General features: G+C 67.9%; 54 protein-coding genes and 2 pseudogenes (1 of these 56 cut by a window edge). 35 read left to right on the top strand and 21 right to left on the bottom strand.

Annotation, left to right across the window (positions count from 1 at the left end; all coding sequences use genetic code 11):
• The 5 genes in view from LXN00_RS04315 to LXN00_RS04295 are tightly spaced (at most 18 nt apart) and all read right to left on the bottom strand, a layout consistent with a single transcriptional unit that may run on beyond the window.
• On the bottom strand, positions 1-535 hold the 5' portion of the coding sequence (locus LXN00_RS04315; RefSeq protein WP_234505329.1) for an ABC transporter ATP-binding protein. The gene continues 533 nt to the left of window position 1, outside the view; only the first 535 of its 1,068 coding nucleotides appear in the window; it begins with the start codon at positions 533-535; its stop codon lies off the left edge, out of view.
• An 18-nt stretch (positions 536-553) separates the two neighbouring features.
• Positions 554-1,633, bottom strand: coding sequence for a rod shape-determining protein RodA (gene rodA, locus LXN00_RS04310; RefSeq protein WP_234505327.1), 1,080 nt, complete (start codon positions 1,631-1,633; stop codon positions 554-556).
• A gap of 7 nt (positions 1,634-1,640) precedes the next feature.
• Complete coding sequence (gene minE / locus LXN00_RS04305; protein WP_234505325.1) at positions 1,641-1,862, bottom strand: cell division topological specificity factor MinE; 222 nt, start codon at positions 1,860-1,862, stop codon at positions 1,641-1,643.
• Positions 1,862-2,665: a septum site-determining protein MinD gene (minD, locus tag LXN00_RS04300; RefSeq protein WP_234505322.1), complete on the bottom strand. Its 804-nt coding sequence runs from the start codon at positions 2,663-2,665 to the stop codon at positions 1,862-1,864. The genes minE and minD overlap by 1 nt, the downstream gene beginning before the upstream one ends.
• Positions 2,662-2,967, bottom strand: coding sequence for a winged helix-turn-helix transcriptional regulator (locus LXN00_RS04295; protein ID WP_234505320.1), 306 nt, complete (start codon positions 2,965-2,967; stop codon positions 2,662-2,664). The genes minD and LXN00_RS04295 overlap by 4 nt, the downstream gene beginning before the upstream one ends.
• A 73-nt stretch (positions 2,968-3,040) precedes the next feature.
• On the opposite strand from LXN00_RS04295, the gene LXN00_RS04290 reads away from it, so the two are divergent.
• The 3 genes from LXN00_RS04290 to LXN00_RS04280 are packed head-to-tail and all read left to right on the top strand — an operon-like array spanning position 3,041 to position 5,122.
• Entirely contained in the window at positions 3,041-3,178 is a 138-nt protein-coding gene (locus LXN00_RS04290) for a hypothetical protein (RefSeq protein ID WP_234505316.1), read from the top strand.
• Positions 3,179-3,187: 9 nt separating this feature from the next.
• A complete protein-coding gene (locus tag LXN00_RS04285; protein ID WP_234505313.1) occupies positions 3,188-4,732 on the top strand; it encodes an acyl-CoA mutase large subunit family protein in 1,545 nt (514 codons plus the stop codon).
• Positions 4,733-4,735: 3 nt separating this feature from the next.
• Entirely contained in the window at positions 4,736-5,122 is a 387-nt protein-coding gene (locus LXN00_RS04280) for a nuclear transport factor 2 family protein (RefSeq protein WP_234505310.1), read from the top strand.
• 24 nt (positions 5,123-5,146) lie between these two features.
• Here the strand turns inward: LXN00_RS04280 and acs (LXN00_RS04275) are convergent, their stop codons facing one another.
• Positions 5,147-7,093, bottom strand: coding sequence for an acetate--CoA ligase (gene acs, locus LXN00_RS04275; protein WP_234505308.1), 1,947 nt, complete (start codon positions 7,091-7,093; stop codon positions 5,147-5,149).
• Between the two features lie 129 nt (positions 7,094-7,222).
• Between acs (LXN00_RS04275) and LXN00_RS04270 the strand changes: the two genes are divergently transcribed.
• The 10 genes and pseudogenes from LXN00_RS04270 to LXN00_RS04225 all read left to right on the top strand — a co-directional run bounded on the left by LXN00_RS04270 (position 7,223) and on the right by LXN00_RS04225 (position 20,767).
• Positions 7,223-9,754: an AMP-binding protein gene (locus LXN00_RS04270; RefSeq protein ID WP_234505305.1), complete on the top strand. Its 2,532-nt coding sequence runs from the start codon at positions 7,223-7,225 to the stop codon at positions 9,752-9,754.
• Positions 9,732-11,615: an acetate--CoA ligase gene (acs, locus tag LXN00_RS04265; protein ID WP_234505302.1), complete on the top strand. Its 1,884-nt coding sequence runs from the start codon at positions 9,732-9,734 to the stop codon at positions 11,613-11,615. The genes LXN00_RS04270 and acs (LXN00_RS04265) overlap by 23 nt, the downstream gene beginning before the upstream one ends.
• A gap of 208 nt (positions 11,616-11,823) precedes the next feature.
• Entirely contained in the window at positions 11,824-12,075 is a 252-nt protein-coding gene (locus LXN00_RS04260) for a DUF4212 domain-containing protein (protein ID WP_234505299.1), read from the top strand.
• Between the two features lie 9 nt (positions 12,076-12,084).
• Positions 12,085-13,754: pseudogene (locus LXN00_RS04255) on the top strand (sodium:solute symporter family protein).
• Between the two features lie 60 nt (positions 13,755-13,814).
• Complete coding sequence (locus LXN00_RS04250; protein ID WP_234505279.1) at positions 13,815-14,186, top strand: hypothetical protein; 372 nt, start codon at positions 13,815-13,817, stop codon at positions 14,184-14,186.
• Positions 14,140-15,888 carry a DUF294 nucleotidyltransferase-like domain-containing protein gene (locus tag LXN00_RS04245; RefSeq protein WP_234505276.1) on the top strand — a complete coding sequence of 583 codons (1,749 nt, stop codon included), beginning with the start codon at positions 14,140-14,142 and terminating at the stop codon, positions 15,886-15,888. The genes LXN00_RS04250 and LXN00_RS04245 overlap by 47 nt, the downstream gene beginning before the upstream one ends.
• Positions 15,885-16,061, top strand: a complete 177-nt coding sequence (locus LXN00_RS04240) for a hypothetical protein (RefSeq protein WP_234505273.1) — start codon at positions 15,885-15,887, stop codon at positions 16,059-16,061. The genes LXN00_RS04245 and LXN00_RS04240 overlap by 4 nt, the downstream gene beginning before the upstream one ends.
• Positions 16,058-18,556, top strand: a complete 2,499-nt coding sequence (locus tag LXN00_RS04235) for an ATP-binding protein (protein ID WP_234505270.1) — start codon at positions 16,058-16,060, stop codon at positions 18,554-18,556. Before LXN00_RS04240 ends, LXN00_RS04235 begins: the two co-directional genes overlap by 4 nt.
• A complete protein-coding gene (locus LXN00_RS04230) occupies positions 18,534-18,893 on the top strand; it encodes a response regulator transcription factor (RefSeq protein WP_234505267.1) in 360 nt (119 codons plus the stop codon). Before LXN00_RS04235 ends, LXN00_RS04230 begins: the two co-directional genes overlap by 23 nt.
• On the top strand, positions 18,890-20,767 hold the full coding sequence (locus LXN00_RS04225) for a 3'-5' exonuclease (RefSeq protein WP_234505265.1): 1,878 nt from the start codon (positions 18,890-18,892) through the stop codon (positions 20,765-20,767). Before LXN00_RS04230 ends, LXN00_RS04225 begins: the two co-directional genes overlap by 4 nt.
• On the opposite strand, the gene purD is transcribed toward LXN00_RS04225, so the two are convergent.
• From purD to LXN00_RS04200, 5 genes are read right to left on the bottom strand one after another with little or no spacing between them, the layout of a single operon-like run.
• Positions 20,764-22,011, bottom strand: coding sequence for a phosphoribosylamine--glycine ligase (purD, locus tag LXN00_RS04220; protein ID WP_234505263.1), 1,248 nt, complete (start codon positions 22,009-22,011; stop codon positions 20,764-20,766). The genes LXN00_RS04225 and purD overlap by 4 nt on opposite strands.
• Complete coding sequence (purN, locus tag LXN00_RS04215; RefSeq protein WP_234505261.1) at positions 22,008-22,880, bottom strand: phosphoribosylglycinamide formyltransferase; 873 nt, start codon at positions 22,878-22,880, stop codon at positions 22,008-22,010. The genes purD and purN overlap by 4 nt, the downstream gene beginning before the upstream one ends.
• Positions 22,881-23,780: an MBL fold metallo-hydrolase gene (locus LXN00_RS04210; RefSeq protein WP_234505259.1), complete on the bottom strand. Its 900-nt coding sequence runs from the start codon at positions 23,778-23,780 to the stop codon at positions 22,881-22,883. It abuts the gene before it with no gap.
• Complete coding sequence (locus tag LXN00_RS04205; RefSeq protein WP_234505257.1) at positions 23,774-24,568, bottom strand: fumarylacetoacetate hydrolase family protein; 795 nt, start codon at positions 24,566-24,568, stop codon at positions 23,774-23,776. The genes LXN00_RS04210 and LXN00_RS04205 overlap by 7 nt, the downstream gene beginning before the upstream one ends.
• Positions 24,569-24,577: 9 nt before the next feature.
• A complete protein-coding gene (locus LXN00_RS04200; protein ID WP_234505255.1) occupies positions 24,578-25,108 on the bottom strand; it encodes a glycerol-3-phosphate acyltransferase in 531 nt (176 codons plus the stop codon).
• A gap of 84 nt (positions 25,109-25,192) precedes the next feature.
• On the opposite strand from LXN00_RS04200, the gene LXN00_RS04195 reads away from it, so the two are divergent.
• From LXN00_RS04195 to LXN00_RS04155, 9 genes are all read left to right on the top strand, one after another.
• Positions 25,193-26,227, top strand: a complete 1,035-nt coding sequence (locus LXN00_RS04195) for a substrate-binding domain-containing protein (protein WP_234505253.1) — start codon at positions 25,193-25,195, stop codon at positions 26,225-26,227.
• Between the two features lie 3 nt (positions 26,228-26,230).
• Positions 26,231-26,674, top strand: a complete 444-nt coding sequence (locus tag LXN00_RS04190; RefSeq protein ID WP_234505251.1) for a YqhA family protein — start codon at positions 26,231-26,233, stop codon at positions 26,672-26,674.
• The gene (locus tag LXN00_RS04185; protein ID WP_234505247.1) at positions 26,674-27,339 is read left to right on the top strand and encodes a hypothetical protein; all 666 of its coding nucleotides are present in this window, start codon (positions 26,674-26,676) and stop codon (positions 27,337-27,339) included. The genes LXN00_RS04190 and LXN00_RS04185 overlap by 1 nt, the downstream gene beginning before the upstream one ends.
• A gap of 9 nt (positions 27,340-27,348) precedes the next feature.
• On the top strand, positions 27,349-28,467 hold the full coding sequence (mqnE, locus tag LXN00_RS04180; RefSeq protein ID WP_234505245.1) for an aminofutalosine synthase MqnE: 1,119 nt from the start codon (positions 27,349-27,351) through the stop codon (positions 28,465-28,467).
• Positions 28,467-29,279: a menaquinone biosynthetic enzyme MqnA/MqnD family protein gene (locus tag LXN00_RS04175; protein ID WP_234505243.1), complete on the top strand. Its 813-nt coding sequence runs from the start codon at positions 28,467-28,469 to the stop codon at positions 29,277-29,279. The genes mqnE and LXN00_RS04175 overlap by 1 nt, the downstream gene beginning before the upstream one ends.
• A 64-nt stretch (positions 29,280-29,343) precedes the next feature.
• Entirely contained in the window at positions 29,344-29,880 is a 537-nt protein-coding gene (locus tag LXN00_RS04170; RefSeq protein ID WP_234505241.1) for a YceI family protein, read from the top strand.
• The gene (locus tag LXN00_RS04165; protein ID WP_234505239.1) at positions 29,880-30,647 is read left to right on the top strand and encodes a VOC family protein; all 768 of its coding nucleotides are present in this window, start codon (positions 29,880-29,882) and stop codon (positions 30,645-30,647) included. Before LXN00_RS04170 ends, LXN00_RS04165 begins: the two co-directional genes overlap by 1 nt.
• A 138-nt stretch (positions 30,648-30,785) precedes the next feature.
• Complete coding sequence (gene aroF, locus LXN00_RS04160) at positions 30,786-31,820, top strand: 3-deoxy-7-phosphoheptulonate synthase (RefSeq protein ID WP_234505237.1); 1,035 nt, start codon at positions 30,786-30,788, stop codon at positions 31,818-31,820.
• Complete coding sequence (locus LXN00_RS04155) at positions 31,817-32,896, top strand: prephenate dehydrogenase (RefSeq protein WP_234505235.1); 1,080 nt, start codon at positions 31,817-31,819, stop codon at positions 32,894-32,896. The genes aroF and LXN00_RS04155 overlap by 4 nt, the downstream gene beginning before the upstream one ends.
• Here the strand turns inward: LXN00_RS04155 and LXN00_RS04150 are convergent.
• From LXN00_RS04150 to LXN00_RS04140, 3 genes are read right to left on the bottom strand one after another with little or no spacing between them, the layout of a single operon-like run.
• Positions 32,881-33,831, bottom strand: a complete 951-nt coding sequence (locus LXN00_RS04150) for a GGDEF domain-containing protein (protein WP_234505232.1) — start codon at positions 33,829-33,831, stop codon at positions 32,881-32,883. The genes LXN00_RS04155 and LXN00_RS04150 overlap by 16 nt on opposite strands.
• 46 nt (positions 33,832-33,877) lie before the next feature.
• Positions 33,878-35,227: an FAD-binding oxidoreductase gene (locus tag LXN00_RS04145; protein WP_234505231.1), complete on the bottom strand. Its 1,350-nt coding sequence runs from the start codon at positions 35,225-35,227 to the stop codon at positions 33,878-33,880.
• 9 nt (positions 35,228-35,236) lie between these two features.
• Positions 35,237-35,716 (bottom strand): hypothetical protein, encoded by a 480-nt coding sequence (locus tag LXN00_RS04140; RefSeq protein ID WP_234505228.1) that lies wholly within the window; start codon positions 35,714-35,716, stop codon positions 35,237-35,239.
• A gap of 70 nt (positions 35,717-35,786) precedes the next feature.
• Here LXN00_RS04140 and LXN00_RS04135 point away from each other — a divergent pair, with 70 nt between their 5' ends.
• A complete protein-coding gene (locus tag LXN00_RS04135; RefSeq protein ID WP_234505226.1) occupies positions 35,787-36,239 on the top strand; it encodes an EVE domain-containing protein in 453 nt (150 codons plus the stop codon).
• Here LXN00_RS04135 and LXN00_RS04130 read toward each other — a convergent pair.
• Entirely contained in the window at positions 36,214-37,434 is a 1,221-nt protein-coding gene (locus LXN00_RS04130) for a type II secretion system F family protein (protein WP_234505224.1), read from the bottom strand. The genes LXN00_RS04135 and LXN00_RS04130 overlap by 26 nt on opposite strands.
• On the opposite strand from LXN00_RS04130, the gene LXN00_RS04125 reads away from it, so the two are divergent.
• Positions 37,433-38,026, top strand: coding sequence for an L-threonylcarbamoyladenylate synthase (locus tag LXN00_RS04125; RefSeq protein ID WP_234505222.1), 594 nt, complete (start codon positions 37,433-37,435; stop codon positions 38,024-38,026). The genes LXN00_RS04130 and LXN00_RS04125 overlap by 2 nt on opposite strands.
• A complete protein-coding gene (scpB, locus tag LXN00_RS04120; protein ID WP_234505220.1) occupies positions 38,019-38,540 on the top strand; it encodes an SMC-Scp complex subunit ScpB in 522 nt (173 codons plus the stop codon). Before LXN00_RS04125 ends, scpB begins: the two co-directional genes overlap by 8 nt.
• On the opposite strand, the gene LXN00_RS04115 is transcribed toward scpB, so the two are convergent.
• Complete coding sequence (locus LXN00_RS04115; protein ID WP_234505218.1) at positions 38,487-39,563, bottom strand: PIG-L deacetylase family protein; 1,077 nt, start codon at positions 39,561-39,563, stop codon at positions 38,487-38,489. The two genes, scpB and LXN00_RS04115, sit on opposite strands and share 54 nt — an antisense overlap.
• Positions 39,564-39,596: 33 nt before the next feature.
• Here LXN00_RS04115 and LXN00_RS04110 point away from each other — a divergent pair, with 33 nt between their 5' ends.
• A complete protein-coding gene (locus LXN00_RS04110) occupies positions 39,597-40,220 on the top strand; it encodes a GNAT family N-acetyltransferase (protein WP_234505216.1) in 624 nt (207 codons plus the stop codon).
• Here LXN00_RS04110 and LXN00_RS04105 read toward each other — a convergent pair.
• The gene (locus LXN00_RS04105) at positions 40,217-40,537 is read right to left on the bottom strand and encodes a heavy metal-binding domain-containing protein (RefSeq protein WP_234505214.1); all 321 of its coding nucleotides are present in this window, start codon (positions 40,535-40,537) and stop codon (positions 40,217-40,219) included. The two genes, LXN00_RS04110 and LXN00_RS04105, sit on opposite strands and share 4 nt — an antisense overlap.
• A gap of 17 nt (positions 40,538-40,554) precedes the next feature.
• Between LXN00_RS04105 and LXN00_RS04100 the strand changes: the two genes are divergently transcribed.
• From LXN00_RS04100 to LXN00_RS04075, 6 genes are all read left to right on the top strand, one after another.
• Positions 40,555-42,777 carry a DEAD/DEAH box helicase gene (locus LXN00_RS04100; RefSeq protein WP_234505213.1) on the top strand — a complete coding sequence of 741 codons (2,223 nt, stop codon included), beginning with the start codon at positions 40,555-40,557 and terminating at the stop codon, positions 42,775-42,777.
• Between the two features lie 106 nt (positions 42,778-42,883).
• The gene (locus tag LXN00_RS04095) at positions 42,884-43,357 is read left to right on the top strand and encodes a hypothetical protein (protein WP_234505210.1); all 474 of its coding nucleotides are present in this window, start codon (positions 42,884-42,886) and stop codon (positions 43,355-43,357) included.
• Between the two features lie 51 nt (positions 43,358-43,408).
• Entirely contained in the window at positions 43,409-43,807 is a 399-nt protein-coding gene (locus LXN00_RS04090) for a hypothetical protein (RefSeq protein WP_039455777.1), read from the top strand.
• 2 nt (positions 43,808-43,809) lie between these two features.
• Positions 43,810-46,404 (top strand): adenylate/guanylate cyclase domain-containing protein, encoded by a 2,595-nt coding sequence (locus tag LXN00_RS04085; protein WP_234505205.1) that lies wholly within the window; start codon positions 43,810-43,812, stop codon positions 46,402-46,404.
• Entirely contained in the window at positions 46,383-48,116 is a 1,734-nt protein-coding gene (gene dnaG / locus LXN00_RS04080; protein WP_234505202.1) for a DNA primase, read from the top strand. Before LXN00_RS04085 ends, dnaG begins: the two co-directional genes overlap by 22 nt.
• A gap of 39 nt (positions 48,117-48,155) precedes the next feature.
• Positions 48,156-49,139 carry a malate dehydrogenase gene (locus tag LXN00_RS04075; protein ID WP_234505200.1) on the top strand — a complete coding sequence of 328 codons (984 nt, stop codon included), beginning with the start codon at positions 48,156-48,158 and terminating at the stop codon, positions 49,137-49,139.
• Here the strand turns inward: LXN00_RS04075 and LXN00_RS04070 are convergent.
• Both LXN00_RS04070 and LXN00_RS04065 read right to left on the bottom strand, forming a co-directional pair.
• Positions 49,136-49,600, bottom strand: a complete 465-nt coding sequence (locus tag LXN00_RS04070; RefSeq protein WP_234505197.1) for a phosphoribosyltransferase — start codon at positions 49,598-49,600, stop codon at positions 49,136-49,138. The two genes, LXN00_RS04075 and LXN00_RS04070, sit on opposite strands and share 4 nt — an antisense overlap.
• Positions 49,600-50,817 (bottom strand): aspartate kinase, encoded by a 1,218-nt coding sequence (locus LXN00_RS04065; RefSeq protein WP_234505194.1) that lies wholly within the window; start codon positions 50,815-50,817, stop codon positions 49,600-49,602. Before LXN00_RS04065 ends, LXN00_RS04070 begins: the two co-directional genes overlap by 1 nt.
• Before the next feature lie 88 nt (positions 50,818-50,905).
• On the opposite strand from LXN00_RS04065, the gene LXN00_RS04060 reads away from it, so the two are divergent.
• Genes LXN00_RS04060 through LXN00_RS04050 form a run of 3 tightly spaced genes read left to right on the top strand, consistent with a single transcriptional unit; the run spans position 50,906 to position 53,980 of the window.
• The gene (locus tag LXN00_RS04060; protein WP_234505191.1) at positions 50,906-52,039 is read left to right on the top strand and encodes a class I SAM-dependent methyltransferase; all 1,134 of its coding nucleotides are present in this window, start codon (positions 50,906-50,908) and stop codon (positions 52,037-52,039) included.
• Complete coding sequence (rpoD, locus tag LXN00_RS04055; protein WP_039455765.1) at positions 52,036-53,352, top strand: RNA polymerase sigma factor RpoD; 1,317 nt, start codon at positions 52,036-52,038, stop codon at positions 53,350-53,352. Before LXN00_RS04060 ends, rpoD begins: the two co-directional genes overlap by 4 nt.
• 43 nt (positions 53,353-53,395) lie before the next feature.
• Positions 53,396-53,980 carry a hypothetical protein gene (locus tag LXN00_RS04050; RefSeq protein WP_234505189.1) on the top strand — a complete coding sequence of 195 codons (585 nt, stop codon included), beginning with the start codon at positions 53,396-53,398 and terminating at the stop codon, positions 53,978-53,980.
• On the opposite strand, the gene LXN00_RS04045 is transcribed toward LXN00_RS04050, so the two are convergent.
• The gene (locus LXN00_RS04045) at positions 53,964-54,470 is read right to left on the bottom strand and encodes a 2'-5' RNA ligase family protein (protein WP_234505186.1); all 507 of its coding nucleotides are present in this window, start codon (positions 54,468-54,470) and stop codon (positions 53,964-53,966) included. The two genes, LXN00_RS04050 and LXN00_RS04045, sit on opposite strands and share 17 nt — an antisense overlap.
• 250 nt (positions 54,471-54,720) lie before the next feature.
• Positions 54,721-54,925: pseudogene (locus LXN00_RS04040) on the bottom strand (IS5/IS1182 family transposase); the annotation flags it as partial.

Raw genomic sequence — 54,925 nt, 5'->3', positions numbered from 1 at the left:
TCAGCTCCACCCGAAGCTCCTGGCGAAGCCGGGCGTCCAGGGCGGAAAGGGGCTCGTCCAGGAGGAGGACCAGGGGCTCCAAGACCAAGGCCCGGGCCAAGGCCACCCGTTGCTTCTGCCCCCCGGATAGCTCCCTGGGGTAGCGCTTCTCCAGGCCCACGAGGTCCACGAGCTCCAAGGCCCAAGCCACCTTCCGCTTCACCTCAGCCTGGGGCAAGCCCTTCATCCTGAGGCCGAAGGCCACGTTCGCTTCCACGGTCATGTGGGGGAAGAGGGCGTAGTTCTGGAAGACGGTGTTCACGGGCCGGTCGTAGGGGGGGACCCCCGCCATGTCCTTCCCGGCGATCTCCACCCGCCCGGCATCCGGGGTGTCAAACCCGGCGAGAATTCTAAGAAGCGTGGTCTTTCCGCACCCGGAGGGCCCGAGAAGGCTAAAAAACTCCCCCCTTCGCACCTCCAGGTCCACCCCGTCCAAGGCCACCACCCCGCCGAAGGTCCTGCGCACCCCCGATAGGCGCACCAGCACGTCCGCCACGGGGCCCAGTTTAGCAGGCTAGAGGGCCGCCCGGTCCCGGTGGACGAGGAGGACCAGACCCAAGGCGAAGAGGGTGGCCATGAGGCTGGACCCTCCATAGGAGAAAAGGGGCAGGGTGAGGCCAGTGACGGGCATCACCCCCAGGGCCACCCCCAGGTTCACCAAGACCTGAAAGGCCAACATGCCCCCAATCCCGGCAAGGAAAAGGCGGTCTTCCATCCGGGAACACTCCAGGGCCAGGCCAAAGAGGCGCACCACGAGAAGGGCGTAAAGCCCAAGGAGGCCCACCACCCCCACGAAACCCCACTCCTCCGCCCAAACGGCGAAGACGAAGTCCGTGTGCCGGAAGGGTACGAAGCCCAGTTGCGTCTGGGTCCCCTGGCCATACCCCTTGCCGAAAAGCCCGCCGGAGCCGATGGCGATGGTGGACTGGATCACTTGAAAGCCCTGGCCTAGGGGATCGCGGTAGGGGTCTAAGACGATCAGGACCCGCTCCCGTTGGTAGGGCTTGAGGTTGGGCCAGATCACGGTGGGCACGAGGAGGACGAGGGCCAAGGCCCCGATGAGGAGGTGCTTCCAAGGTAGCCCCCGCACGAAGAGCACGGTAAAGGCCCCGAAGAGGACCACCAGGGTGCCCCCAAGGTCGGGCTGGAGGAGGAGAAGCCCCGCCGCCGGCGCCACGAGGAGGGCGGGCAAGACGTAGTCCCAAAGGCGGCGGATGGGCCTTTCCGCAAGGAAGCGGGAGAGAGCCAGGACGAGGCCCACCTTGGCGAGCTCCAGGGGCTGGAACTGCAAGGGGCCTAGCACAAACCACGCCTTGGCCCCGTTGATCTCCTTGCCGAAGGCCAAGACCGCCACCAGAAGGGCCAAGGAAAAGGCGTAGAGGGGATAGGCCCAGGCGAAGAGGAGGCGGCGGGTAAAGAACTGGACCCCCACCGCAAGCCCAAGGCCCAGGACGAGGGCCAAGACCTGCCGGGAAACGAGGCTAGGGTCAGGAGCGGCGCTCCTCAGGTTAAAAACCCCGAGGACGGCCAAGAAAAGGGCCAAAAGGATGAGCCCCCAGTCGTATGCCAAGGGGTTCGGCCGCCTAAGGACCACGCCCACCTCAGCGCAAGGGGATGTCCGCCACCAAGACCATCTTCTCCCCCCGCTCCTCCAGGGCCACCTCGAGGCCCTCCTCCTGGGCGGGGAAGTAGCGGCGGAGCACCTCCAAGAGGTCCTTCTTCAGGCTTTCCACCAGGCCCGGGGAAAGCCTGGCCCGGTCGTAGGCCAGGACCAGCTTAAGCCTTTCCTTGGCCTTCTCCTTGCTCTTTTTGCGCCACCACATCACCGACCCCCAAAGAGCTTGCGCAGGACGCCCAAAAAGCCCTGGGCCTCGTCCAGGTGGCGGAAAGGCACCTCCTCGCCCCGCATCCGCCGGGCGGTGTCCAAGAAGGCCTGGACAGCGGGGCCCGTCCCTTTGAGGACCAAGGGCTCCCCCTGGTTGGTGGAAACGATGACCTGCTCGTCCTCGGGGATGATGCCGATGGGCCTTAGGCCCAGGATCTCCACCACGTCCTCCACGGAGAGCATGTCCCCGCGGCTCACCATCTTGGGGCGGAGGCGGTTGATGACGAGGTAGTTTTCCCGGATCTCCCGGGCCTCCAAGAGGCCGATGATGCGGTCGGCGTCCCGGACGCTACTCACCTCCGGGTTCACCACCACCAAGGCCCCTTCCGCCGGGGTGGCGGCGGTCTGGAAGCCCTTTTCAATCCCGGCGGGGGAGTCAATGAGCACCCGGTCAAACCCCTCCTCGGTGAGGAGGAACTGGACGAGCTCCTTGAACTTGGCGGGGTCCAGGGCCTCCTTGTCCTTGGTCTGGGAGGCGGGAAGGAGGTAGAGGTTTTCCACCCGCTTGTCCCGGATGAGGGCTTGCCGGGGCTTGGCCCGCCCCTCCAGGACGTCAATGAGGTCAAAGACCACCCGCCCCTCGAGGCCCATGACCACGTCCAGGTTGCGGAGGCCCACGTCCACGTCCACCACCGCCACCTTCTCCCCCAGCTTGGCCAAGGCCGCCCCCAGGTTGGCGGTGGTGGTGGTCTTCCCCACCCCGCCCTTGCCCGATGTGACCACGATGGCTTTGGCTTTCACCGCACCTCCTCCTTGGGCTCCAATACGTCCTCCAATCCGCGCAGGAAATCCAAAACCCGCTTGCCCCGCGGGGTCAGGGTGTATTCTACCCGAGGCGGCACCTCGGGGTAGGCCCGCCGCTCCACGAAGCCCAAAAGGTGGAACTCCCGAAGCCTCTCCGCCAGGGTCCTCGGGGAGAGGACAAGAAGGCTTTCCAGGTCGGAGAAGCGGGAGGCTCCCCGGCTTAGGGCGAAGAGGACCTCGGGAGCCCCCCGGCGGGCCAGGACCTTAAGCGCCTTCCGGGCGTTTTTGGACAGGGCCATGGGCTAATGCTATCAAAAGGGGATGTAGCTAGGAAGCGGGAAAGCCAGGCGGCGAAGAGGGTATGCTAAGGGGGTGCAGAAGGAGCCCAGGCCCGACTGGAAGGACTTTTTTGCCTTGGTGCTGGCCCTTTATAGCCTCCTCTTGCCCCCTTTGCTCCTCATCCTGGGGGTCCTCTTCTTGGCCCTTCTTCTCCTCCGGCTCTTCCTGTAAAACTAAAGCATGGAAGGCCTCTTTGAGTCCTTGCCCGAGGGGTACCGGGAAAAGCTCGGCCGCCCGGGGGAATACCCCTTCACCCGGGGCATCTACCCGCGGATGTACCTGGACCGGCTCTGGACCATGCGCCAGTACGCCGGCTTCTCCACCGCCGAGGAGTCCAACGCCCGCTACCGATACCTTCTCGCCCAGGGCCAGACCGGCCTCAGCGTGGCCTTTGACCTGCCCACCCAGCTCGGCCTGGACCCCGACCACCCCATGAGCGTGGGGGAGGTGGGGCGGGTGGGGGTGTCCATCGCCACCCTCGAGGACATGCGCAAGCTCTTTGAGGGCATCCCCTTGGACCGGGTCTCCACCAGCATGACCATCAACGCCCCCGCCATGATGCTCCTCGCCCTCTACCTCCTGGTGGCGGAGGAGCAGGGGGTAAGCTGGGACAAGGTCTCGGGCACGGTGCAAAACGATATCCTCAAGGAGTACTTCGCCCGGGGCACCTACATCTACCCCCCAGGCCCTTCCATGCGCCTGGTGACGGACATCTTTGAGTTCTGCGCCAAGCGCGTGCCCAAGTGGAACACCATCAGCATCTCCGGCTACCACATCCGGGAGGCCGGGGCCACCGCCGCCCAGGAGATTGCCTTCACCCTGGCGGACGGGAAGGCCTACGTGCGGGCGGCCCTGGAGCGGGGCCTGGACGTGGACGCCTTCGCCCCCAGGCTCTCCTTCTTCTTCGCCGCCCACGGGGATATCTTGGAAGAAGTGGCCAAGTTCCGGGCGGCCAGGCGGCTTTGGGCCCGCATCATGCGGGAGGAGTTCGGGGCCAAGGACCCCAAAAGCTGGATGCTCCGCTTCCACACCCAGACCGGGGGCTCCACCCTCACCGCCCAAGAACCCCTGAACAACGTGGTGCGCACCGCCTACCAGGCCCTGGCCGCCGTGCTTGGGGGCACGCAAAGCCTCCACACCAACGCCTACGACGAGGCCCTGGGCCTGCCCACGGAGAAAAGCGCCCTCCTCGCCCTGCGCACCCAACAGATCCTGGCCTACGAAAGCGGGGTGACCAAGGCCATTGACCCCTTGGGGGGGAGCTTCTACGTGGAGCATCTCACGGATGCCCTGGAAAAGGAGGCGGAGAGGCTCATCGCCGAGATAGACGCCCTGGGCGGGGCCGTGGCCGCGGTGGAGGCGGGCTACTTCCAGCGGGCCATAGAGGAGTCCGCCTGGCAGTTCCAGAAGGAGGTGGAGGAGGGCAAGCGCATCATCGTGGGGGTGAACCGCTTCTTTGACCCCAATAGCCCCCTGAACGAACCCGTGCCCGTGCAGCGCATTGACCCGGAGCTCCACGAAAGGAGGAAGCGGGAGCTCGCCGCCTTCAAGGCCAACCGGGACGGGGAAAGCGTCCGGGTGGGCCTTGAGAACCTGCGCCAGGCAGCCAGGGGGCAGGAAAACCTCTTCCCCTATGTCCTCGAGGCCTTCCGCCGCCGGGCCACCCTGGGGGAGGTCTGCGGGGTCTTGCGGGAGGAGTGGGGGGAGTACCAGCCGGGGAGGTGAGCCGTGGAAGGGGAGGCCGAGCTTTGGGGTTTTCTGGAAGAACACCTAAGGAGCATCTACGAGGGGGACTACGCCGCCTACGCCGCCACCACTCACCCTGAGCTCTCCCTCTACGAGTGGTTCGTCACCCCCCACCGCCTGGACGGCTTGGAGTTCCACCGCTTCATGGTGGAGAAGCGCTGGGCCACCCAGGGCAGGCCCTACCGGATAGACCTCTTGGAAAGAAGGCTCCAGCGCTATGGGGACGTGGCCATCTTCAGCTACACCCTCCTCCTCACCCTGGAGGAGGAAGGCGGCCTAAGGCACCGGGCGGTGAACGAGAGCCGGGTGGCGGTACGCTTCCCCGAGGGGTGGAAGGTGGTGCACGTGCACAAGAGCCCGGCGGGCTAGCCCGCCGGGCCCAAGGCCGGGGCCTTAGGCCCCCTCTTTCAGCTTCTCCACCACGGAGCGGTCCTCGAGGGTGGAGGTGTCCCCCTTGATCTCCTTCTCCCCGGCGGCGATTTGCCGCAGGAGGCGGCGCATGATCTTGCCGGAGCGGGTCTTGGGCAAGGCGTCGGTGAAGCGCACCTCGTCGGGGCGGGCGATGGGGCCGATCACCTTGGCCACGTGGGCCTTGAGCTCGTCCCTGAGGGCATCGGAAGGCGTATACCCCTCCTTCAGGGTCACGAAGGCCACGATGGCCTCCCCTTTCATGGGGTCAGGGCGGCCCACCACCGCCGCCTCCGCCACCGCCGGGTGGGAGACCAGGGCGGACTCAATCTCCATGGTGCCCAGGCGGTGGCCCGCCACGTTCAGGACATCGTCCACCCGGCCCTGGATCAGGTAGTAGCCGTCCTTATCCCGCCGCGCCCCGTCCCCGGTGAAGTAGACCCCGGGGTGCTGGCTGAAGTACTGCTGGATAAACCGCTCCGGGTCGCCCCAGACCGTGCGGAGCATGCTGGGCCAGGGCCTCGTGATGCAGAGGTGGCCGCCCTCGTCCGGGTTCTCCACGGGCTTGTGCTCGCTGTCCAAAATCTCCGGCTTCACCCCGAAGAAGGGCTTGCCGGCGTGCCCCGGCTTCATGGGATGGGCCCCGGGCAGGGTGGTGATCATGATGCCCCCCGTTTCCGTCTGCCACCAGGTGTCCACGATGGGGCACCGCCCTTTCCCGATCACCTGGTAGTACCAAAGCCAGGCCTCGGGGTTGATGGGCTCGCCCACGGTGCCGAGAAGCCTCAGGGTTTCCAGGCGGTGCTTGGCGGGCCACCCCTCCCCCCACTTCATGAAGGCCCGGATGGCGGTGGGGGCGGTGTAGAGGATGGTCACCCCGTACTTGTCCACGATCTGCCAGAAGCGGTCGGGCTCCGGCCAGTTGGGGGCCCCCTCGTACATCACCGTGGTGGCCCCATTGAGGAGGGGCCCATAGACCACGTAGGAGTGGCCGGTGATCCAGCCCACGTCGGCGGTGCACCAGTAGACGTCCTCGTCCTTGAGGTCAAAGACCAGTTTGGTGGTGTAGTAGACGTAGGTCATGTAGCCGCCCGTGGTGTGGAGGACGCCCTTGGGTTTGCCCGTGGAGCCCGAGGTGTAGAGGATGAAGAGGGGGTCTTCCGCCTCCATGGGCTCGGGGTCCAAGCGGTCGGGGACCGCCTCCATGAGCTCGTGCCACCAGTGGTCCCGCCCCGGGGTCCAGGGGACCTCCTCCCCGGTGCGGCGCACCACCACCACGTGCTCCACGCTGGGGGTTTCCTTGAGGGCCTCGTCGGCGTTCTGCTTCAAGGGGACGATGCCGCCCCGGCGGTAACCGCCGTCGGCGGTGATGAGGACCTTGGCCTGGGCGTCCTTGATGCGGTCGGCCAAAGCCCCAGAGGAAAAGCCCCCAAAGACCACGGAGTGCACCGCCCCGATGCGGGTGCAGGCCAGCATGGCGATGGCCGCTTCGGGAACCATGGGGAGGTAGATGGTGACCCGGTCGCCCTTCTTCACCCCAAGCCTTTTTAGGACGTTGGCGAACTTCTGCACCTCCCGCCAGAGGTCGTGGTAGGTGAGGACCCGCTCCTCCCCAGGCTCCCCTTCCCAGATGAGGGCCGCCTTGTTCTTGCGCCAGGTCTTCACGTGGCGGTCCAGGGCGTTGTAGGAGAGGTTGGTCTTCCCCCCCACGAACCACTTGGGGTGGGGGAGGTCCCCCTCCAGAACCTTCTGCCAGGGCTCAAACCAGTGGAGCTCCGAGGCCACCCGTCCCCAGAAGCCCTCGGGGTCCTTTAGGCTTTCCTCGTAAAGGCGCTCGTACTCCTCCTCGCTCTTGATGTGGGCCTGCTGGCGAAAGGCCTCGCTCGGGTAGAACACCCGCTCTTCCTTGAGCACGCCTTCAATCCGGTCCATATCCCCCTCCTTTGCCCTTGAGGATAGGAGGAGGCATGGGCAGGGTCAAGAAAAGGGGGGTTTTTCACCATTTGCCAAAGCCCCCCTTTCTTGACAGGGAAGGGCCTACCAAGGGCAAGATGGGGGCAGATGGCCAAGAAGCGAAGCCTCTCCACCGTCCAGGCCGCCTTGCGCATCCTGGCCTACCTGGCGGAGCACCCCGAGGGGGTAGAGGTGAAGGAGGTGGCCCGCCTCCTGGGGAAAAGCCTTTCCACCGCCTACGCCCTTCTCAATAGCCTGGTGGAGGAAGGCTTCGCCGTTAAAGGGGAAAGGGGCTACCGCCTAGGAAGCGCCAAGCCCCTGAGGGTGGAGACCACGCCCTTGGAGGAGGCCCTCGAGGAGCTTTACCTGCGCACGCGGGAGCGCTGCTACCTGGCCCTCCTCACCCCCGAAGGGGTGCGGCTCAAGACCCGGGGGCGGCAGGGCCAGCCCCACCCCTTGGGGGAAACTCTCCCCGAGGAGGCCCACGCCCTGGCCCTGGGCAAGGTCCTCCTGGCCTTCCACGCCCTGCCCCTCCCCCCTCTCCGCCCCCGCACCCCCTATACCCTCACGGACCCCTTGGCCCTGGAGGAGGAGCTCAAACGGGTGCGGGAATCGGGCCTGGCGGCGGAGATGGAGGAGTACGCCTTGGGGCTTTCCGCCTTGGCCGCCCCCCTTTTTGGCCCAGGCGGGGAGCTCCTCGGGGCCTTGGGCGTGGTGGTGCCGGCCCGGCGCTTCCCCTTCGCCTTTAGCCGCCTGGCCCGGGCCCTTTCCGAGGTGGCCCAGGTTTCCCCTTACCTCAAGCCCCCCGAGCCCCCAAGCCTCGCCCCGCCCCCGGAGGGGAGCTTCCGGGTGGAGGTGGTGGACCCTCCCCCAGGGCTCAAGGAGAAGGCCAACCTGCAGGACTTCGCCGCCGCCTACCGGGAGGCCCTCGAGGACCCCGAGGGCTTCTTTGGCCCCTTCGCCCGGGCGTTCTTCTGGGAAAAGCCCTGGGAAAAGGCCTACGACCCCGAAAGCCGCCGCTGGTTCCAAGGGGGGCTCACCAACGCCGCCCTAAACGCCCTGGACCGCCACCTCCCGGAAAGGGCCCAACAGGTGGCCCTCCTCACCCTGGACGGGGAAGGGCGCCTGGAAAAGTGGACCTACCGGGAACTCAAGGAGCTCTCCGCCCGCCTGGCGGGCCTCCTTTGGGGTTTAGGGGTCCGGCCCGGGGACCGGGTGGCCCTCTACATGCCCACAGGGGCCGAGGCTGCCTTAGCCCTTTTGGCCCTGGCCCGCATAGGAGCGGTGCACGTGGCCTTGCCCGTGGGCCTTGGACCTGAGGCCTTAAGGGAAAGGCTTCTCCAAAGCCAGGCCCGCCTCCTCCTCGCCGCCGACGGCTACTACCGCAGGGGGCAACTGGTCCCCTTGCGCCCCGTGGTGGAGGCGGCCATAGCGGGGCTAGACCTCCCCGTGCTCTGGCACGCGCGGGGGAGCACGGAGTTTTGGGAAAGGGTTTCGGAAGGGAGGCCGGTGGACCCCGTGCCCGTGCCCGCCCACCACCCCCTCTTCCTCCTCCACACCTCGGGCTCCACGGGGAAGCCCAAGGGCGTGGTCCACGGCCACGGGGGGTACATGGTGGGGGTGGCCTGGGCCCTCCGCTACCTCTTTGACCTGAAACCGGGGGAGGTCTTCCACACCACCGCCGACCTCTTCTGGGTGGTGGGCCATTCCTTCGGCCTCTACGCCCCCCTTTTCCTTGGGGGAACGAGCCTCCTGGCGGAAGACCGGCCCGACCACCCAAGCCCCGCCGCCTTCTACGAGCGCCTGGCCCGGCTTGGGGTGGACGTCCTCCTCACCTCCCCCACCCTGCTCCGCACCCTAAGGCGCCACGGGGAGGCCAGGCCCACGGGCCTGCGCCTGGTGGGGAGCGTGGGGGAGGCCTTGGCCCCGGAGGTGTGGCGCTGGACCCGGGAGAACCTGGCCTGGCCCGTGGACAACTGGTGGCAGACGGAGCTAGGGGCCCCGGCCCTCGCCACCCCCCTCACCCTTTCCGCCAAGCCGGGCTTCGTGGGGGTGCCCCTGCCCGGGGTGGAGGCCCGGGTGGTGGACGAGCGGGGCGAGGTCCTCCCCCCGGGGGCCAAGGGGCACCTGGTCCTCCTCCGGGCGGGCCCCGCCCAGCTGGTGGACCTCCTTGGAGGGGGAAACCCCTGGCAGGGGGGGCTTTACTGGACCGGGGACCTGGCGGTGATGGACGAGGAGGGGTATTTCCGCATCCTGGGGCGCTCGGAGGAGGTGATCAAGGTGGGGGAAGCCAGGCTCGGCACCGCCGAGGTGGAGGCCGCCGCCCTCACCCACCCCCAGGTGGCGGAGGCGGCGGCCATTGGGGTCCCGGGGGAAGAGGGGGAGGAGATCGTGGTCTTCGTGGTGCCCAAGCAGGCGGTACCCGAGGAGCTCAAACCCCTCCTGGCGGAAAAGCTCAAGGCCCACCTCCTGCGCCACCTGGGCCCCGTGCCCCCGCCCCGGGTCCTCTTCGCCGAAAGCCTCCCCCGCACCCGGAGCGGCAAGATCCTGCGGCGCCTCTTAAAGGCGGAGCTTTTGGGCCTAGACCCGGGGGACACCTCGGGACTGGAGGAAAGCTATGGCGGTGGAAAAACTCCTTAGGGCGGAAGAAAGGCTTTGGGCCCCAGAACCCTTGCGGCAAGCGGCCAACCTGAAGGACCTCGCTGCGGAGTACCGGCGGAGCCTGGAAGACCCCGAGGGCTTCTGGGGGGAGTGGGCGAAGCGGTTCTACTGGGAGAAGCCCTTCCAGAAGGTCCTGGAGTGGCACCTCCCCGAGCACCGCTGGTTCCTGGAGGGCACCACCAACGCCGTCTACAACGCCCTGGAGCGCAACGTGGAGCGGGGCCTGAGGAACAAGGTGGCCCTCCTCTACCTCTCCGAGGACGGCCGGGAAGCGAAGCTCACCTACGGGGAACTCCTGGACCGGGTGCGCCGCCTGGCCACGGCGCTTAAAGGGCTTGGGGTGGGCAAGGGGGACCGGGTGGTGATCTACATGCCCCTCACCCTGGAGGGGGTCATCGCCATGCTGGCCGTGGCCTACCTGGGGGCCATCCACAGCGTGGTCTACGCCGGGCTCGGGGTGGCGGCCTTGAGGGAGCGCATCCTGGATGCCGGGGCCAAGCTCCTCATCGCCGGGGACGTGAGCTACCGGAGGGGGAAGGGCGTGGACCTCCGGTCCATCGTGGAGGAGGCCATTCGGGACCTTCCCCTGAAGGTCATCTGGTTCCAACGGGCCTACCGGGCGGAGCTTCCCGAGGGGCATTACGACCTCCACGAGCTCCTCTGGAACACCCCCCCGGAGGCCCGGGCGGAGATGGTGGAGGCGGAACACCCCCTCTTCATCCTCTACACCTCGGGCTCCACGGGCAAACCCAAGGGGGTGGTCCACGTCCACGGGGGCTACATGGTGGGCACCACCTACCACCTGCGCACCTTCTTTGACGTGAAGGACGAGGACGTCTTCTGGGCCACCAGCGACATCGGCTGGATCGTGGGCCACTCCTACATCGTCTACGCCCCCCTCTTGGAAGGCATCACCTCCGTGCTCCGGGAAGGGGCCCCGGACTACCCCGACCCCGGGGCCTTCTGGCAGGTGGTGGAGCGGTACCGGGTGAACGTGATGTTCACCGCCCCCACGGCGGTGCGGCTTTTCATGAAGTACGGCCCCGAGTGGCCCAAGCGGTACGACCTCTCCTCCTTGCGCCTCCTCGCCGTGGCGGGCGAGCCCCTAAACCCCGAGGCCCTGCGCTGGGCCTACGCCCACCTGGTGGAGGGGGGCCAGCGGGGCTTCGTGGCGGACAACTGGTGGCAGACGGAGCTGGGCGGGCCCACCCTGGGCACCCCCCTCGCCCTTCCCGCCAAGCCGGGGTTTGCCGGGGTAGCCTTGCCGGGGGTGGAGGCCTTGGTGGTGGACGAGGAGGGGAAGCCCGTCCCCCCGGGGCAAGGGGGGCTTTTGGCGCTCAAAAGGCCCTTCCCCCACATGATGCGCACCGTCTGGGGCAACCACGAGCGCTACCTCCAGTACTGGCGCGAGGTGCCGGGAGGGGTCTACGCCGCCGGGGACGTGGCGGTGATGGACGAGGAGGGTTATTTCAGCATCCTGGGCCGGGCGGACGACGTCCTCAACGTGGCCGGCCACCGCATCGGCACCGCGGACGTGGAGAGCGCCTTGGTTTCCCACCCGGCGGTGGCGGAGGCGGCGGTGATCGGCGTGCCCGACCCCCTGAAGGGGGAGGCCATCAAGGCCTTCGTGGTGTTGCGCGCCGGGCAAACCCCTTCGGAGGAGCTAAGGGAAAGCATCGTGCAGCACGTGCGCAGGGAGTTGGGGCCCATCGCCACCCCCAGCGAGGTGGTCTTCCTGGAGAAGCTCCCCAAGACGCGCTCGGGGAAGATCCTGCGCCGCCTCCTCAAAGCCCAGGAACTGGGCAAGGACCCCGGGGACCTCTCCACCCTGGAGGAGTAGCCTCCTCTCCTCACCTCCCCACCCCCTCGAGGGGGTGGGTTTTGGCTTCCTAGCCCCCCTTCTCCCCGGGGAAACCCTGGCTTTTGCGCATGGTCGCAAAGCCCCCGTTTCTTGACACCCCCCTCATCCTTCCCTAAGATTGCCGCTAACCGCGAGGGAAGCTTTGCTGGCGGAAGCGCGTACCGCTTCCCAAGCGGGGGAGGGAGTTATGAGCGGGCTAGAAGCTTACTGGAAGGAAAACCTAAACCTTATCCGAAACCTCCTCATCATTTGGGCTTTGGTTGGCTATGTCTTGGGCATCCTCTTGGCAGAACCCCTCAACGCCATCCGCCTCTTCGGCGGCCCCCCCTTGGGGTTTTGGATCGCCCAGCAGGGGAGCATCTACGTGTTTGTGATCCTCATCTTCTACTACGCCTACCGCATGGCCGCTTTGGACCGGAAGTACGGCTTTGAGGACTAGGAGGTTGGTATGACCGCGGAAGTTTGGACTTGGATCATCGTACTCCTCACCTTCGCCCTCTACCTGGGCATCGGCTACTGGGCCCGCGTGCGGGAGACCACGGGGTTCTACGTGGCAGGCCGCGGCGTACCCCCCGTGGCCAACGGGGCCGCCACCGCCGCCGACTGGATGTCGGGGGCGAGCTTCATCTCTATGGCAGGCCTCATCTCCTTCCTCGGGTTTGACGGGGCGGTGTACCTCATGGGCTGGACGGGAGGGTACGTCCTCCTCGCCCTCCTCCTCGCCCCTTACCTGCGCAAGTACGGCAAGTTCACCGTGCCCGAGTTCGTGGGGGACCGGTACTACTCCAACGTGGCCCGGGTGGTGGCGGTGATCTCCGCCCTCTTCGTTTCCTTCGTGTACGTGGTGCCCCAGCTCCGGGGCGTGGGCATCGTCCTTTCCCGCTATCTAGGGGTGGATGTGGCCACGGGCGTGTGGGCCGCCGTTTTGGTCACCGCCTTCATCGCCGTAATCGGTGGGATGAAGGGCATCACCTGGACCCAGGTGGCCCAGTACACCGTGCTCATCATCGCCTACCTCATCACCGGCATCGCCCTCGCCAACCTCCTCACGGGAAACCCCATCCCCCAGCTCGCCTTCACCTTCTCAGACTTCGCTGTGCGGCTTAGCCAACTGCAGGTGGAACTTGGCCTCAACGAATATGTCAAGCCCTTCCAAAGCCTGAGCCAGCTCAACGTCTTCCTCATCACCCTAACCCTCATGGTGGGTACGGCCGGCCTACCCCACGTGATCATCCGTTTCTACACCGTGCCCAAGGCCTCCGACGCCCGCTGGAGCGCCGGGTGGGCCCTCCTCTTCATCGCCCTTCTCTACACCACCGCCCCCGCTGTGGCCGTCTTCTCCAAGTACAACCTCCTGAACACCTTGGCCAACAAGCCGGTGGAGGAAGTGCAGCAGATTGACTGGGTGCAGAAGTGGAGCAAGACGGGCCTTCTCAAGCTGGAGGACAAAAACGGGGACGCATCTACCAAATCACCGCTAGCCGCGACACCAACGAGATCACCATTGACCGGGACATCATCGTCCTCTCCACCCCCGAGGTGGCGAAGCTTTCCCCCATCGTGGTAGGCCTGGTGGCGGCAGGCGGCCTGGCGGCGGCGCTTTCCACAGCGGCGGGGCTTCTCATCGTCATGGCCAGCGCCATCTCCCACGACCTCTACACCCGCATCATCAACCCCCAGGCCTCGGAGACCACCAAGCTCACCATCGCCCGGGTGGTGATCCTCCTGGTCACGGTCCTCGCAGCCCCCTTTGGCATCAACCCGCCCGCCTTCATCGCCCAGCTGGTGGCCTTTGCCTTCGGGCTTGCCGCCAGCACCTTCTTCCCCGCCATCCTCCTGGGCATCTTTGACCGCAGGATGAACACCCAGGGGGCGGTGGCCGGGATGCTCGTAGGGCTGATCTTCACCGCCACCTACATCGTGGGCACGAACTACCTGGGCTGGCCCCGCTTCGTCTTCGGTATCTCCCCGGAGGGCATCGGCACCGTGGGCATGCTCCTCAACTTCCTGGTAGCCTACCTGGTCTCCCGGGCCACGCCCCCGCCCCCCGCAGAGATCCAGAAGCTGGTGGACGAGATCCGCGTGCCCAAAGGGGCGGGCCAGGCGGCAGAGCACTAAGGCCAAACCCCCCGGGGCTCCCCGGGGGGTTTTCCTTTTGGCCTCACCCTAGAATGAAGTATGGTACTTGGCTACCTCCGCTTTTACCTGGGAAGCTTGACGGCCCTCTTCCTCTTCTACCTAGGGGGCCACTACGCCCTGGGCCTTCCCTTCCCCACCCCCGGCTTCCTCCTGCGCCTTGCCCTCGCGGCCCTGATAGGCATGGGCCTTGGCGTTTTTTACCACCGGCTTTGGCCCCTTCCCCCGCCAGGCCTAGGGCGCGTGGTGCGGCTTTTCGTCCTTCTGCCCCCTGCCTTTGTCCTGGGCTTAGGGCTGACCCTAGCCCTGGGCGGGCAGGCGGCCTACCACTTCCTGGTCCCCCTCCTCGCCTGGCTCACCCCGGATTATGGACCCAAGAACGGTCCCACCCCTGAACGCCCTTCCCGAGGCTGAACGGGAAGCCCTCCTTCAAGAGGCCAGGGAGGAGCGCCACCCCCCAGGCACCCCTTTCCTGGAGCAAGGGGGAAGGCCGGCCCGGGCGGTCTACCTGGTCCTGGAAGGAGAGGTGGCCCTCCGGGACGGGGAAAGGGAGGTGGACACCCTGGAGCCCGGGGAGTTTTTCGGGTTCCCGTCCCTCCTTTCCGGGGAGCCCCCGGCGTTTAGCGTGGTGGCCAAGACCCCGGTGCGCCTCCTATGTTTCCCCGAGGAGAGCTTCCGCAAGCTCCTCGCCTACCCCGAGGCCGCCCGCTTCTTCGGGCAGGGGCTGGTGGAACGGGTACGGCTTAGGGCCCTGCCCGACCTCTCCCTCTTCGCCCCCGTGGGGCGGCTCGTGCGGCGAAAGCCCGTCTTCATCGCCCCGGAGGCCCCGGTGCAGGAGGCGGCGAGGAGGATGCGGGAGGAGGGCATAAGTAGCCTCCTGGTGGCCTCGGACCCCCCGGGCATCCTCACGGACCGGGACCTGAGAAACCGGGTGCTGGCGGAGGGCCTTCCCCCCTCCACGCCCGTGGCGGCGGTGATGACCGCTCCCCTCTTCGCCCTGCCGGCGGATACCCCCCTTTACGAGGCGGTGGCGGCCATGGTGGAGCGGGGGATCCACCACCTGCCCCTCACGGAAGGGGGGAAGTTGGTGGGCGTGGTCACCCACACGGACCTTCTCCTTCACCAGGCGCAAAGCCCCCTTCTCCTCCTGCGGCGGATTGAGCGCCTGGAGCTCGCCCGTTATAGCGCCGAGGTGGCCCACCTGGTGGAGGGGCTTTTTCAAAAGGGCCTCGAGGCCCTGGAGATCGGTCGGGTGGTGGCCTCCTTGAACGATGCCCTGATCCGGCGCCTGGTGAAGGAGGCGGAAGCGGCCTTAGGGCCACCCCCTATCCCCTATAGCTTCATGGTCTTCGGCTCGGAAGGCCGAAAGGAGCAAGCCCTCCTCACCGACCAAGACAACGCCTTGGTCCTGGCGGAAGGAGGGCACGAGGCCTACTTCCAGGCCCTGGCGGAGCGGGTGGTGGGGGGGCTTTTGCAGGCGGGGATCCCCGAGTGCAAAGGGGGCTACATGGCCACCCGCTGGCGCATGCCCCTGGCGGACTGGATCGCCACCTTCCGCCGCTTCATGGAAACCCCCGAGCCCCAGGCCCTCCTGGAAACCCAGATCTTCTTTGACTTCCGGAGCGCCGCCGGGGCCCTTTCCCTGAAACCCCTGGAGGAAGCCATTCTGGAAGGGGCCAAGCGGGGGGTCTTCCTCTACCACCTGGCCCGGGCCAGCCTGGAGTTCCGCCCCCCCTTGGGCTTCCTGGGCCGGGTGCGCACGGAAGAAGGCTTTATAGACCTCAAGCGCTCCGCCCTCGCCCCCATCGTGTCCCTGGCGAGGCTTTACGCCCTCCTGGCGGGAAGCGCCGCCAAGGGCACGGTGGAAAGGCTACGCATAGCGGCGGAAGCGGGGACGCTAAGCCGGGAAGGGGCGGAAAGGCTGGAGGAGGCCTTCCGCTTCTTCTTCGGCCTGCGGCTCGCCCACCAGCTCAAGGCCTTCCGGGAAGGGAGGCCCGTGGAGAACCGGGTGCTCTGGACCGCCCTCTCCGCTGGGGAAAAACGGCGGGCCCTCGAGGGGTTTAGGGCCATCCAGGAAATCCAGGAGAGCACGGCAAGCCGCTTTAACCTGCGATGAAGGAAAAAGCCTTTGCCCTTTTCCTCCTCGCCCTCTTCCTCTTCACCCTGCCCCTAAGCCTCCTCTTCCGGGGGGTGGAGGGGCCTTTGGGGCTTCCCCCCCTTTACCTCTACCTCTTCGGGGCCTGGGCCTTGGTGGTCTTTCTGGCCTTTCTCCTCTTCCGCCGGCCATGAGCCCTTGGACGCTTCTTTTAGGCCTTTTCCTCTACCTCGGCCTCCTCTTCCTGGTGGCCCTGTGGGGGGAAGGCCGCCCGCGCCTCACGCAAAGCCCTTGGGTCTACGCCCTCTCCCTGGCGGTCTACGCCACCGCCTGGACTTTCCTGGGGAGCGCCGGCCGGGCGGCCACGGAGGGGGCCACCTTCCTCCCCATCTACCTGGGCCCCACCCTCACCCTCCTCCTCTGGCCCTGGCTCCACGGGAGGCTCCTCGCCCTGGCCAAGACCCACCGCCTCACCTCCTGGGCGGACTTCCTCCACCTCCGCTACGGCCCCGGGCCCCTAGCCCCCCTGGCGGCGGGGTTTTTGGTGGTGGGGCTTTTGCCGTACCTGGCCCTGCAGCTTAAGGCCATCGCCCAAGCCTTCCTCTTCCTAAGCGGGGAAAAGGCTCCCCTGGCGGACGTGGCCCTCCTCACCGCCCTTCTCCTCGCCCTCTTCGCCATCCTCTTCGGCACCCGCCGCCTGGACCCCTCGGAGCGCCACCCGGGCCTGGTCCTGGCGGTGGCCTTTGAGTCCTTGGTGAAGCTCTTCGCCCTCCTCCTGGTGGGCGCCTTCGTCCTCCTGAGCCTGGGAAACCCCTTTCCCCTCGCCCAAGCCCGCCCCGACCTCCACCCCCTCCTCCTGCCCCCCGAGGGGCTTTCCGGGCACCTCGCTTGGGTGAGCCTGGTGGCGCTTTCCGCCCTCGCCTTCCTCTTCCTGCCCCGGCAGTTCCACGTGGGGGTGGTGGAAAGCCAAGACCCCAGCCACCTGCCCAAGGCCGCCTGGGCCTTCCCCCTCTACCTCCTCCTCATCAACCTGCCCATCCTCCCCTTGGCCCTCTGGGGAAGGCTTCTTTTGCCCGGGGAAAACCCCGACCTCTACGTCCTCGCCCTGCCCCTTCTTGCGGGAAACCCCTGGGTGGCCTTCCTGGCCTTCTTGGGGGCGGTTTCCGCCGCCACGGCCATGGTGGTGGTGGAGGGGCTTGCCCTTTCCATCCTGCTTTCCAACCACCTCCTCTCCCCCCTCCTCCTGCGCTACCGGGCCCTGGGAAGCCTCCTCCTTTGGCGAAGGCTCGCCATCCTCTTCGTGATGCTCCTCGCCTACCTCTACTTCCGCCTGGCGGGGGAGGCCTACGCCCTGGTGGGCATGGGGCTCATCTCCTTCGTGGCCGTGACCCAGCTGGCCCCGGCGGCCCTCCTCGGCCTCTACTGGAAAGGGGCCACGGGCACAGGGGCCTTGGCGGGGCTCGTGGCCGGGATCCTCCTCTGGGCCTACACCCTCTTCCTGCCCGCCCTGGCCCGCTCGGGCTGGCTTCCCCAGGCCTTCCTGGAAGGCCCCCACCCCCTCCTGCGCCCGGAGGGGCTCTTGGGCCTAAAGGGCCTAGACCCCATCACCCACGGCTTTTTGGTGAGCTTTGGGGTAAACCTGGCCCTTACCCTGGGCATCTCCCTTTTTAGCCGGGGAAGACCCCAACGGGAAGGGCGCACCGGGGAGGTGGGGGCGCTCGCCGCCCTTTTGGAAAGGGTCTTGGGCCGGGAGGCGGCGGAGGGTTTCCTGAGGGAAGCCCAGGGGCTTTCGGGGAGGGAGGCCGCCCTGCGGGCCGAAGCCCTCCTCTCCTCCGCCATCGGCCCGGCCACGGCGAGGCTCCTACTCCTTTCCGTCACGCAAAAGGCCCCCGGGGAAGAGGGCTACACCCCCCTCCTGGAGGAGGCGGCCCGCGAGTCCAAGGAGGTGCGGGCCTACGCCCAAGCCCTGGAGGCGGCAAGGCGGGAGCTGGCCGAGGCCTACGAGCGGCTCAAGGCCCTGGACCAAGCCAAGGACGAGCTCCTTTGGGCGGTTTCCCACGAGCTCAAGACCCCCCTCACCGCCGTGCGGGCCCTGGCGGAGATCCTGCGGGACCACCCGGACCTCCCGGAGGAGGAAAAAGGGCGCTTCACCGCCCTCCTGGCCAAGGAAACGGAAAGGCTTTCCCGCCTGGTGGAGGAAATCCTGGCCTACGCCAGGCTCCAGGCAAACCCCGCCTTGGAGAAGCGGCCCACGGACCTAAAGGCCTTGGCGGAGGAGGCCCTAAGCCTCGCCGAACCCCTGGCCCGGGAGCGGGGAATTAGACTGGAAAGGGCCTTGACCCCACTCTTCACCCACACCGACCGGGACCGGGTTCTCCAGGTGCTCCTCAACCTCCTCACCAACGCCGTGCGCCACGCCAAAAGCCGGGTACGCCTGGAGCTTGCCCCAAAAGGGCAAGAAGCCCTTTTCCGCGTCCTGGACGATGGCCCTGGGGTCCCGGCGGAAGCCCGGCCCCGGATCTTTGAGCCCTTCCAAAGCCTTTCGGGCGGCACGGGGCTTGGCCTTTACCTGGCAAGGCGCCTTGCCGAGGCCTTGGGGGGAAGGCTTTACCTGGAGGAAGGGGAAGGCGGGGCCTTCGCCTTTACCTTGCCCTTGGAGGTGGCGGATGCGGGTTCTCTTGGTGGATGACGAGGAGAGCATCTTGGTGCCCCTAGAGTTTCTCCTGCGCAAGGCAGGGTACGAGGTGGCCTTGGCCAAGACGGGAGAGGAGGCCCTCGAGGCGGTGGAGCGAGGCCCCGTGGACCTGGTGGTCTTAGACCTGATGCTCCCTGGCCTAGACGGCTTCGCCGTCCTGGAGCGCCTAAAAGCCCGCCCAAGCCCCCCCAAGGTCCTGGTCCTCACCGCCCGGGGCCGGGAGGCGGACCGGGCCAAGGCGGAGGCCCTGGGGGCGGAGGGGTTTTTGGGCAAGCCCTTCGCCACGGAGGACTTCCTCGCCCGGGTGCGGGGGCTCTTGGAGGGGGCATGAGGGAGGCCCTGCGCTTTTTGGGCGCCCTCCTCTTGGGCCTCCTCCTGGTGGGGGGGACGGTGGGGGCGGGGCTTTTCCTCCTCCTCCAAGGGGAGGAGGCCCTGGCACGGGAACTCCTCCGGGTGGCCCAGGAGAAGGCCTTTCTCCTCCTCTTCCTGGGCCTCCTCTTCGCCCTGGTGCTGGCCGCCCTCCTCCACCCCCTTTTCCTGGGGTACCTGGCCGCCACCCGGGCCCTGGGCCAGGAGGCGGAGGTCCTCCTGGCCCATCCCGGCCACCGCCTGCGCCTCAAGGGACCCTTTGAGCTTCAGGCCTTGGCCAGGCTCATCAACCGCCTGGCCGAGGAAAAGGAAGCCCTGGAAAAGGAGGTGGAAACCCGCATCGCCGAGGCCAAGGCCCTCTTGGAGCGGGAGCGGGAAATCCTGGCCGCCCTCATCGCCCACCTGCCCCAAGGGGTGGTGCTGGCAAGCCCAAAGGGCCAGGTCCTCCTCTACAACCCCCCGGCCCGCAGGCTCCTTGGGGAAGGGCTAGGGGCGGGCAAGAGCCTCTTCGGCCTCCTAGACCGGGGGCTCCTGGCCCACGCCCTGGCCCTCCCCGAGGAGCGCTTCCTCACCCAAGGGCCCAGGGGGCCCCTGCGCCTCCAGGCGGTGGCCTTGGCGGAAGGGGGCTTTCTGCTCCTTTTGGAAGAGGCGCAGGAGGAGGGGGAGCTAAAGGAGGCCACCTTGCACCGCTTAAGGGACAAGCTGGCGGGGCTTAGGGCCATGGTGGAGGCCTTGGCGGAGGAGGTGCCCCACCCCCTCCTCGCCCAAGCCCGGGCCACGGCGGAGGCCCTTTCCCACCTGGTGGAAGCGCTCAAGGCCCCGGCGCAGGTGGAGGAGGTGCGGGCGGAAGACCTCCTTTCCCTTTTGGCGGAGGCCCTGGAGCGGGAGGCGGGGCTTTCCCCGGGGTTTGCCCTAAGGGAAGGGGCCGAGGGGTTTTTGGTGCAAGCGGACACCTACGCCCTGGCCCGGGGCCTCGCCGCCACCTTGGGAAACGAGGAGGAGGTCTTTCTGGAAGGGGCACGGCAAGGGGGTCTCTTCCGCCTCACCCTAAGCTTCCCCCACCCCGCCCCAAAGCCCCACCCCCTCCTGCAGGAGGCGGTGGAGGCCGCCCGGGGAAGCCTTTGGCGGGAGGGTGGCCGGCTTCACCTCCTCCTCCCGGCCAGGGAAGCGCCAAGCCTCCCCGTCCCCCAAGGACCCCCACCCCGGGCCGAGGTGGTGGACCCCGCCCTGCTCCAGGTGCCGGAGGCCCTGGAGGAGGCCCCCTTGGAGGGCCTCCTCTACACCGCCTTTGACCTGGAGACCACCGGCCTAGACCCGGAAAAGGACGCCATCATCGCCCTAGGGGCGGTGCACGTGCTGGGGCGAAAGGTGCTCTACCAGGAAACCTTTGAGGCCCTGGTGGACCCCGGGCGCCCCGTCCCCAAGGCGGCCACGGAGGTGCACGGCCTCACCTGGGAGATGCTTAAGGGCAAGCCCAGGCTGGAAGAGGTCCTCCCCGCCTTCAAGGCCTTCCTGGAGGACACGGTGCTCCTGGCCCACAACGGGGCCTTTGACCTGGCCTTTCTGCGGAAGGTGGGGGTGGGGGAGCCCCCCTTGGTGGACACCCTCCTCCTCGCCCACCTCCTCTTCCCCGACCTCAAGGACCACCGCCTCGAGGCCCTGGCGGAGCGCTTCGGGGTCCCCGTGCTCGGCCGGCACACCGCCCTCGGGGACGCCCTCATGACCGCGGAGGTCTTCGCCCGCATGGTGCCCCTCCTGAAGGAGAAGGGCTACGCCACCCTGGGAGCGGTGCTTTCCGCCTGCAAGCGGCTCCCCCTGGCCCGGCTCAAGTACTAGCGGGCCCTAAGGGCCTTCTGCCCAATGTCCTTCCGGTAGACCGCCCCCGGGAAGCCCACCCGCGGGATGAAGGCGTAGGCCCGGGCCAGGGCCTCCTCCAGGTCCTTCCCCAGGCCCACCACGTTCAAAACCCTCCCCCCAGTGGAAAGAAGCCGCCCCCCCTCCCACCGGGTGCCCGCATGGAAGACCAGGACCCCTTCCGGGGGCTCGGGCACGTGGAGGGGGATGCCCTTTTTGGGGGCCTCGGGGTAGCCGGGGGCGGCCAGGACCACGCAGGCGGCGGCCCCTTCCTTCCAAGAAAGCTCGGTTCCCGCAAGCCTTCCCTCCGCCACCCTAAGGGCGAGCTCCACCAGGTCGCTTCGCAAGAGGGGAAGCAACGCCTGCGCCTCGGGGTCGCCGAAGCGGGCGTTGAACTCCAGGACCTTGGGGCCCTCCCGGGTGAGCATGAGCCCGGCGTAGACCACCCCCCGGTAGACCACCCCTTCCGCCCGGAGGCCCCGGATTAAGGGCTTCAGGATCTCCTCCTCCACCCGGCGCAGGGTGGCGGTGTCCATGGGGTACGGGGCCACCGCCCCCATCCCCCCGGTCATGGGGCCCTGGTCCCCGTCCAGGAGGCGCTTGTGGTCCTGGGAAGGGAGGAGGGGAAGGATGGTCTCCCCGTCGGTGAGGGCGAGCACCGTGGCCTCCTCCCCCTCCAGGTACTCCTCTATCACCACCTCCCCCCCCTCGGGGCCCGAGAGGAGGTTGAGGACCGCCTGCTTGGCCTGGTGTAGGTCAAAGGCCACCGTGACCCCTTTGCCGGCGGCGAGCCCCGAGTCCTTCACCACGATGGGCACCCCCACCTCCTCCAGGTACTCCAGGGCCTCGAGGGCCTCGGTGAAGACCCGGTAGCGGGCCGTGGGGATGCCGTGGCGCTCCATAAGCCCCTTGGCGAAGGCCTTGGAGCCCTCAATCATGGCCGCCTTCTGCGTGGGGCCGAAGATCTTCAGGCCCCGCTCCAAGAAGGCATCGGCAATCCCCTCCACCAAGGGGGCCTCGGGCCCCACCAGGGTGAGGTCTATGCCCTCCGCCAAGGCCCAGTCCGCCAAAGCCTCCACGTCCCCATTCCAAGGGACGAGCTCCGCCAAGGCCGCCATCCCGGCGTTGCCGGGGGCAGCGTACAGCTTCTCCACCAGCGGGCTTTCCGCCGCCTTCCAAAGGAGGGCGTGCTCCCGCCCCCCGCCGCCCACCACCAGAACCCTCATAGGGGGGATTCTACCCGCTCCCAAAGCGCCAAGGCCGCCCCTCCCACCTCGGGCAGGCGGGCAAGCTCCTCCCGCAGGGGCAGGTGGGGCGCGGCGAGGAGGTGGGCGAGGAGAAAGGCCCCCCGCACCCAAGGGTTGCGGGAGGCGGCGAAGGCCTCGGGCCAAAGCTCTTCCTTGCCCCAAAGGGCCAGGGCGGAAAGGGCCCGGGCGTAAAGGGCCCGCTCCCTAGGGGGCAGGGCGTAAAGGGCTTCCCGAAAGGCCAAGAAGGCCTCGGGGGGCCGGGCCAGGCCCAAGAGCAGGAGGCGCACCGCCCTGGGGTAAAGCCAGTGCTCCAGGCGGAGAACCCGGGCCTCCACCTCCTCCTCCCGGTCCCCAGGCAGGACGGGCACCCGCCCCTGGAGGACGATGGGCCCCGTGTCCACCCCTTGGTCCACGAAGTGGACCGTGGAGCCCGTTTCCTTTTCCCCCGCCTCCAGGACCCGCCGGTGCACGTGGAGGCCGGGGTAATCGGGGAGGAGGGAAGGGTGGATGTTGAGGAGGCGGCCATACCACCCTTCCACGAAGCCCGGGGAGAGGAGGCGCATGAAGCCGGCGAGGAGGACCACGTCCACCTCCATGGCCCGCAAAAGGGCCTGGGCCTCCCCCTCAAAGGCCTTCCGTCCCCGCCAGGGAAGGGCCTCCGCCCGCACCCCCCGCCTCCTGGCCCGCTCCAGGGCAGGGGCCTCGGGGTTGTCGGAGAGGACGAGGACCACCTCCCCCAAGGGGTTCCCAGGGGGGAAGGCCTGAAGCAGGGCCTCCAGGTTCGTCCCCCGCCCGGAGGCCAGGACCGCCATCCGGGCCCTCTGGCCCAGGGGAAAGGGCCAGGCCATCTAGCCCTCCAGGGCCTCGGGGTGGTGTTTCTGCCAGTAGCGCACCAGCCCCTGCAGGTTCATGTAAGGGGGGTCGGCGAGCTCGTAAAGGCGCATCCCCGCCTCGTCCACCCCCGCCCGCTTCAGGCCCTCCCGCCAGTAGGCCTCAAAGCGCCGGGTCATCTCCTCTTGGGAGAGGCCTTCCTTAAGGCGGCTTAGCGTAAAGCCCGCCCAATCCTCCAGGACCTGGCGCAGGGCGAGAAGGTGCGCCTCCACGTCCCGGTACGCCCCGAAGTGGGTGAGGTAGAGGGCCTCGGGGCGCAGGGAGAGGAGGCGGTCCAAGGAGGCGTACCAGCTTTCCAGGTGGATGTCCGGGGGGGGCGTGGGGGGAAGCACCGGCCCCGGGGCGATGCGCACCCCGGCGATGTCCCCGGCGAAGACCACCCCCTCCACCCGGTAGGCGTGGTGGTGGGAGGCGTGGCCCAGGGTTTCCAAGGCCTGCACCTTCACCCCGCCCAGGTCCACCACCTCCCCGTCCTCGAGGGCCCGCACCCTTTCCGGGGGGATGCCCTTTAGCTCCCCCCAGAGGGGCTTAAGGAGCGCCCCATAGATGCGCTCCGCCGAGGCCAAAAGCTTGGAGGGGTCCACCAGGTGAGGGGCCCCCTTGGGGTGGACGTAGACCGTGGCCCCAAGCTCGGCCAGGCGCCAGGCGGCCCCGGCGTGGTCCAGGTGGATGTGGGTGACGAAGACGTGGCGCACCGCCTCGGGCTCCACCCCGTGAGCCCTTAAGCCTTCCACCAGGCGGGGATAGGTGCTTTCGGGGCCCGTTTCTATCAGGACGGGCCCTTGGGGGGTATCCAGGAGGAAACTGGCGATCACCCTCTCCGCCCCCTGGAACCCCAGGTCCAACACCCTCACCACGGCCGCTCCTCCTTGGGGCCGATGCGGGTGTGGAGGGTGCCTACGCCCTCCACCGCCACCTCGAGGCGGTCCCCAGGCTCCAGGGCCCCCACCCCTTCCGGGGTTCCGGTGAGGACCACGTCCAAGGGCTCCAGGGTCATGAAGGTGGAGATATAGGAGAGGATCTCCGCCACGCTAAAGATCATCTGGGAGGTGTGCCCCTCCTGCCGAAGCTCCCCGTTCACGTAGGTGCGGATCCAGACGTTCTGGGGGTCCAGATCGGTTTCCAGCCAAGGCCCCAAGGGCAGGAACTTATCGGCGCTTTTGGCCCGCACCCACTGCAGGTCCTTCTTCTGGGCGTCCCGGGCGGTGATGTCCACGGCCGCGGTATACCCGAGGACGTGGTCCAAGGCCTTTTCCGGAGGGACGTTGCGCATCCGGTCCCCCACCACCACGGCGAGCTCCCCCTCGTAGTGGAGCTCCCCCGTGAAGAAGGGGTAGGGCACCGCATCCCCCGTGTTCCAGGGGTCCATGGGGTTGCCCGGGTGGGCCAGGGCGTTCGGGGCCTTGAGGAAGAGCCCGGGCTCCTGGGGGAGGTCGTGGCCGAAATCGTGCCCCATCTCCCGGATGTGCTCCCTGTAGTTTCGCCCCACGCAGACGATCTTGCTCGGGGTCGCCGGCACCAGAAGCCGGACCGAGGCCAAATCGTAGCGCCTGCCCGTGGGGTTCCCCCCGGGGCCATCGGTTTCCAAGACCACTTCCCCTTCCAGGATGCCCCAGCTCCCGCCGTTAAACCTCAGGATCTTCATGCCCCAAAGCTACCACCTTCCCTTCAGGATTTGTAGGCCCCTCAAGGCCACCACCAGGGCCACCAGCAACACCGCAAGCCGGCCCTCCCCGGGCACCTCCAGGAAAAAGACCAGGTAGCCGAAAAGGGCCCCAAAGGGGATGGGGTAAACCCCCCGCCTCCTCCGCCACCAAAGGAGATGGTAGACGCCCGCCACCAGGAGGGCGAAAAGGGCGGAAAGAAGGGCCTCCTGTGGGAACCATACCAGGAAGAAGCCCAAGGAGGGGGCGATGCCCCCGCCCCCCCGGAAGCGGAAAAAAAGGGGCCAGGTGTGCCCCGCCACCACCGCCGCCCCAGCCCAGGGGCGCCAAGCCTCAGGGGTCAAAAACCCCACCAAGGCCCCTTTGCCCACGTCAAAGAGCACCACCCCAAGGGCGGCCCAGGGCCCCTTCTGCCGGAAAACCCCCGAACCCCCCGGAAGGTCCTTTCCCCGCACCTCCGGAAAGAAGAGAAGCCCCCCCACCAAGGAGCCCAGGAGGTAGGCCAAGAGCACGTACCCCATGCCCCCATTCTTGCAAAAGGCCTCCCGTTGCCCTATCCTGAGGATGGAAGTTTCCATGAAGCGCTTCCACCCAGGTGCCAGGCCATGAGAAAGAAGAAGCCCACCATCCACGAGGTGGCCGCCCGGGCCGGCGTGGGCCTGGGCACGGTGAGCCGGGTGCTCAACAACCACCCTGCGGTGCGCCCGGAAACCCGGGCCCGGGTCCTAAGGGCCATGGAGGAACTGGGCTACACCCCTAACCCCCACGCCCGCCGGATCGCCGGGGGCAGGAGCTACACGGTGAGCGTCCTCCTCCCCTTCGTGGCCACGGAGTTCTACCGCAGGCTCATAGAGGGAATAGAGAGCGTCCTCCTGGAAAAGCGCTACGACCTGGCCCTTTTCCCCATCCTCTCCGAGGCCAGGCTCAGGCGCTATTTGGAGAGCCACACCCTGGCCTACCTCACGGACGGCCTCATCCTCGCCTCCTACGACCTCACGGAGCACTTTGAAGGGGGAAAGCTCCCCACGGATCGGCCCGTGGTCCTGGTGGACACCAAAAACCCCCGGTACGACTCCGTCTACCTGGACAACTTCCTGGGCGGGCACATGGCGGGCACCTACCTGGCCCGCTTCCCCGGGGCCATCTTCGCCGTGAAGGTGGAGGAGGAGCCCGACCGCGCCTTCCGCCACACGGTCTTCGCCGAGCGCATGGCGGGGTTTTTGGAGGCGCTAAAGGAGCGGGGCAGGCCTTTCCCGGAGGACCACCTCTACACCACCCGCCTCTCCCCCGAAGGGGGGCGGCTTGCCCTCCGTCACTTCCTGGAGAAGAGCTCCCCGCCCCTCAACGTCTTCGCCGGGGCCGACCAGGTGGCCCTGGGGGTCATGGAGGAGGCGGAAAGGCTCGGCCTCACCCTGGGCAAGGAGGTGCGGGTCCTAGGGTTTGACGGCCACCCCTTCGCCGAGGAGGTGGGGCTTTCCACCATCGCCCAGCCCGTGGAGGCCATGGGGGCGAAGGCGGCGCAACTCCTCCTGGAAAGGATGCAAGGGTACGCCGGCCCCCCAAGGGAGGTACGCTTTGAGCCCCTCCTCATTGAAAGGGCCTCCACCGGAACCCCGCCCGCCGTGCCCTACGTGCCCTAAGCCATGCGCCTGGAAACCTTCGCCCACCTCATCCGCTGGGTCATGCTCCTGCCGGTGGCGGGGCTTCTCCTGGGGGCCTTCTACTTTGCCTGGAACGCTTTTACCGAAGCCCTAAAGGCCCTCTCCCACCCCCTCGAGGAGGCCCTTCCCGCCCTGGTGGGGGCGGTGGACCTGGCCCTTTTGGCCGCCGTCTTCCTCCTCTTCTCCCTGGGCCTTTTTGAGCTCTTCATCCGCCCCCTGGAGCTCCCCATGGGGAACATCCTGGCGGTGGAAAGCCTTTCGGACCTAAAGGCCAAGCTGGGCCAGGTCATCGTCATGATCCTGGTGGTGAAGTTCTTTGAGAAGGCGCTGGGCTTCAAGCCCAATAGCGCCCTGGACTTCCTCCTCTTCGCCGGAGGCGTGGCCCTCCTGGCGGGGGCGCTTTGGCTCGCCAAGGCCAAGGAGTAGTGCTGGTCTACCTGGACCAAAACCACGCAAGCCGCATGGCCAAGCACCTCCTGGGCCAACGGGGCCACGAGGCCTTCGGCCGGCTCTACGAGGCCCTAAAGGGGAGGGTTTTGGCCCCGCCGAGCCCCTTCCACGTCCTGGAAACCCTTTACCCGCAAAGGGGACCTAAGGAGAAGGCGGGCTACCTCCTCCCCGCCCTGCAGGCCCTCTTCGGCCAGCTCTCGGAGGGGTACTGGGTGCGCCCCTGGCAGGAGGTGGCCTGGCGGCAAAGGCGAGGGCTTTACCGGGAAGACCTCCTCTGGCGGGGGGGAAGCTGGGAGGTGCCGGCGGACCTCTCCCCCTTCCAGGGGCTTCCGGAAAGGCTAAGGGGGCTTCCTCCCCTCGAGGCCCTCCACACCGCCCGGGCGGAGATCCTCTCCCGCACGGGGCTAAAGGAGGTGCCCTTCGTCCGCCTCCTCGCCCAGCTCCTCGCCCGCATGGCCACGGACCCCACCCGCAAGCCCCGCCCTTCCGACCTCCTGGATGCGGTGATGGCGGCCACGGTCTACCCCTACGTGGACCTCCTCCTCACCGACCGCTACCTCCGGAACCTCCTCCCCGAAAGGAGCGTGGGGGGTAGGCGGAAAGAGGTGGAGGCCCTGGTCAGGCGCCTCCTTGGGGAGTAGACTGCCCCCGTGAAGGGGATTAAGGACCCCCGCCTCCTGCCCATCGCCGAGAAGGTGGAAGCCGGGGAAAGGCTCACCTTCGCCGAAGGCCTGGTCCTTTACGAAACCCAGGACCTCCCCACCCTCATGCGCCTCGCCAACCGGGTGCGGGAGAGGAAGCACGGCCACAAAACCTACTTCGTCCACTCCATCCGGGTCTCCCAGACCAACATCTGCTACGTGGGCTGCACCTTCTGCGCCTTCCAAAGGCGCTTTGGCGAGGAAGGGGCCTGGGACTGGGACGTGGAGGAGGTGGTGGCCTGGGTTAGGGCCCGCTACCAACCCGGCCTCACGGAAATCCACCTGACCGCCGGCCACCACCCCAAAAGGCCCTTCCAGTACTACCTGGACCTGGTGCGGGCCCTGAAGGAAAGCTTCCCCGGCGTCCAGGTGAAGGCCTGGACGGCGGCGGAGATCCACCACTTCTCCAAGATCGCCCGCCTGCCCTACCGGGAGGTGCTCCAAGCCCTGAAGGAGGCGGGCCTGGACGCCATGCCGGGGGGTGGGGCGGAGATCTTCGCCGAGAGGGTGCGGAAGCGGATCGCCCGGGCCAAGGTGAGCGCCGAGGGCTGGCTGGAAATCCACCGCACCGCCCACGAGCTTGGCATCCCCACCAACGCCACCATGCTCTACGGGCACATAGAAACCCTGGAGGAGCGCCTGGACCACATGGACCGCCTGCGGCGCCTCCAGGACGAAACGGGGGGGTTCATGAGCTTCATCCCCCTGGCCTTCCAGCCCGACGGGAACCAGCTCGCCCGGGAGCTGGGCAAGCGGGAGTTCACCACGGGCCTGGACGACCTCCGGAACCTGGCGGTGGCCCGGCTCTACCTGGACAACATCCCCCACATCAAGGGGTACTGGGCCACCCTCACCCCCGAGCTCGCCCAGGTGTCCCTGGACTGGGGCGTCACCGATATAGACGGCACCCTCATTGAGGAGCGCATCGTGCACATGGCGGGAAGCCCCACCCCGGAAGGGCTTTCCAAGCGGGAGCTCGCCCGCATCATCCTGGCGGCGGGGAGGATCCCCGTGGAGCGGGACGCCCTTTACCGGGAGGTGCGCGTCTGGGACCAGGTGGAGGCCTGATGGCCTACGTCCTGGGGGTGCCCCTTTACGCCAACACCGCCCCCCTTTACCGCTTCCTGGAAGCGGACGGGTTTGCCCTCCGCCACGGGGTGCCGGCGGAGCTGAACCGCATGGTGCTCTCGGGGGAGGTGGGGCTTTCCCTGGTTTCCAGCTACTTCTACCTGAAGCACCAAGACGCCCTGGGCCTCCTTCCCGACTTCTCCGTGGCGGTGCTGGGCCGGGTGTACTCCGTGAACCTCTTCCACAAGGTGCCCCTAAAGGCCCTAAAGCGCATCGCCCTCACCACGGAAAGCGCCACCAGCGTAGAACTCCTCAAGCTCCTCCTCCGGGAAAAGGGGCTGAACCCCGCCTACGCCCAGGCGACTGGGGGCTTGGAGCTCCTGGAAGACCACGACGGCGTCCTCCTCATCGGGGACCGGGCCATAAAGGCCTACGCTGGCCTCCTAAAGGAACTCCCCGAAACCCCCCACGCCCTCCCCACCCGCTTTGGGGAGGTGGAGGTGATGGACCTCTCGGCCCTCTGGTTCCAAAGGACCCGCCTTCCCTTCGTCTTCGCCGTATGGGCCTACCGCAAGGAAAACCCTCCCCCCAAAGCCCTGGTCCAGGCCCTCAGGCGGGCTAGGCGGGAGGGATTGGGCCGGCTTAAGGAGGTGGCGGAGGCGGAGGGAAAGCGGCTTGGCGTGGACCCGGCTCTCCTCCAGCACTACCTCTGGAACTTCCGCTACCACCTGGAGGAGCCGGACCGCCTGGGCCTAGAGGCCTTCGCCGAGGCCTTAGGGCTTCCCTTCCGGCCTTCGTACTATCCGGGATAGCGCTTGACCTCTTATAGCGCTTTAGATATTATCCTCTTGGGCCGAAGGCCCAAAGGAGGCCCGTATGCGTTGGAAACTAGACCCCACCCACACCAGCGTGGAGTTCGCCGTGCGGCATATGATGATCGCCACGGTCAAGGGCACCCTCAACCTCAAGGAGGGATACGTGGAGACGGACGAAAGCGGCAAGCCCCTCCGGGTGGAGGCCCGCCTGGACGCCAAGAGCATCCACACCGGGGTGGCGGACCGGGACAACCACCTGCGCTCCCCGGACTTTTTGGACGTGGAAAACCACCCCGAGATCGTCTTCCGAAGCGAGCGCATCACCCCCTTGGGGGAAGGGCGCTACCGGGTGGAAGGGGAGGTGACCATCCGCGGCGTGACCCGGCCCCTCGCCTTTGAGGTGGAAACCCATGGCCCCGCCAAGGACCCCTGGGGCAACGAGCGCATGGCCGCCCACTTTGAGGGGAAGCTGAACCGCAAGGACTTCGGCCTCACCTGGAACGTGCCCCTGGAGATGGGCGGGGTGCTGGTGGGGGAAGAGGTGCGCTTTAGCGTGGACACCGAGGCGGTGAAGGAAAAGGAAGCGGTGGCCGGGTAATGCCCTTTCCCAGGCGGCTCCTCTCCTTGGCCCTAAGGGTGCGGGACCTGGGGGCCGCCTTGGGGTTTTACCGGGACCTTCTGGGCCTAAAGGTGGAGGCGGACCCACCCCGCTACCGCCTCTTCCCCGAGGGAAGGGGGTTTTGCCTAGAGCTTATCCACGACCCCGAGGCGCCCCTAAGGCCCTACCCCTCCCTGGGGCTATACCACTTCGCCCTCCTCCTCCCGGACCGCAAGGCCCTGGCCGGGGTTTTCCGGAGGCTCCTCGAGGCGGGGGCCCACTTTGAAGGGGCGGCGGACCACGGGGTTTCCGAGGCCCTCTACTTCCGCGACCCCGAGGGAAACGGCCTGGAGCTCTACCGGGACCGCCCCCAAGGGGAGTGGCCCAAGGGGCCCCTCATGTTCACCCTGCCCCTCAACCTGGAAAGGCTCCTGGCGGAAAACCCCAAGGCCACCCCCCTGCCCCCGGAAACCCTCCTCGGCCACCTCCACCTGCACGTGGAAGGCCTCGAGGGGGCGGAGGCCTTCTTCGCCGGGAGGCTCGGCATGGCGGTCACCTTGCGCACCTACCCCGGGGCCCTCTTCTTCGCCTGGGACGGGTACCACCACCACGTGGGGGCCAACACCTGGGCGGGGCCAAGGAGGGCCCCGGAAGGGGCCACGGGGCTCGTGGCCTACACCCTCCTGGACCCCTTTGGGCGGGAGGAAACCCTTTTGGACCCCGTGGGGGCGCAGGTGCGCTTGACAGGCCGCGGGGATGCCCCCTAAACTTGGGGGCAATATGCGGAGGCTAGGGCGCTACTTCGGCTTTTATTATCCCGCCGGGGGCGCCCTGCGGTCCGCATAGGCTTTCACCGCAACCGGGCGCCCCCCAAAGGGGGCGCCCAAGGTTTTTGGGAGGGGAGCATGCTCATCGTGATGAAGCGGGGACACACGGAGGCGGAGCTGGAAGAGGTGGTGCGGGAGATTGAGAAGGTGGGCTACCGGCCCCACGTCTCCCGCGGGGTGGAAACCACCCTGGTGGGGGCCATTGGGCGGGGCCCCACCCCGGAACTCATGGAACATTTCCGGGCGCTTCCGGGGGTGGCGGAGGTCATCCCCATCTCCAAGCCCTGGAAGCTGGCGAGCCTCGAGGTCCAGCCCTTCCCCACCGTCCTGGAGTTCCCCACGGGGAAGACGGGGGGCGGGCACGTCCTGGTGGCGGCGGGCCCCTGCGGGGTGGAGTCCCGGGAGCAGACCCTGAGGGCGGCCCGCTACGTGAAGGCCCACGGGGCGGGGATGCTCCGGGGCGGGGCCTTCAAGCCCCGCACGAGCCCCTACGCCTTCCAGGGCCTGGGGGTGGAGGGGCTAAAGATCCTGGCCGAGGCCCGCAAGGAAACGGGCCTTCCCGTGGTCACGGAGGTCCTTTCCCCCGAACAGGTGGAGCTCGTGGCGGAGTACGCCGACGCCTTCCAAATCGGGGCCCGCAACGCCCAGAACTTCCCCCTCCTCCAGGCGGTGGGGGAGGCCAAGAAACCCGTCCTCCTCAAGCGGGGCATGAGCATGACCCTGGAAGAGTTTTTGATGAGCGCCGAGTACATCCTCTCCCGGGGGAACATGCAGGTCATCCTGGTGGAGCGGGGCATCCGCACCTTTGAGAAGGCCACCCGCTTCACCCTGGACGTTTCCGCCGTGCCCGTTCTCAAAAGCTGGACCCACCTCCCCGTCTGGGTGGACCCCTCCCACCCGGCGGGCAAGCGGGAATGGGTCATCCCCCTGGCCCTGGCGGGCCTCGCCGCTGGGGCGGACGGCCTCATCGTGGAGACCCACCCCGAGCCGGAGAAGGCCCTTTCCGATGCGGCGCAGCAACTTCACGAGCACGAGTTCGCCGAGCTTATGGAAAAGGTGCGCCGCCTGGTGGCGGCCCTGGATAAGAGCCTTTCCACCCCTGCCCTGGCATGAAGCCCCTCTTCGGCAAGGTGGGCATCTTCGGCGTGGGCCTCCTGGGGGGGAGTGTGGCCTTGGGGCTTAAGGAGCGCTTCCTGGCCCAGGAGGTGCACGCCTACGACCAAGACCCCTTGGCCCTGGAGAAGGCCCTCTTCCTGGGGGTGGCGGACCGGGTGCATGCGGAGCTAGGGCCTTGGGTGGGGGAGCTTTCCCTGGGCATCCTCGCCGCCCCCGTGGGGGCCCTGCCCGGCCTCGCCAAGGCCCTGGCCCCCTTGGCCCACCCCGAAAGCCTCTGGACGGACGTGGGCAGCGTCAAGGGCAAGGTGGTGGCCCAGCTGGAGGGGCTTCTTCCCCACTACCTGGGGGGCCACCCCATGGCGGGGAGCGAGCGGGCCGGGGTGGAAAACGCCCACGCCGGGCTCTTGCAAAACGCCGTCTGGGTCCTAACCCCCACGGCCCGCACGGACCCCAAGGCCCGGGAGGGGATACGGCACCTGGTGGAGGCCCTGGGGGCCTACCCCCTGGAGATGCCCCCCTCCCTCCACGACCAACTGGTGGCCCGCATCTCCCACCTCCCCTACCTCCTGGCCGTGGCCCTAAACCGCCTGGTGGCGCAAAGCCCCCACAAGGAACTCCTCATGTTCCTGGCCGCCGGGGGCTTCCGCGACCTCACCCGGGTGGCCTCGGGAAGCCCCAGGATGAGCCGGGACATGGTGGTGGAGAACAAGGAGGCCCTGAAGGAGGCCATAGAGGAGCTAAGGGCGGTGCTTTTGGACCTCGAGGATCTTCTGGACGAACCCGAGGGCCTCTTGCGGGTAGCCGAGGAGGCCAAGCGCACCCGGGATAGCCTCCCCATCGTGCGGCGAAGCCTCCTCCCCGAGATGTACGACCTGGTGGTCCAGGTGCCGGACCGCCCCGGGGAGATCGCCCGCATCGCCACCGCCTTAGGGGAAGCGGGGGTGAACATCAAGGACATAGAGGTTCTCACCATCCGCGAGGCGGCGGGGGCCTTGCGCCTCTCCTTCGCCACCCGGGAGGAGCGGGAGGAGGCTAAGCGGGTCCTGGAGGGGGCGGGCTACCGGCTCCCCTGATCGGTGCGCCGGACCACGCGGTCCTTCCCCGCCCGCTTGGCCTGGTAAAGGGCCTCGTCCGCCCTTTGGTAGAGCTCGGAAAGGTCCCCCCGGTAGGAGGCCACGCCGAAGCTCGCCGTGGTGCCCAGGGCTTTAAGGCCCTCCCGAAGCCGCTCGGCTAGGCGGGTGGCCTGGAGGGGGTCCGTCTCCGGCAGGAGGATGGCGAACTCCTCTCCTCCAAAACGGCCCACCAGGTCGCCCCGGCGCACGTGGGCCACCAGATAACGGGCCACCTCCTTCAGGAGCCGGTCCCCCTCGGGATGGCCCTTCTCATCGTTCACCCGCTTGAAATCGTCCAGGTCCAAGAGGATCAGGCTAAAGGGCTTAGCCCCCCGCTCCACCCGGGCCGCCTCCCGCTCCAGGGCCATCTCCAGGGCCCGGCGGTTGGGAAGGCCCGTGAGGGGGCAGGTGAGGGCCTGTTCCCGCCAGAAGCGGGCCTGGCCGTAGAGCTCCCGGAAGCGGGCGAGGAGGAGGGTGAGGGCCAGGAGGACGGGCTGGCTTAGGGCGAAGTGGGCGTAGTAGGGGCGCTCCCACCCCCAAAGGAGGGGGGCAAAAACCAGGAGCCCTCCCCAAAAGCCCGAGGCCGCCAAGGCCCAGGGCACGGGGTAGGCAAGGGCAGCCAGAAGGTAGAGGGCCGAGGACCAGAACCCCACCACCCACCCCTCCCCCTGGGCCCGCCAAAGCTCAAAGAGGAGGTAGGCCCCAAGCCCGTGGACCAGGAACCTGGGAGCCCGCTTCGGCCCTCGGGTTAGGGCGAAGAGGAAAAGGAGGGCGAAGGCGCCATAGACCCACCAAAGCCCCGGGGCCTTGGGCGGGTAGAAGTAGAGCTGGAGGCCGATGCCCACGGGAAGGCCGAGCCAAGCGGCCAGGTAGAGGAGGCGGCCCAAGCGGTCCATGTAACCACTTTTGTCCAAAATGTGTGAAAATTGTGTGCAAAAAACCTCAGGGGAGGAGCTTGCCCGGGTTGAAAAGCCCCCCAGGGTCCAGGGCCGCCTTCACCTGGCGGAAGGCCTCGAGGGTCTCCCCATCCACCGCCTCCGCCATGAACTTCCGCTTCATGAGGCCAATCCCGTGCTCCCCGGAAAGCACCCCCCCGTGCCGCAGGGCCACCCGGGCGATCTCGTGGGCGAGCTCCCATACCCTCTCCTCGCTCTCCCGCCTGGGGTCAAAGAGGATGTTGGGGTGGAGGTTCCCGTCCCCGATGTGCCCGAACTGCACCACGATGAGGCCATACGCCTCCCCCAAGGCCCGGATCTCCCGCACCACCTCCGGCAGGGCGGAGCGGGGCACGGCGATGTCCTCGTTCACCCGCTTGGGCCGGATCCGCCCCAAGGCCGGGCTCACCGCCCGCCGGGCCCGCCAAAGGGCCTCGGCCTCTTGCTCGTCCTGGGCCTTTCGGACCTCTGCCCCATGGGCCTTGGCGGTTTCCTCCAGGAGGGAAAGCTCCTCCTGGACGAGCTCGGCCTCGTCCCCGTCCGTTTCCACCAGGAGGAGGGCGTGCCCCCGGGGTAGGCCCATGCCCAGGTAGTCCTCCACGGCGTCCACGCAAGCCGGGTCCAAAAACTCTAGCCGCGCCGGCACCGCCCCCAGGGCGATGGCCCGGGAAACCGCCTCCGCCAAGGCTTCCACCGCGGGGAAAGCCGCCATGAGGGTGGCCCGGTGCCGGGGGATGGGCAAAAGCCGCACCCGGGCCCCGGTGATGAGGCCCAAGGTGCCCTCCGCCCCCACCAAGAGCCCGGGGAGGTCAAAGGCCTTCCGTTCCAGGAGGTGGGCCTCCCCGAAGGCGTCCACGAACTCCAAGGCCAAGAGGTAGTCCCCCGTGACCCCGTACTTGAAGCAAAGGGGCCCCCCGGCGTTCTCCCCCAGGTTGCCCCCCAGGGTGCTGGTGCGGTAGGAGGCGGGGTCAGGAGAGTAGAAGAGCCCAAAGGGCTTCGCCGCCTCGGAGAGGCGGGCCGTGGTCACCCCGGGCTCGGCCCAGGCGGTGCGGGCCACGGGGTCTATGGCCAGGCGGTCCATGCGGGTGAAGGCCACCACGATGGCCTCCCCCAGGGGCACCGAGCCCCCGGAAAGCCCGCTTCCCGCCCCCCGGGGCACGAGGGGTAGCCCATACTTCCGGGCGAGGCGCACCAGGGCCTGCACCTCCTCCCGGGTCCTGGGCAGGGCCACCGCCAAGGGCTCCTCCCCCACCAGGATGGCGTCGTAGCGGTAGACCTCCTTCTCCGGCCGGGAAAGGAGGGCCCTTTTGCCCAAAAGCCGCCTAAGCTCCTCCCTCGCCGCCTCCAAGACCCCCATGCCCTAAGGCTACCAAGCGGGGTCGCAGAAGGCCGAGGCGTCCGGATAGACGGGGTTTCCCGCCACAAAGGGCCCGGCAAGCCCCCCGGTGAAGCCGCGCAACCAAAGCCGCCGGGGAGGCAGGTTGGGCTCCACGCCAATCCCCTGGGGCGCCACGGCCCCTTGGGGGGAGGTGGCGGAAACCGCCTGGATGACCCCTTCCGGCGTCACCTCCACGAAGCCCCGGACAAGCCCCCCGTAGATGGGGCCTCTAAGGGTCGCCCGCTCCTCGGGCCGGGCGTTTTCGGGGTGGACCCCTTCGGGAAGCCAGTAGAACTCCAGCCTGTCCAGCCTGCCCTCCAGGTAGAAGCGATAGTCCAGGCGGGTGTTGGCATAGGCGCAGTAGGTGGACTGCGTCCTAAGGTCCGAGATCCGGTGGCCCGGGTAGACCACCTCCAGGGTCAGGGAACAAGCCGCCAAGAAGGGGAGAAAGAGGAGAAGCGTCCGCATATTCCCATCCTCTCCCCTCCCCCCCTTTCCCTGCTTTGCCCAGGCTAAAGGGGGCTTTAGACTGGGCGGCATGGCCTACTGGCTTTTGAAGTCCGAGCCCGAGGTGTATAGCATAGAGGACCTCAGGCGGGAAGGGCAGGCCATCTGGGACGGGGTGCGGAACTACCAGGCCCGGAACTTCCTTCTAAGGATGCAACCGGGGGACCTCTGCTTCTTCTACCACTCGGGCGCCAACCCCCCGGGGATCGCCGGGCTCTGCCGGGTGGTGCGCACGGGGATCCCCGACCCCACGCAGTTTGACCCCCGTAGCCCCTACCACGACCCCAAGGCCACCCCGGAGCGGCCCCGTTGGTACACGGTGGAGGTGGCCTTCCTCGAGGCCTGGCCCCTCATTCCCTTGGCCGAGCTCAAGGCCTGCTTCCCCCCCGACCACCCCCTCGTGAAAAAGGGGAACCGGCTTTCCGTGATGCCGGTCCCCCCGGAGGTGGCAGCGAGGCTTATTGCGCGGAGAGGGTGCCGATGATCTTGAAAAGCGGCAGGAACATCCCGGCCACGATCATGCCCACGATCACGCCCAGGAAGATGATCATGAGGGGCTCAATGGCCGCGGTGAGGCTCGCCACCGTCTCGTCCACCTCCCGCTCGTAGAAGTCCGCCAGCTTGTTGAGCATGGTGTCCAAGGCTCCCGTCTCCTCGCCGATGGCCACCATGGAGCTCACCATGGGGGGGAAGATGAAGGGGTGCTGGGCCAGGGTGAGGTTCAAGGGGTCGCCCTGCTGGATCCTCTGCTTGGCCGCCTCCACGATCTCCTCCACCACCACGTTCCCCGCCGTACCCTTGGTGATGTCCAAAGACTCCACGATGTTCACCCCGCTCCCCAGAAGGAGGGCCAGGGTGCGGGAGAAGCGGGCCACGGCCGTCTTGCGGTTCAGGCTACCGAAGACAGGGATGCGGAGCTTGATCCGGTCAATGACCTTCCGCCCCTGCGGGGTGCTGTAGTACCAGCGGTAGACGAAGAAGAGGACCACCGCCAGAAGGAGGAGGGGCAGGGTGGCCGCCCGAAGCAGGTTGGAAACGGCGATGAGGAAGCGGGTAAGGAGGGGAAGCTCCGAGCCCAGGTCCGTGAGGATCTGGGCGAACTGGGGCACGATGCCCGTGAGGAGGAAGTAGGCCACGCCCACGGCGAAGACGAAGACGATGACCGGGTAGGTCATGGCGCTTCTGATCTTGCCCCTTAGCTCCAGCTCCTTCTCCAAGAAGGTGGCGAGGCGGTCCAGGATCACGTCCAAGCCCCCCGAGGTCTCCCCCGCCCGCACCAGGTTCACGTAAAGCCGGGAGAAGAGCTTGTGCTTGGCTAAGGCCTCGGAAAAAGCCATGCCGCCTTCAATGTCCGCCCGCACCTGCTTGAGGATTTCCCGGAACTTCTTGTTTTCCGTCTGCCTTTCCAGGATGGCCAGGGACTGGAGGAGGGTGAGGCCTGCCCCCAGCATGGTGGCGAGCTGCCGGGAGAAGATGGCCAGGTCCTTTAGCCCCGGCCCCCGCTCCAAAGCGGGAAGCCGCACCTCGGCCCTAAGCCCCTTTCCCGGCTCCTTGATTTCGGCCACGAAAAGGCCCCGGTCGCGGAGGAGCCGGGCGGCGGTGCGCAGGTCCTCGGCCTCAATGGTGGCCTCCACCAGGCGGCCCTGCCGGTCGCGGGCCTTATACTGGTAGACTGGCATGGCAGAAGTATACCAAAGGGAACTGGAGGAAGCGGCCCGCACCCTAAGGGAGGGTGGGCTTGTGGCCTTCCCCACGGACACGGTCTTCGGGGTCCTCGCCCGCATGGAGGACGAGGCTGCCTGCCGCCGCATCTACGAGGTCAAGGGGCGGCCGGAGGAAAAGCCCTTACAGGTCCTGGTGGCGGACCTGGAAAGCGCCCTAAAGCTCGCCGAGCTAGGCCCCCTCGAGGCCAAGTTCCTGCGCCTGGCGGAGGCCTTCTGGCCCGGGGGGCTCACCGTGGTGGTGCCCGGGAAAAACATCCCCCCCTGGATCAGCAAGGACGGCTCCGTGGGCCTAAGGATGCCGGCCCACGAGGTCCTGCGGGCGCTTCTCCGCCAGGTTGGGGGCTACACCGCCGCCACCAGCCTGAACCGGAGCGGGGAAGCGCCGGTGCGCACGGCGGAGGAGGCGAAGGCCTTCGCCGTGGACTACATCTTCCCCGGGGAGGCGGGAGGGCTTGCCTCCAGCGTGGTGGACCTGCGCACGGGGGAGGTCCTAAGGGAAGGGGCCATCCCCAAGGAGGCCCTTCTCCCCTACCTCAGGGATGCTTAGCCTGAAGGCGGAAATCCTCGCCGTCCTCTTCGCCGCGGGCAGGCCCGTGGGCCTCAAGGAGCTTCGCGCCCTGGGCCACCCGGAGGAAGGGATCCTTCGGGCCCTCAAGGCCTTGGAGGCCGACCTGGCGGAGGGCCACCTGGGGGTGGCCCTGGAGCGGGTGGCCGGGGGATGGCGGCTCGTGGTGCACGAGAAGGCGCTTCCCGCCGTGGAGAAGGTGCTTAAGCCGAGCCCCCCCAGGCTCTCCCGGGCGGCCCTGGAGGTCCTCGCCCTCATCGCCTACCACCAGCCCGTGGCCCGGGCGGAACTGGAGGCCATGCGGGGCAAAAGCGTGGAGGGCGTCCTGGAAAGCCTCCTGGAAAGGGGGCTAATCCGGGTGGTGGGGGAGAAGGAGGCCCCGGGCCGGCCCAAGCTCTACGGCACCACGGAGCGCTTCCTGGAGGTCTTCGGCCTGGAGAGCCTAGAGGACCTCCCGCCCCTCGAGGACGGCCCACCCCTCCTCCTCCGCGGCTAAGGCTTCCTTGGCGGGGATGGGCAAGGGGCTAAAGAGCTCGTTCTGGCGCACGAAGGCCAGGAGAAACCGCCCCAAAAGGCGCATCTGGCTCCGGTGGGCCCGGATGGCCCTCTCCTTCAGGCGCACCTCCGCTTCCGTGAGGGGAAAGCGCCGCCAGGGAAGCCCCCTTCCCCTAGGCGGCGGGTAGAGGGGAAGCCGGGGGTGGAGGCCCTTGGGCAGGGGGTACTGGTACCCCCCGTGGATCACGTAGTACTCCAAAAGCCCCTCCATCCCCAAGGCCGCCGCCGCCTGCATGCCGAAGTAGGCGGTGGCCTGGTGGTCCCGGTGGGCGTCCAGGGGGCTTGGCAGGAGGATGCGGCTTGGCCTAAGCGCCCGCAAGAGCTCCAGCAAGACCCCCTCCAGGGCCTTTCCCGTATAGGGGAGCCCGGGGCGGTAACACCCGGGGTAGGCCACGGCCTTTAGGCCGGTGTAGGGGCTTTCCCAGGGCAGGTAGTAGTGGGTGGTGAAGAGGGCGAAAAGCCCCTGGTCGGGAAAGCCCAGAAAGATGGCGCTTTCCCGCGGAAGCCCCAGGGCCTCGAGGCCCCGCCAGGCCTCCACCATGCGCCTTAAGGCCAAGCGGCGCATGGCTTCCTGGGAGGGCAAGGGGCTACCCGCCGCCAGGTCAAAGGCGTCCCCCGAGGTGAGGTAGACCACCGTGACCCGCCCGCCCCGGAGGGCCACCCGGCGCATGCGCCCCGCCGCCGCCAACACCTCGTCGTCGGGATGGGGGGCGAGGACGAGGAGGTGCTCCTCCCCCGGCTCCTCCGCCACGGGAAGCCCCCGGGTCCTCAAGGAGGCGAAAAAAGCGTGGTAGTAGGCGAAGAGGAAGCGCCCGTTGATGAAGGCCCAAACCCCCAAGGCCGCCAGGAGGACCGCCACCCGTTCCGCCCAAACGAGCCCCAGCCAAAGCCTCAGGGCCTCCGCCAGGGCGAAATAGGCGAGGAGAAGAAGGAGAAGCCACTGCCACGGGGCCAGACGGCGCACGAGGGGCATTCTACCCGGGGGTAGACTGGAACCGTGCCCAAGGTGCGGCGGGCCACGCCCCAAGACCTCCCCGCCATCGCCCGCATCTCCCACCAAACCCTCCTTCTGGGCAGGGAGGGCAGGCAGGTCTTCCCCAGCGAGACCCTTTGGGGGGAGCTCTTCGTGGCCCCTTACCTCAGGCGGGGGTGTTGCAACCTGGTGGCCGAGGAAGGGGGGGAGGTGGTGGGCTATATCCTCGGGGCCTGCTCCGATCGGGCGCTCCTCCTTGACCTCCTCCCCCGGCTACCCCTTCTCCTCCTCAGGCTCCTCCTCGGCCGCTACGGCCCCACCCTGCCCCACCTCCGCTACCTCCTCCGCCTCCTCCTTTTCCCAGGCCCGAAGGCCCCCAAGGACCGCTACCCCGCCCACCTGCATATCTCCGTGCGCCCCGAGGCCCAGGGCCACGGGGCGGGCCGGGCCCTCCTCGCCGCCTTCTTGGACTGCCTCAAGGAAAAAGGGGTGCCCGGGGTGCAGCTTTCCACCACCCGCGCCAACCAAGCCGCCCGCAAGCTCTACCGGAGCCTAGGCTTCCGCCTCTACGCCAAGCGGGCCACCCCCTTCTGGGCCCCCTACCACGGCCACCCCGTGATCCACGAGGTCTGGGTGAGGCAGCTTTAGGCAAGGCGCACAGCGGTGCCGCTTACGGTGACCATGAGCATGGAGTTGCCCTGGCCCAGGACCTCGTAGTCCACGTCTATGCCCACCACGGCGTCCGCCCCAAGCCGCCTGGCCGCCTCCGCCAGCTCCGCTAAAGCGATCTCCCGCGCCCGTTTGAGCTCGGCCTCGTAGGCCCCGCTCCGGCCGCCCACGATGTCCCGGATCTGGGCGAAAAGGTCCCGGAAAAGGTTGGCGCCCACGATGGCCTCGCCGAAAACCACGCCCAAGTAGGCCTCAATCCGGTGCCCTTCCACGTCTGGGGTAGTGGTGAGGATCATGGGCCCATAATAAGGGGGTGCTGCCCGAAGCCCTCAGGGGGTGGGAGAGCTACCGGGAGTGGCTCGAGGCCGACCCCGAGTTCCAGGGGCGCATCGTCTTCGCCCGCCTCCTTCCCCGAAGACCCCCGGAAAGGGTGGCGCCCCAGGGGCCCTTCGCTGGGGTCTTGGAAGCCTTGGGGCTCATGCCCTTCCGCCACCAGCAGGAAGCCTTGGACCTGGTGGCGGCGGGCCGAAACCTGGTCATGGCCTACTCCACCGCCGCCGGCAAGAGCCTCGTCTTCCAAATCCCCGTGCTCAAGGCCGCCCTAGAAGGGGAAACGAGCCTCCTCCTCTTCCCCACCAAGGCCCTAGCCCACGACCAGCTCCGGCGCCTTAGGGCCATGGCGGAGGCCCTGGGGGCAAAAGGGGTCTACCCCTACGACGGGGACACCCCGGGAAGCACCCGGAAACGGGCGCGGGAAGAAGGCCAGGTCCTCCTCTCCAACCCCGATATGCTCCACTTCGGCCTCCTGCCCCGGCACGGGGAGTGGGCCCCCTTCCTTGCCCGCCTCCGCTACATCGTCCTGGACGAACTCCACGCCTACCGGGGGGTTTTCGGCACCCACGTGGCCCTGGTCCTCTTCCGCCTCCTCCGCCTCGCCCGCCACTACGGGGCGAACCCCCAGGTCATCGCCGCCAGCGCCACCATCGGCAACGCCCGGGAACATGCGGAAAACCTCACGGGCCTTCCCTTCGCCGAACTCAAGGAGGAGGTGGCCCGTTCGGAAAGGGAACTCCTGGTCCTCCTGCCCAAGCCCCTAGACCGCAAAGGGGAAAGGCGGCGAAGCCCCCTCCTCGAGGCCGCCTACCTGGCCCGGGCCCTGGCGGAAGGGGGGCTTAGGGCCCTGGTTTTCGCCAACGCCCGCAAAAGCGCCGAGCTCATCGCCCGCTACGCCGCCCACCCCGGGGTCAGGCCCTACCGGGCGGGCTACACCGCCCGGGAAAGGCGGAAGCTGGAGGAGGCCCTGAAGGAGGGGGCGGTGCGGGTCCTGGTGAGTACCAGCGCCCTGGAGCTCGGGGTGGACATCGGGGAGCTGGACGCCGTGGTCCTGGTGGGCTACCCCGGCTCGGTTTCCGCCTTCTGGCAGCGGGCAGGGCGGGCGGGGCGGGGGGAGCGGCGGGCCCTGGTGGTCTACATCCCCCGGGAAGACCCCCTGGACGAGTACTTCCTCCACCGCCCCGAGCTCCTCCTGGAAACCCCCCCCGAGATGGCGGTGGCCGACCCCAAGAACCCCGTCCTCTGCCCCCTGCACCTCCACGCCGCCGCCTGGGAGATGCCCCTTTCGCGGGAGGAGGTGCTTTGCCGGGAGGCCCTGGCGGAACTCCAGGAGAAGGAGGGCCGCTTTTACACCCAAAGGAGGCGGCCCCACCGGGCGCTCTCCTTGAGGGGCCTTGGGGCCACCTTCACCCTGAGGGGCCCAGAAGGGGAGGTGCTGGGCTACCTGGACGAGCGCCAGGCCTACTGGGAAGCCCACCCCGGGGCCATCTACCTCCACGGGGGGGAAAGCTACCTGGTGCGGAACGTGGACCCCTCGAGACGGGAAATCTGGCTCCTCCCCGCCCTGGAGGACTACTACACCGAGCCCCGGGCGGAAACGGACCTGGAGGTCCTCACCGGGGAGCCCGTAGGCCAGGGGGTCTGGGTGGGGAAGGTGGTCATCCGGGAACGGGTGGTGGGTTACGTGAAGAAGCGCTTCTTCACGGGAAGCGTCCTGGAGGAGGTGCCCTTGGAGCTTCCCGAGGTCTCCTTCCCCACGGAGGCCCTTTGGTTCCACCCCCCGGAGGCGGTGCCCCCCCACCAGATCCCCGGGGGGATCCACGCCCTGGAGCACGCCATGATCGGCCTCCTGCCCCTTTTCGTCCTGGCGGAACGGCAGGACATCGGGGGGCTCTCCTACCCCTTCTACCCCAGGCCCCTCCCTTCCGGCGCCGGCCCCACCGTCTTCATCTACGACGGCTACCCCGGCGGGGTGGGCTACGCCCGGGCCGCCGCCCGCCGCTTTCCCGAGTGGGTACGGGCCACCCTGGAACTCCTCAAGCGTTGCCCCTGCGAGGAGGGCTGCCCCCGGTGCGTCCTCTCCCCCAAGTGCGGGAACGGCAACCAGTACCTGGACAAGAAGGCGGCCCTCCACCTGGCCCAGGCCCTGGCCTGGCGGCAAGCGTGGGACCTTGACAGGGCTCCTGGGCGAACTCTAAACTAAAGCCATAAAGCGTTTAAGGTTGCTTTTTATACCGGGTATTCTCCTAGCGGGCCTCCTCAGCGCCTGCACCCAAGGGCCATCCCTGAGCGCCCAGGACGTGGAGGCCATGGTGAAGCCCCTGGCTCCCTTGCTTGTGCCCGAAGCCCCCGAGCCCCAAGGAAGCTTAAGCCCGGCGGGCATCAGCCTCACCTTGACCAAGGCCTGCCCCGCCGGGGGGAGTCTGGCGGTCCAGCACAGCGCCGACTGGAGCGAAAACGGGGGGAGCTTCTCGGGGAGCCTCCAAGGGGAGCGGTGCGCCTTCGCCGAGCCCGAGCCGCTGGAGTACCGCAACCTTTCCCTCACGTACACCGGCTGGGCCCAAGGCACGGGGAGCGCGGCCTCCTTCGTTTACCGCCACCAAGGCCAGGGCCAAGCCATCTTCCGGGGCCAAACCTATAGCCTGCGGCTTTCCCTGGAAATTCGGGTCCAGGCCGTGTACGAGAACGGCTTCGCCCTAAGCTACACCCTCTCCGGCACCACCTGGGTGAACGGGCAGGCCTACCCCGTGGAAGAGCAGTTCACCCTCACCTACACCCCCTAATCCCCCAAAGCCGGCTTCCCAGGGGCCCTTCGGGGCCCTTAAACTTTTCCCATGGCCCCGGTGGAGGAAAGCCCCGAAACCTTTTACGCCCGCTTCCGGGAACACGCCATTTTGGCCCACCTTTTCCCCGAGCCCTGGGGGAGCCCCCTCCTCGAGGCCCTGGCGGAGGGCGTCCTGGTCTACGCCTTTGACCGGGGTGCCCCCCCGGCCCCCACGGGGCCCACCCGCGTCCTCCTCCACGGGGTGGTGGCGGAGGCCAGGCCCTTGGAAGGCGCCCCCTTCCTGGAACGAAAAAAGGACCGCTACCGCCTGGGCGGGGAGGCGGTGCCCCTAGGGGAAGGATTTTACCTCCTAAAGGCCCCCCTTCCCGTGGTGGTCCACGCCGAGGCTCCCCTGCCCCCCAAGGCCGAGGTCCTCCTCCACCCTCCCCTAATGCTCTTCCGGGAGTAGCCGTGCGCTGCGAGTGCGGGCACAAAAACCCCCCCGAGGCCCGGTTCTGCATGGCCTGTGGCCGTGCCCTAGGAGCCATCCTGCCCGAGGAGCGGCGCTTTGTCAGCGTGGTCTTCTTTGACCTGGTGGACTCCAGTCGGGGCTTCCAAGAAGGCCTGGACTCCGCCTACGCGCGGCTACAGGGGGCCCTGGAAGGGGCCGCCCGGGCCGCCCGGGCTCGAGGAGGCTTCGTCCACCGCTTCCTGGGGGACGGGATTTTGGTCCTCTTTGGGGCACCGCGGGCCAGGGGCCTGGAGCCCTGGCGGGCCTTGGAGGCCGCCCTGGACATGGTGAAGGCTTCCCCCTTTCCCGCCCGGGCCGGGGTGGCGAGCGGGGAGGTGCTCTGGGCCCCTTTGGGAAGCGGCCAAGCGGGGGAGCCCACGGCGGTGGGAAGCCCCGTGGTCCTGGCGGAGCGGCTTTCCAAACTGGCCGCCCCGGGGGAGGTCCTGGCGGACGCCACCACCCTGGCCCTGGCCCAGGGGGCCCGGGCGGAGTTCTTGGGCCACCGGGAGGCCCGGGGCCTGGGGGAGGTGCCGGTACACCGGGTACAGCGGGTGGAAATCGCCCTGGACCCCGAGGGACTGCGCCTCCTCCAGGAGGTGCGCCGCGCCCTGGCCCACCCCCCCGCCCGGCTCAACCTGGTGGGCCCCCCGGGAAGCGGCAAAAGCCTTCTTATAGAGAAGCTTTTGCAAAACCCTCCCTTTCCCGTGGCGCTCCTGGAGCGCATGGGCCCGGAAACCCCCTTGCGGGCAAGCCTCCGCCAGGCGGTGGAAGCCGCCTTGGGCGACCCCGATGCCCTCCTGGCCAAGGCGGGCCTCCCCGCCCCCCTCGCCCTGGCCTTCCGCTATAGCCTGGGCCTCCAGGGCCGCCCCCCTTGGCCCCGCGAGGACCTGGAGGCGGCCATCCTCGAGGCCTGGAAGCGGCTTTTGGCCAGCTTGGAAAGGCCCCTCCTCGTGGTCCTCAAGGACCTCCACACCCCCGACCGCACCCTGGAGCGCTTCCTCCAAGGCGAGCTTCCCGAAAACCTCCTCCTCCTGGTGGAAAGCCGCCTTCCCCTCTTCGCCCCTAGCCTGGCCCTAAAGGGGAGGAAAGCGCCTCCCCTCCTCGCCCTCCAGCCCGCCCTGGACGCCCTGCCCCCGGGGGAGAGGCGGGCCCTTTTGGCCTACGGGGTCTTGGGGGAGGCCCCAGAAGCCTTGGTGAAGGAACTGGTGGGCCCCTTCTCCAAGGAGAGGCTCCTCCGGGAGGGCCTGTTGGAAGGGGAAAGCCCTTTGGCGGGGGTGCGGGAAGCCGCCCTGGCCCTGGTCCCCGAGGCCACGGCCAGGGCCTGGCACGGGGAGGCCGCCCGCTTTCACCTGGAAGCGCAGAACCTACCCCAGGCCGCTTTCCACCTGGCCCAGGCCGGGAAAGCCCTGGAAGCCGCCCAAATCCTCCGCTCCCTGGCCCAGTCCGCCTGGCGGGAAGGCCGCCCCGAAAGGGCCATCCCCCACTACCAGAAGGCCCTCCAAGTGGCCCCCCCGTCTTGGAAGGCGGTGTTGGCCCAAGAGCTTCAGGATGCCCGCGCCTCCTTGGGCCAAGGGGAGGAGGCCCGGGAAGGCCCCAGGTCCCAAGACCCCATCCTCCAAGCCTTCCGGGAAGCCAAGGACCCCCTAGACCTCCTCCCCCTCCTCCCCGGGCTCAAGCCCTACCCCTTGGAGGAAGCCCAGGCCCGCCTCCTCCTGGCCGGGGCCCTTTGGCGCCGCTTCCAGCCCCAGCGGGCCCTGGAGGTTCTAAGCCCCTTCCACCCCGCCTTACCCCCACCGCTCCACCTTCACCGCCGAAGCCTCCGGGCAGGGCTCCTCATGGACCTGGGCCGCTACCGGGAGGCGGAAACCCTTTTGGCGGAAGGGGGGGAAGGGGACCTCGAGGCCCAGGTGCGCTTCCGGGCCACCCGGTTGCGCCTCCTTCTGGAAACGGGCCACCTGCCCCAGGCCCTTTCGGAGGGGGAGGCCTACTACCGGGAAGCCCCCCACCCCTGGCTCGCCGCCGCCCTCCTCACCGCCTGGACCCTTAGGGGCCACTTCCGCGAGGACCTTTTCCAGGAGGCCCTCAAGCACCCGGACGGCCGGGGCCTCGCCGCCTTGGCCCTGGCCCATCACCGCTGGCAAAAGGGCCTGGACCCCGTGCCCTTTTTCAAAGAGGCCCTGCGGGAAGCCCGCCGCCTCGCCAACCCCTACGTCCACCACCTGGCCCTCACCTCCTTGGCCCTATACCTCTGGCCCACGGCGCCGAGGAAGGCCCAGGCCCTCTCCCAGCACCTCCTCTACCAGACCCACCGCACGGGCTTCGCCGTCCACCACGAGGCGGCAAGGCTTTTAAGGGCCCAACTGCTCCTGGAAAGCGGGGAGCCGGTGGAGCACCTCCTGGGCTTTACCCCCTCGGTCCCCCTCACCCGGGCCTGGCAGGGCCTGCTCGCCGGCGAACCCCCGGGACGGGAACTCCGGGGATACGGTATCCTGGGGAGGTGGGTCCAACACCTCTGGGCTGAGCGGGGGAAGGTATGGACACGGCGCAAGCGGTAGAGGCCATCAAGCGCCGCCTCTCCTTAAAGGAGGTGGTGGGGCGTTACGTGGCCTTAAAGCCCGCAGGCCGGGGGCGCTGGAAGGGCCTTTGCCCCTTCCACCAGGAGAAGACCCCTTCCTTCTACGTGGACGAGGAAAAGGGCCTCTTCCACTGCTTCGGCTGCAAGGCGGGCGGGGACCTGTTCGCCTTCGTGGAGCGCATAGAGGGCCTGGACTTCCCCCAAGCCCTAGAGCGCCTGGCGGAGGAGGCCGGGGTGGAGCTTCCCAAAAAGCCCGGCGCCCCGCAAAACCGCAAGGAGCTTCTGGAGGTATTGCGCCTGGCCCAGGCCTACTTCCAGGAAGGCCTCGCCGCCTCGGAGGAGGCCAAGGGCTACCTCCAAAACCGGGGCCTCACCGAGGAAAGCGTGGCCCGCTTTGGCCTGGGCTATGCCCCGGCCAAGGCCGATGGCCTTCTCACCCACCTCGTGCGCCACGGGGTGAGCCCGGAAGAGGGCGTAAAGGCTGGGGTGCTGGCGGAGAAGGACGGGCGCTTCTTTGACCGCTTCCGGCACCGCATCACCTTCCCCATCAAGGACCACCTGGGCCGCATCGTGGCCTTCACGGGAAGGGCCTTGGGGGAGGAAACCCCCAAGTACCTGAACTCCCCGGAAACCCCCCTTTTTCGCAAGCGGGAGGTCCTCTTCGCCTACCCCGAGGCCAGGGCCAGGCTCCGGGAGGGGCGGGCCATCGTGGTGGAGGGGCTTTTTGACGCCATCGCCCTGCACCAGATGGGCTTTGGCGAAACCGTGGCCGTGCTGGGCGCAGGCCTTTCCGAGGAACAGGCCAGGCTTTTGAAAAGCCAAGAGGTGCGGGAGGTCTACCTGGCCTTTGACGCCGACGAGGCGGGGCAGAAGGCCGCCTTGCAAAGCCTAGACCTGGAGATGGCCCGGCAGTTTCTCTTCTACGCCGTGCGCCTGCCCGTCAAAGACCCCGGGGAGCTCCTCAAGCGGGAAGATGGCCCCGCCCTTTTCCAAAGGGCCCTCGAGGAGGCGCTCCCCGAGGTGGAGTTCCGCTTCCAGGAAACCGCCAAGGGCCTAGACCTTTCCCGGCCCGAGCACAAGCGGAAGGTCCTCGAGGCCCTCACCCCGAGGATGCTTTCCCCCGAGCCCTTTGATCCCGTGGCCGAGCGGCTTAAGGCCCTGGTGGTGGAAAAGCTGGGCCTTTCCCCGAGGCAACTGGAGGAGTACCTGGCAAGCCGCAAACGAGGCCGGCCCGCCCCACCCCCGCCCCCCAAGGCCGAGCCCAAGGACCGGGCCCTCCTTTTAGAGCTGGACGTCATGGCCCTTCTCCTCTCCCTGCCCGAGGAGCGTTTCTCGGGTTGGGTTCTCTACGTTTCCGACCACGTCTGGCCCCCTGAGGGCTCCCTCCTCGCCGAGTTCCTGGACCTAGCCCGGCGGGAGCCCCGGCGGGACTACCTAAGGCAGGTGCTAAGCCGCAAGGAGGCGGGAGGGCTTTTCCTGGAAAAGCTCATGATGGCCCCGCCCCTGGAAGAGCCCCGCTTCCCCGAGATCATGGAAAAGACCCTGGCCCGCCTGCGGGAAGCCTACTACCTGGAAAGGCGGGCCAAGCTCAAGGCCCTTTTAGCCCAGGAACCCCGGCTGGAGCTCCTCAAGGAAATCCAGGAGCTGGACCAGGCCATAGAGGCGGAGCGGCGCATCTACCGGGGGCTTTAGCGTAAAATCCCCTTGGGCGTAAGCCCAAAGGAGGTACGCATGAAAAGCCCTGTTCGCGTGGCGGTCACCGGCGCCGCAGGCCAGATCGGTTATAGCCTCCTCTTCCGCATCGCCGCGGGGGAGATGCTGGGCAAGGACCAGCCCATCATCCTGCAGCTTCTGGAAATCCCCCAGGCCCTGAGAGCCCTGGACGGGGTCATCATGGAGCTGGAGGACTGCGCCTTCCCCCTCCTCGCCGGGGTGGTGGCCACCGACGACCCCAAGGTGGCCTTTAAGGACGCCGACTACGCCCTCCTGGTGGGGGCTGCTCCCCGCAAGGCGGGCATGGAGCGGCGCGACCTCCTGGAGATAAACGGCAAAATCTTCACCGAGCAAGGCCGGGCCCTGGCGGAGGTGGCCAAGAAGGACGTGAAGGTGCTGGTGGTGGGGAACCCCGCCAACACCAACGCCCTCATCGCCTACAAGAACGCCCCTGGCCTCAACCCCCGGAACTTCACCGCCATGACCCGCCTGGACCACAACCGGGCCAAGGCCCAACTGGCCAAGAAGACCGGGGTGGCCGTGGACCGCATCCGCCGCATCGCCGTCTGGGGCAACCACTCCTCCACCATGTTCCCCGACCTCTTCCACGCCGAGGTGGACGGGAAGCCCGCCTTGGAGCTGGTGGACATGGAGTGGTACGAGAAGGAGTTCATCCCCACCGTGGCGGGGCGGGGGGCGGCCATCATCCAGGCCCGGGGGGCTTCTAGCGCCGCCAGCGCCGCCAACGCCGCCATTGAGCACATCCGCGACTGGGCCCTGGGCACGCCGGAAGGGGACTGGGTATCCATGGCCGTCCCCTCCCAAGGGGAGTACGGCATCCCCGAGGGCATCGTCTACTCCTTCCCCGTGACCGCCAAGGGCGGGGAGTACCGCATCGTGGAGGGGCTTAGCATCAACGAGTTCGCCCGCAAGCGCATGGAGATCACGGCCCAAGAGCTCCTGGACGAGATGGAGCAGGTGAAGGCTTTGGGCCTTATCTAATCCCTAAGCCAGACCTCGGGGGCCCACGGGTAGACCACCCAGGCCCCCGTTTCCTTGGCGTAGAAATCGGGTCGGTCCGGCACCTGGTTGCGGCCCGGTTTGAAGTGGAGGGTGGCCACCACGGGCACGCCCCCCGCCTTCCGGATGCGCCCCTTCACGGCGTAAGCGGTGCGGCCCGAGTCCCAGACATCGTCCACCACCAAGACCCGCTTGCCGAAGAGGAGGGGGTCAGGGGGGAACTGGAGGAAGACGGGCTCGGGAAGCGTTTCTTCCCCCTCGTAAAACATCACCGCCGCGGTGAGGATATTCCGGATGGAAAGGGCCTGGGCCAGAAGGGCGGCGGGGATGAGGCCTCCCCGGGCGATGCCCAGGAGGAGGTCAACGGGTTCATCCCGGAGCTTCTCGGCAAGGAGGCGGACCCAGGCGAGAAGCTCGTCCCACGAAAGCGCCTCCCGTTCCATCAGGGCTTGTCCAGCTCAAAGGCCTGGTGCACGGCGCGCAGGGCGGCCTCGGCGTACTCGGCGGGGATGATGACGGAGATGCGCACCTCGCTGGTGGCGATCATCTCAATGTTGGCCCCCGTGGAGGCCACCGCCTGGAACATCTTGGCGGGGATCTCCGGGGCCGAGGCGAGTCCCACCCCCACGATGGACACCTTGGCGATGTCCGGCCTGAGGATGGCCTCGCCGCCGATCTCGGCCAAGACGGGCTCTAGGGCCTCGAGGGCCTCCTGGGCGAAGTCCTTCTTCACGGTGAAGGCCATCTGCTGCCGGGAAGGGTCGTGGCCAGGCACCCCCTGGATGATCATGTCCACGGCGATGCCCCGTTCCGCCAAGGCCTGGAAGACCTTGGCGGCGATGCCCGGCTGGTCGGGAATGCCGATAAGCCCAATCTGGGCGTGGTCCAGGTCCAACGCCGCCCCCGTCACCGCCTTGCCCATCTCCATACTGACCTCCTTCACCAGGGTACCGGGATTGTAGGAAAAACTAGAGCGCACGTGGAGCACCACCCCGTAGCGCTTGGCGTAGTAGACCGCCCGGGGGTGAAGCACCCTCGCCCCCAAGGCTGCCATCTCCAGCATCTGGTCGTAGCCGATGACCTCCAGCTTCCGGGCCTCGGGGATCAGGTGGGGGTCCGTGGTGTAAACCCCTTCCGTGTCCGTGTAAATCTCGCACTCCTTGGCCCCCAAAGCGGCGGCGATGGCCACGGCGGTGGTGTCCGAGCCCCCCCGGCCCAGGGTGGTGATCTCCCCTTCCGGGGTGGTGCCCATAAAGCCAGCGATCACCGCCACGTAGCCCGCCTCCATAGCCTCCTGGATGCGCCTTGGGTCTACCTCGAGGATGCGGGCATCCCCGTAGCGCCCGTCGGTGGTGATGCCGATCTGGTGCTGCACAAACCCCTTGGCGGGGATGCCCATGGCCCAAAGCTGCATGGACAGGAGGGCCACGGAAACCTGCTCCCCCGTGGTGGTGAGGAGGTCCAGCTCGCGGAAAGGAGGTCTCGGGTTCACCCGCTTGGCCAGGGCGATGAGCTCGTCCGTGGTGTGCCCCATGGCCGACACCACCACCGCAAGTTTATGCCCCTTCTCCCGATAATGAGCGATGCGCTGGGCCACCTTGTGGATGCGCTCCAGGTCGCCCACGGAAGTGCCGCCGTACTTTTGAACCACCAGGGCCACGCTCGCCTCCTTCCCGCCCCTGGGGCGGTTTGAAAAGGAATGCTATCACATTTGCCCTTCCTTCCCAAGCCCCGTATCCTGAAAAGACGTGAGCCTGACCCTCGAGGCCTACCACCGCCTCACCCCCCTGCCCCGGGAAGGCGGCTTCCTCTACGTGAAGCCCGGGGCCCGCGGCTACCGGGACCCCGTCTACGAGGCCTTGCAGAAGGCCGTGGCCCCCTTCGGGGAGCGCGCCTTGGACCTGAACCCGGGGGTGGGCTGGGCGAGCCTCCCCCTGGAAGGGCGGATGGCGGTGGAAAGGCTAGAAACCTCCCGGGCCGCCTTCCGCTGCCTGGAACGAAGCGGCCTAAGGGCCCGCCTCGCCCCCCCATGGGAGGCGGAGGAAGGCGCTTACGATCTGGTGGTCCTCACTCTTCCCGCGGGCCGGGGCACCGCCTACGTGGAGGCCACCCTGGTGGCCGCCGCCCGGGCCCTGCGCCTTGGGGGGAGGGCGTACCTGGCGGGGGATAAGAACAAGGGCTTTGAGCGCTACTTCAAAGAGGCCAAGGCCCTTTTCGGGTACGGCGAGGTGATCCGGCGGGAAGGCCCGGTGCGGGTGGCCCTTCTGGAGAAGGAAAAGGAGGCCCCGCCCCTCCCCGCCCTCTGGCGGAGCTTCCAGGCCAGGCTTTTCGGGGAAACCTTCACCTTCCACCACCTCCCCGGGGTCTTTTCCGCCGGCAAGGTGGACCCCGCCTCCATCCTGCTCCTCCAAGCCCTCCGGAACGCCCTAGGCCCGGAAGGGGTGCGGGGCAAGCGGGTGCTGGACCTGGGGGCGGGCTACGGAGCCCTCACCTTGCCCCTCGCCCAGTGGGGTGGCGAGGTGACGGCGGTGGAGGACGATCTGGTCTCGGTACTCTCCCTAAACCGGAGCTTGGCGGAAAACCACCTCCAGGCGCGAGTCCTGCACTCGGACGTGGACGAGGCCTTGACGGAAGGGGAGCAGTTTGACATCATAGTTACGAACCCCCCTTTTCACGTGGGGGGTGCGGTCATCCTGGATGTGGCCCAGGCGTTCGTGGAAGCGGCGGCGGCCCGGCTAGCGCCGGGCGGTGGGTTTTTCCTGGTGGCTAACCCCTTTCTCAAGTACGAGCCCTTGCTGGAGGAGCGCTTCGGCGCCTTCAAAACCCTCTTGGTGAGGGAGTACAAGGTGCTTTACGCCAAAAAGGAGGGAGGACGGCGTTGAAAAAGGCCAAGACCAAGAAGACGAAGGTGCAGGAGACCGAGGCCAAGGACACCCTCACCGCCTTAGAAGCCCTTCCGGAGGCGGAGGCCCCGGGGGAGGACCTCGCCGACCTCCCCGACCCCGATCCCGAGCTCTTGGAAGCCGAGGGGGACCTCGCCCTTTTGGACGAAGGGCTGGACCTGGACGCCGACCTCCTCCTCCCCGAGGCGGAGGGTGAGGAGGTTTTTGAGGAGGCGGAGGAGGAGGAACTCGTCCTTCCCAAGGTTTCCACCTCCGACCCCGTGCGCCAGTACCTGCACGAGATCGGGCAGGTGCCCCTCCTCACCCTGGAAGAGGAGATTGAGCTCGCAAGGAAGGTGGAGGAGGGCATGGAGGCCATCAAGAAGCTCTCCGAAGCCACGGGGCTGGACCAGGACCTCATCCGCGAGGTGGTGCGGGCCAAGATCCTGGGCACCGCCCGCATCCAGGAAATCCCCGGCCTCAAGGGCAGGCTGGACCCCCAAACGGTGGAGGAGGTGGATCAGAAGCTAAAAAGCCTCCCCAAGGAGCTCAAGCGCTACCTGCACATCGCCCGGGAAGGGGAGGCGGCGCGGCAACACCTCATTGAGGCCAACCTGCGCCTCGTGGTCTCCATCGCCAAGAAGTACACGGGGCGGGGCCTATCGTTCCTTGACCTCATCCAGGAGGGTAACCAAGGCCTCATCCGGGCGGTGGAGAAGTTTGAGTACAAGCGCCGCTTCAAGTTCTCCACCTACGCCACCTGGTGGATCCGGCAGGCCATCAACCGGGCCATCGCCGACCAGGCCCGCACCATCCGCATCCCGGTCCACATGGTGGAGACCATCAACAAGCTCTCCCGCACCGCAAGGCAACTGCAGCAGGAGCTGGGCCGGGAGCCCACCTACGAGGAGATCGCCGAGGCCATGGGCCCGGGCTGGGACGCCAAGCGGGTGGAGGAAACCCTTAAAATCGCCCAGGAACCCGTGTCCCTGGAAACCCCCATCGGGGACGAGAAGGATAGCTTCTACGGCGACTTCATCCCCGACGAGCACCTTCCCTCCCCCGTGGAGGCGGCGGCGCAAAGCCTCCTTTCCGAGGAGCTGGAAAAGGCCCTCTCCAAGCTCTCCGAGCGGGAGGCCATGGTCCTCAAGCTCCGCAAGGGGCTCATTGACGGCCGGGAGCACACCCTCGAGGAGGTGGGGGCCTATTTCGGCGTGACCCGGGAAAGGATCCGGCAGATTGAGAACAAGGCCCTGAGGAAGCTCAAGTACCACGAGTCCCGCACGCGGAAGCTCCGGGACTTCCTGGACTGAGCCGCCTTCCCCCCAGGCGCTGGCCCCGCCTGGGGCCTTTTTTATGGACGCCACGGGCCTCGCCTTGGGCTTCCGCCTCCTTTCCGCCCTCACCTGGGGGTGGGGGACTTTCAGGGGCGGGACGGAGGCCAAAACCGCCCGCAGGCGGTGGTCCTCTGGACCTCCCCCCTGGGAGGGCTCCCCTTCCTGGCTTTGGCCGGGGCCTGCCAGGAGCCCTTCCACCCCCAGGACCTGCCCTTCGCCCTTTGGGGCGGGGCTTTGGGGGTGTGGCTGGCCTCGAGGCCCGAAGGGAGAACCAAGCCCCTGGGCCCTTCTCGCCGGGCTAAGCTTAGGCGGCTTCTACGTCCACATGGACCGGGTGGAAGGCCTCCCCTGGCCCGCCGCCTTGGGCAAGCTCACCGCCTTCGCCCTGGTCCTCCTCTTCTTTCCCCAGCCCAAGGTCCATCTTCCCAAGGCCGTCCCTCCCTGGGTCCTCCTCGCCGCCCAGGCGGGGCGGCTGGACGTGGCCGCCTCGGTTTCCTCCTTCTACCCCGCCACCACCGTGGCCTTGGCCTGGCTCTTCTTAGGGGAGCGCCTCGGCCCTGCCCGCGCCCTGGGGGTGCTCCTAAGCCTCATCGCCTTGGGTTAAGGAGGGGAAACCGCGCCACCTCCACGAGGTCTTCCCCCTCCCGATCCTTCACCAAGGCCACCTCCTTTACCCAAAAGGAACGCCGGGGCGGGGGGGGAAGCCCTTCCGCCAAGGTTTTGGCCTCCGCTTCGGAAAGCCCCAAGGCCAGGGTAATGTGGGGCAGGTAGCTCGGGCCCTCTATCTCCTTCAAGGGCGGGGCCAGGGGCTCCAGGGCGTGGTAAAGCCGGCGGAAAGGCGTGCCGCCGTAGGCCCGGAGGTAGACCACCCCCTGGGGGAAATAACCCCACTCGCCAAGCCGCAGCCGGAAGGGAGCGTGCCCCCGCAGGATGCCTTCCAAGGCGATCTTCAGGGCCTCCTCTTCATAGGGCCAATCAAAGGGCTGGCGCAGGTTCAGGTGGGGGGGGCCGAACCCCCGCACCCCGTGGTGAGCCTGCAAACCTTCCAAAAAGGCTCGCAGGTCAGGGGGCGGCCACACCAGCACCCCGTACACGCCGCCAGTATACCGGGAAGGCGAGGGCGGCCGAAGGCTTGGCCGGGTACAAGAAAAAGCCCTTTTCGGGACATATTACCCTTGACTTGTTTCATGATGGGGGTGTGAGCTAAGAGGCTGTCGTAAAACCCCTCCACGGCCAGCTACGCGGCCCTGGCCAGCCGCTTCACCAACAAGCGTAGCATGCCCAGATACACCCAGGCCTCGCTCATCCGAGGATTTTGCACAAGGTAGCCTGACGGCTGACCATAGTCCTTGGACAACCGCCGGTTCCGCCCAAGCCAGGCAAAGGTCCGCTCCACCACCCACCGCTTGGGCAAGGGCTTGAACCCCCTCTCCCGCGGAAGCTCCGGCGCCTCTTCCCCCTCCCGCACCCAGACCCCTCGCACCCCCGCGTAGGGACGGGCCACCACCTCAAGCTCCAGCCCCAGGGAAGAAGCGAGCCCCTTGAGGCC

The organism is Thermus brockianus (genome assembly GCF_021462505.1).
GTDB classification, from domain to species: Bacteria; Deinococcota; Deinococci; order Deinococcales; family Thermaceae; genus Thermus; species Thermus hydrothermalis.
The sequence above is the reverse complement of the archived record's forward strand: the minus strand, read 5'-3'. Positions and strand labels throughout refer to the sequence as shown.

Bases quoted from the DNA above. Each gene is read 5' to 3' on its own strand.
- LXN00_RS04095 (WP_234505210.1), top strand. From the start codon at position 42,884: ATGGTGAAGCCCCTGGCTCCCTTGCTTGTGCCCGAAGCCCCCGAGCCC.
- LXN00_RS04145 (WP_234505231.1), bottom strand. From the start codon at position 35,227: ATGGGGGTCTTGGAGGCGGCGAGGGAGGAGCTTAGGCGGCTTTTGGGC.
- scpB (WP_234505220.1), top strand. From the start codon at position 38,019: ATGCTTAGCCTGAAGGCGGAAATCCTCGCCGTCCTCTTCGCCGCGGGC.
- LXN00_RS04295 (WP_234505320.1), bottom strand. From the start codon at position 2,967: ATGGCCCTGTCCAAAAACGCCCGGAAGGCGCTTAAGGTCCTGGCCCGC.
- acs (WP_234505302.1), top strand. From the start codon at position 9,732: ATGGCGGTGGAAAAACTCCTTAGGGCGGAAGAAAGGCTTTGGGCCCCA.
- LXN00_RS04195 (WP_234505253.1), top strand. From the start codon at position 25,193: ATGAGAAAGAAGAAGCCCACCATCCACGAGGTGGCCGCCCGGGCCGGC.
- LXN00_RS04245 (WP_234505276.1), top strand. From the start codon at position 14,140: ATGGACCCAAGAACGGTCCCACCCCTGAACGCCCTTCCCGAGGCTGAA.
- purN (WP_234505261.1), bottom strand. From the start codon at position 22,880: ATGGCCTGGCCCTTTCCCCTGGGCCAGAGGGCCCGGATGGCGGTCCTG.
- LXN00_RS04270 (WP_234505305.1), top strand. From the start codon at position 7,223: ATGGCCAAGAAGCGAAGCCTCTCCACCGTCCAGGCCGCCTTGCGCATC.
- LXN00_RS04135 (WP_234505226.1), top strand. From the start codon at position 35,787: ATGGCCTACTGGCTTTTGAAGTCCGAGCCCGAGGTGTATAGCATAGAG.
- LXN00_RS04225 (WP_234505265.1), top strand. From the start codon at position 18,890: ATGAGGGAGGCCCTGCGCTTTTTGGGCGCCCTCCTCTTGGGCCTCCTC.
- LXN00_RS04235 (WP_234505270.1), top strand. From the start codon at position 16,058: ATGAGCCCTTGGACGCTTCTTTTAGGCCTTTTCCTCTACCTCGGCCTC.
- minE (WP_234505325.1), bottom strand. From the start codon at position 1,862: ATGTGGTGGCGCAAAAAGAGCAAGGAGAAGGCCAAGGAAAGGCTTAAG.
- dnaG (WP_234505202.1), top strand. From the start codon at position 46,383: ATGGACACGGCGCAAGCGGTAGAGGCCATCAAGCGCCGCCTCTCCTTA.
- LXN00_RS04230 (WP_234505267.1), top strand. From the start codon at position 18,534: ATGCGGGTTCTCTTGGTGGATGACGAGGAGAGCATCTTGGTGCCCCTA.
- LXN00_RS04250 (WP_234505279.1), top strand. From the start codon at position 13,815: ATGGTACTTGGCTACCTCCGCTTTTACCTGGGAAGCTTGACGGCCCTC.
- LXN00_RS04200 (WP_234505255.1), bottom strand. From the start codon at position 25,108: ATGGGGTACGTGCTCTTGGCCTACCTCCTGGGCTCCTTGGTGGGGGGG.
- LXN00_RS04105 (WP_234505214.1), bottom strand. From the start codon at position 40,537: ATGATCCTCACCACTACCCCAGACGTGGAAGGGCACCGGATTGAGGCC.
- LXN00_RS04150 (WP_234505232.1), bottom strand. From the start codon at position 33,831: ATGGACCGCTTGGGCCGCCTCCTCTACCTGGCCGCTTGGCTCGGCCTT.
- LXN00_RS04090 (WP_039455777.1), top strand. From the start codon at position 43,409: ATGGCCCCGGTGGAGGAAAGCCCCGAAACCTTTTACGCCCGCTTCCGG.
- LXN00_RS04260 (WP_234505299.1), top strand. From the start codon at position 11,824: ATGAGCGGGCTAGAAGCTTACTGGAAGGAAAACCTAAACCTTATCCGA.
- LXN00_RS04285 (WP_234505313.1), top strand. From the start codon at position 3,188: ATGGAAGGCCTCTTTGAGTCCTTGCCCGAGGGGTACCGGGAAAAGCTC.
- acs (WP_234505308.1), bottom strand. From the start codon at position 7,093: ATGGACCGGATTGAAGGCGTGCTCAAGGAAGAGCGGGTGTTCTACCCG.
- LXN00_RS04170 (WP_234505241.1), top strand. From the start codon at position 29,344: ATGCGTTGGAAACTAGACCCCACCCACACCAGCGTGGAGTTCGCCGTG.
- LXN00_RS04140 (WP_234505228.1), bottom strand. From the start codon at position 35,716: ATGCGGACGCTTCTCCTCTTTCTCCCCTTCTTGGCGGCTTGTTCCCTG.
- LXN00_RS04070 (WP_234505197.1), bottom strand. From the start codon at position 49,600: ATGGAACGGGAGGCGCTTTCGTGGGACGAGCTTCTCGCCTGGGTCCGC.
- LXN00_RS04125 (WP_234505222.1), top strand. From the start codon at position 37,433: ATGGCAGAAGTATACCAAAGGGAACTGGAGGAAGCGGCCCGCACCCTA.
- LXN00_RS04240 (WP_234505273.1), top strand. From the start codon at position 15,885: ATGAAGGAAAAAGCCTTTGCCCTTTTCCTCCTCGCCCTCTTCCTCTTC.
- aroF (WP_234505237.1), top strand. From the start codon at position 30,786: ATGCTCATCGTGATGAAGCGGGGACACACGGAGGCGGAGCTGGAAGAG.
- LXN00_RS04165 (WP_234505239.1), top strand. From the start codon at position 29,880: ATGCCCTTTCCCAGGCGGCTCCTCTCCTTGGCCCTAAGGGTGCGGGAC.
- LXN00_RS04130 (WP_234505224.1), bottom strand. From the start codon at position 37,434: ATGCCAGTCTACCAGTATAAGGCCCGCGACCGGCAGGGCCGCCTGGTG.
- LXN00_RS04050 (WP_234505189.1), top strand. From the start codon at position 53,396: ATGGACGCCACGGGCCTCGCCTTGGGCTTCCGCCTCCTTTCCGCCCTC.
- purD (WP_234505263.1), bottom strand. From the start codon at position 22,011: ATGAGGGTTCTGGTGGTGGGCGGCGGGGGGCGGGAGCACGCCCTCCTT.
- LXN00_RS04205 (WP_234505257.1), bottom strand. From the start codon at position 24,568: ATGAAGATCCTGAGGTTTAACGGCGGGAGCTGGGGCATCCTGGAAGGG.
- LXN00_RS04175 (WP_234505243.1), top strand. From the start codon at position 28,467: ATGGCCTACGTCCTGGGGGTGCCCCTTTACGCCAACACCGCCCCCCTT.
- LXN00_RS04190 (WP_234505251.1), top strand. From the start codon at position 26,231: ATGCGCCTGGAAACCTTCGCCCACCTCATCCGCTGGGTCATGCTCCTG.
- LXN00_RS04075 (WP_234505200.1), top strand. From the start codon at position 48,156: ATGAAAAGCCCTGTTCGCGTGGCGGTCACCGGCGCCGCAGGCCAGATC.
- LXN00_RS04155 (WP_234505235.1), top strand. From the start codon at position 31,817: ATGAAGCCCCTCTTCGGCAAGGTGGGCATCTTCGGCGTGGGCCTCCTG.